Origin of the sequence: Aliiglaciecola sp. SL4 (genome assembly GCF_041538045.1) — a bacterium.
Taxonomy (GTDB): Bacteria; Pseudomonadota; Gammaproteobacteria; order Enterobacterales; family Alteromonadaceae; genus Aliiglaciecola.
Window position 1 is genome coordinate 1 of the sequence record NZ_JBGOSE010000013.1, and the last position, 57,671, is coordinate 57,671.

The following is a 57,671-nucleotide window of genomic DNA, read 5'->3' on the forward strand; positions in this document are numbered from 1 at the left end:
TAGAACTGTAGTGATTGCCGCTGTTAGCGTCGTTTTACCATGGTCAACGTGGCCAATTGTACCGACGTTTACGTGGGGTTTCGTACGTTCAAACTTTTCTTTTGCCATCTTAAATTTTTCCTAGCAAAGTAATTAAAAAAAACCTAATCAATAAGTTGGGGGGAGAACTGGTGCTGATAGGCAGATTCGAACTGCCGACCTCACCCTTACCAAGGGTGCGCTCTACCAACTGAGCCATATCAGCACTAAATTTGGAGCGAGCAGTGGGAATCGAACCCACATCATCAGCTTGGAAGGCTGAGGTAATAGCCATTATACGATGCTCGCAAACCTATTCTCTATCCACCTTGTTGAAAGTGGTGGCGTGACACATTGCGTCACACCATACACCTGATTAAACTGCAGGTGCACAGTAAAAATGGTGGAGGGGGCAGGATTCGAACCTGCGAAGGCTGAGCCGGCAGATTTACAGTCTGCTCCCGTTGACCGCTTGGGTACCCCTCCAGGATTGATGGTGCCGACTGCCGGAGTCGAACTGGCGACCTACTGATTACAAGTCAGTTGCTCTACCAACTGAGCTAAGTCGGCACTGCATCAAGTGGGTGCGCATTCTAGAGTAATGATCCTATGGGCGCAAGAGTATATTTCGAAAAAATAAGGAAAAAATGCAGATTTATTTAAATTAATGGTTTAGTTGCCTAAAAAACCTACTGATGAAGAGAATTAGCAAAAATAATTGTGTTTTTTTACAGCAATTTTTAATGAGAATATTTTAAATTATTTTTTAGGAATAAAACGACTTAAGCCTTCTAAAACCAAATCTGGTTTAAATTGCACTTTTTCATCAACAATATTTTTAAGCAAAGCTCCATCTCCACCGCACAAAAATATTCTGTAATCCTCGTTATAAGCTTTAATTAATTTGCGGGTACTGTACAGAAAACCTTCTAACATCGCCAAGCCCCCCATATTGACGCACTCAGGCGTGCTTTTGCCAAGAATTAACGATTCAGGAGTTTGCTTGTCACCAAACACCTTTGAAGTTTGACTTGTTACCGCACTACGCATTAATTGAAACCCCGGTGCAATCCATCCGCCTAAATGCTGATTATCAACGATGACATCACAAGTAGCAGCTGTGCCTAAATCTAATATAGCGACGGGTAACTGAGTATGTATGCGGGAACCGAGAACTGCTAACCAGCGATCAATGCCCAGAGTTTGAAACTGTTGATATGCACAACTAATCCCAAAGGCTGATGTTTCTGTTACCACCTGTTTGAAGGGGATATCGTAGGATAAACATAACTGTTTAATTGTTTGTACAACTTGATCATTTTGAACACTTGCAGCTATCACATACTGCGCGTGACGGATTTGCTGATCTAGGTCTTCAATGGACTCACAGACTTGAGTGCAAACTTTACTCTCAGCACTGGCAACTTGCGCATACTTAATTCGACTATTGCCAACATCTATCAATAGAATATCATGCTGGTCGGACACTAATTTCCCCCCCATGATACGTTTCAAGTTTGCCATCTTTTTCTAATAATAAAGCACCATCATCAGCAATACCTTTGACTGTGCCAGATACGCTCTCGTTACCGATCATTAATTTAACTGGCTTATCATAAAAATAATCTAACTCTGCCCAAGTGTGAATATAGGGCTTTAAACCATGCTCTTCAAAAGTATTTAATGCTTTAGTTAGTTCATCAATTAACGCAGCAGCAAGCTCATTTCTATCAATTGTCATTCCTGTGGCCTGGGCCAAATCCGTCCAAGGTTGGTCGATTTCCAATTTTTTAGCGGGTAAGTCAATATTTAGCCCGATACCCAAAATACAATCACAGGCGGCGCCCATTTGACCTTCTACTTCAACTAAAATACCTGCTAGCTTCTTATCTTGCAGATAAACATCGTTTGGCCATTTAAGCATCGCACCTTTTACGGAAAGTTTTTGTAAGGCGTTAACTACGGCAATACCAATTACCAGACTCAAGCCGTTAATTGCTTGATATCCACCAGCAAAGGACCAGAACATCGACATATAAATACTTGAACCATAGGGCGATACCCAAGTGCGTCCTCTGCGGCCTCTTCCGGCTGTCTGCGCTTCAGCTAAGCACACATAACCATTACTTGGGGCAACCTTCATATCTCTAATAAATTGATTCGTGGAGTCAATTACATTTTGTACATTTATCTGCGATTGCATAACTTGTGGTAATAACTGGGCGATTTTGCGGTGCTCTAACAAAGTCAAAGGTTTAGCTAAACGATATCCTTTACCGGTCACACTAAATATATCTAAACCTAAGTCACATAAACCTTTAATATGTTTTGAAACAGCTGCTCGACTCAGGCCAAGCTCTTGGCCTAATAGTTCACCAGAATGGAATTGCCCATCAGCCAAGCGTTGCAAAATCAAGGTACGAGAAAAATTAAACGTCACAGCATTACCAACCCTTTTTTACCGATTAAACGCACTTCGTTTTCTAAGTGGATAGAAAATGTATTTTCTACTTTCGTTTGAATTTGACGCGCCATTTCTAACAATTCTGCCCCGTTACCCTGACCGTTATTAGTGAGTACTAGAGGCTGATTTGGGTGGCACTGAATGCCCCCTAATTGTTTTCCCTTAAATCCTAGGTGGTCGATCAACCAAGCTGCAGGCACTTTTACGCTATTGTGATCCACCGGAAAGCATGGCAAATCAGGCCAATCACATTGCAAACTTGCGTAATGTTTATTGCTTACTAGTGGATTTTTAAAAAAGCTACCAGCGTTACCAATTTCATTAGGATCTGGCAGTTTGGCTTTACGGATAGCTATCACTTGATTAAAAATTTGTTCCGGACTAGGTTGTTTGAGTTTGGCTAACTCCCCGTAGTGATTGCATGCTTGCCAACGTTTTGGAATATGCAGTACTACCTGAGTGATAATGACTTTTCCGGCCAAGTGACGTTTAAATACGCTATCTCGATAACCAAACTGACATTCTTCATTAGATAATATATGTTTTTCACCGGTGCTAATTTCAGTGCACACCACTTCCTTGATAAACTGATTTAATTCAACACCGTAAGCGCCAATGTTTTGTATCGGCGCAGCGCCTACAGAGCCCGGTATCAAGGCCAGATTTTCCAGTCCAAAAATGTTATTTTGCATGCAGAAACGCACTAATTGGTGCCAGTTTTCGCCGCTACTAACTGTCAATTGATAATAATCACTAAACTCTTCGACTGTCTTACCTTTAGAATCTATTTTGATTACTGAGCCATCAAAATCGTCCAAAAAGATACAATTACTGCCTTCGCCAAGAACCCACAAAGGCCCTTCAATGTATTCTAAAATTGAGAAGTCATTATCAACTGAAATCAATTGTTTGCTGTGCGCAGTTAGCCCAAAAGTGTGCAGAGATGTAAGTGAATGCAAGGTTGCTTCCAATATATTTTTGCTCAGTTTAACGAAAAGAGGCTAGTTGTAACAAGTATTGCGTTAACTTTGGTCTGATAATTGCTGAATTCGGTCAGATGATGACTGAAAATATCAACCAAATAAACCTGAGTCCGAGGTTAAATTAATCTGCAAATAAAAAAGCCCGACTTTCATCGGGCTTGAGTAGTTATCAGTTAATCTCGCATCTATTGGTCGATACCATGACTCTTCAAAATAAACGCATACTCTTCTGCGTAATCACGTAGTCGGCCATATCTACCGCTATTAGCGAAATGCCCTGCCCCCATATTAATACGCATAATAAGCAGGTTGTCATCGGTTTTCATCTCACGCATCTTAGCTGTCCATTTAGCCGGTTCCCAGTAAGTAACACGCGGGTCATTGATACCGCCACTCACTAACATAGGCGGGTAATCTTTAGCTACAATGTTGTCATAAGGAGAATAACTCGCGATAAGATCGTAGGCTGCAGAATCTTCTATGGGATTGCCCCACTCCGACCATTCAGGAGGGGTAAGTGGCAGTGACGCATCAAGCATGGTATTAAGCACGTCCACAAAAGGTACTCCTAGCGTAACAGAACGCCATAATTCTGGTGCCTGATTGGTTACCGCACCCATCAACTCACCACCAGCACTACGACCAGAAATAGAGATATTGCCTTCAGACACATACTTTTCTTTAACTAAATAGCGTGCTGCATCAACAAAATCATTAAAGGCATTATTACGTTTTTCAAGTTTACCGTCCAAATACCACTTATACCCTAGGATATTGCTTCCGCGCACATGCGCTATGGCAAAAGCAAAACCTCTATCTAATAAACTCAATCTTAGTGTCGAAAAGCCTGGAGGAACTGTGATCCCATAGGCTCCGTAACCATATAAATGCAATGGTTGCTCACCGTTCTTATTAAAACCTTTTTTGTACACAATGGAAACCGGAACCTCGATACCATCTCTTGAGGGCGCCATAATACGTTCAGTCACATATTGAGATTTATCATAACCAGATGGAACTTCGTTTACTTTTCTAGTCTGTAAGGATTTAGCTCCAAAGTCGTAATCGAAAACAGTATGGGGGGTTACCATAGATTCATAATCAACACGCACAAAGTTTTGCTCAAACTCTGAACTATTACCTAAAGAAGCCGAGTAAACCTGCTCTGGAAATTCAACATCATGTGAGTTTCCTTGGTAATCTCGAATGCGAATTTTATCAATTCCTTTCTCTCTAGCTTGTAATACTATGAAGTCTTTGAAGGTTTGTATTCCTATCAAGTACAGGTCGTCAGAACCTTCAATTAAAGTTTGCCAGTTATCAAAGCTTGGTTGCTCATCATCCACACTGGCTAAGCGGAAATTCTTATGGGTGTCATTAGCTAAAATATAGAACTTGCCATTGGCATGGTCGACAATGCTGGAAAAACCTTGCTCTCTAGCAATTAATTTGGTTGGCGTAGCAAACAAATCGTTACTTGCTAACACGTGATATTCCGTCACTTCCCGTTGACCAGAAGAAAGAATCAAATATTGTTTATCGCTGCTGTAATTGAATCCTAAGAAAAAGCCGTCATCTGCTTCACTAATCAATATTTTGTCTTCAGCAATATCACTACCAATTTTATGAACATTTACACTTGCTGTACGCCACTTATCTTTTTCCAGTTTTCCGTAGATAATTGATTGGCTATCAGCACTAAATGCAACCGAACCATTGAGTTCAGGAATTTCATCTTCTAAATACGTGCCTGTTTGCAGGTCTACAATACGAGCAATATAACGTTCTGCTCCATCGGTGTTGAATGAGTAAACTAAGAAACGGTTGTCTGGGCTAATGTCCCAGCCACCTAAACTGAAATAGTCAAAATCTTTGGCTAACTTAGTTTCATCAAGAAAAACCACTTCTTCACCGGTGGCAATATTTTTGCGGCTGCGAGTGCGATACTCTTCTCCTTCACGATAATACCAACGATATTCATAGCCGTTATCGATCCAAGGAACAGATTCGTCTTTTTCGTTAATACGACCTTTAAACTCCTCAAAAATAGTGTCGATTAATGGCTTGTTTGGTGCTAAAAATTCGTCGAAATAACTATTTTCTTTAGTCAAATAATCGAGAATAGGTTTGTCATCTACTTCAGGGTAACCAGAGTCTTTGAGCCAATTGTAAGGGTCGCTTAACTCTTTTCCATGATACTTCGCAGTATATTCTTGTTTTGCCGCTACTGGAGCTGCAGTGGTGAGTTGTTTTAATCTTGGATAAGTTTGCATTTCAGGTTCTTTGTTGTTTGAGCAGGCCGATAGAAAAATACCGGAGACCAGTAAAGTGACAGCTATACGCATTGGAGAAATGTCCCTATTTTGTTGTTTAAGTTTTATAATACGGAGAGTTAAAAAATTTACCAGATAAAATAAGTAACTGAATATTTAAAACGATTTAGGAACCACTACGAGATAGCGGAAAGCGCTCTAGGAGTTGCTCTATGGCGACACTCTGAGCTTTCGCTAAACTTCCACTGTTGTCTGTCTTAAAGTCATGATTATTGGTTGCTGACCATACTAACCTATCATTAACTAGGACTTTCATACTGACCACCGCTACCGGTATTTGATCTGAACCTATTGGCAGACTCACTCCGCCGCCAATACTTACGCCACCTGACCGACCAAACGAACCAGTCCCAAGTCCAATAGAAAAACTACTATCGTTATCTCGATAGTCAATGTAATGATCGAGTTCAACCACTGCGTCGGTATAGCCGACGTCACCTATCAATTTGTTATTGGCTTCTAGAAATTGCGAGACTTGTGAAATAAGACGGTTGGCACTCAAACTGTCTGCTGTATTTTTGGAGATCACAGAGTAACTCTTAAAATTCCCGAAATTGGTATTTTGGTCTGTGTCCATAAGAATATTATTAGAGCTACAGGCACTAATAAACATAAGGGCAAGACCCAAACTGAGAATAAGAGTTAGACGTGACAAAAGGTGATTGAAATGGGATGACATGGAAATTCCTTTGTGAAGTCAACTGTTCGACACTACGACTACTAAAAAGTTTAGTTGAATTTCTTTAAGGAACACAATCCGCATGCCAATAAATGACGATACGGATTTATATATTATGCGTTTACAGAATTTTAAGAGGCGCTTAGTTCAGCCTGTAATTGCTCAGTAGAGGATTTTTCCGATTGTACGAACTTACTCCACTGTTGAGCCATACCGCGACTTGTAGGGTGCTTTTCCGCTTCAGAGAGTTGATTCAAGGCATCCACATAACGCTTCTGATTAAAATAGGACATACCTAACACTAAATGTGTTGTACCTTGATTTCTCAAGCCTCCTTTTTCTAAGGCAGTTTGAGCACTTTCAATAGCTTCTTCAAACCTGTCCATATTTAACAGAATTTGCGCAAGCTGGGCGTCTAACTCTCCGTCTTCCGATAAAGCTGCCGCTGAACGCATCACAGGTACGGCTTTTTCATGCTCTTTCGCTAAGGTCCAGGTTTGCGCTAAAAATTTTAGGTTCCGAAGGTTTTTCTCTAGAACACCATTTTCCATGGCTTGTTCCATTAACCTTGCTCCTTTGTAAGGAACTTGATGATAGTAATAAAGTTGCGCCAAATTGAAAACGTCAGCGGCTTTGGTGATGTAATCACTTTGATAGGCAGCTTCAAGAATTGCTAACTGTTTCTTTTCAAAGCCTAGTTCACCGTACATGCCAGCAAGTTGTACCCAGTACTCAGGACGATCAAATAACTTAACCATCTTCTCTAGCACTTTAGTGACTTTTTCTGGCTGTTTTAATTCATAGTAAATAGCTCGTTGTAGCACGTACCAGTTCTCGTCTACCTTGTAGCCCTCTTCACTATTTTCTTGCTGTAAAATTGCTTCGTTAATATATTCAGAGGCCGCGTTATAGTCTTTTTTCTGGTACATGGCTTGGGCTTTGAGCACTAAATTTTTAACCGGCAACTTACCTGGCTGTAATGCTTCCCAACGCTCTAGGTAATCAATGGTTTTATCATAGTTACCGCGCATCATTTGTAATTGAGCCAAACTAAACAATGTGCTTTGTTCAAATGATTCAGGAATCGGTTGTTGCTCTACAACAGTCTCAAATGAAGCGATTGCTTTATCATAATCTTCAACATTGTAGTAAATAAAACCATAGAAGTTATGCAACATGGCCAGCTCATAGCTGTTCATAGAGCTTTCTTTCGACTTTACAACATCCAATATTTCTAGGGCTTCTGCGGTATTACCTTCATCCGCCACTTTTTGCGCTCTGGCCAATTGATCGTATACACGAGTACGAAGGGCTGGGGTTCTGCGCGTTTTTCTTTCACTGGCACTGTTATCTTGAGCCACCGCAGCAGGTGCAGTTACTACTGAAGATACCAGTGTGAATGAGCTTGCCAATAAGATGGCTAAAATGCATTGGGTTATTTTCATGCGTGCCTCTTAGTTAACCATCGATCTGGAAAGTAATGCGATTTTGCACACCAGACACTTCTGCTGGTTCACCATTTACAACTCTAGGTTTATATTTGAATTTCTGAGCGGCATCCATCGCTGCTTGGTTAAAGATATCGGGTGGCGTCGCTTCAACCACACGAATGTCTTTTACCGCACCTAACTTAGACACGGTAAATTCAACAATAACAAAGCCTTCAATACCGCGGGACAAAGCTCTGCGCGGATACACAGGCGCAACTTTTACGATAGGAAGATATTCTCCGTCACCAGATTCCAGTGCTAAACCACCACCTAGGGCAACATCACCACCTACATCAGCTTCAAAGGCAATACCACTGCCATCAGCATCGGGCGTTGGCGAGTCCATTTGTGGCTGCTCCATCTGCGGGGGCGGCTCTTTAGGTGGAGGCGGCTTACGTGGCTTACGGTCTTTTTGTTCCACCGTTTCTTCTTTTTTCAAGCGCACGAAATCAAGCACCGCACCGGGCTTAGGATCTTCTAACGTCTTATCACCACTGGCGATAAGGGCTTGCATTAGAAAAAACAAACTCACCGTGATGAAAAACGCCACTACAACTGCTAGAAGGAGTCTTGCCATTACATTCTACTCTTGTGCTGCAATAGAAACGTCGTAGACACCCGCTGCCCGCGATGCATCCATGACTTTAATAAGCGTTTCAGTAGTCGCTTTGCGGTCAGCTTGAATTACCACGGTACCCTGTGGGTTTTCAGCTTTTAAACGTTCAATATTTGCCTGCACTGCGCGTACGTCTACTCTGCGTTTATTAATCCAAATTTCACCTTTGTCGCTTATCGCCACTAAGATGTTGGCACGATCTTTCTTCACTGCGGTTGCCGCTTCAGGTCGATTTACATCGATACCTGACTCTTTAACAAACGAAGCGGTTACGATAAAGAAGATCAACATGATAAATACCACGTCCAACATGGGTGTCATGTCGATTGTCGCTTCTTCTTCTTCCACTAAATTCTGAATTTTTCTCATAAATACTCTTTCTTCACGCTGACCTTAGGCCTAGCGTTGAATCTCCAATGCGTCTTCTAGATGTAAACGTTCAGTTTTTGCCGTTCGTGTTAACCATGTGGAGGCAAATACGCCAGATAACGCACCAACCATGCCTGCCATTGTTGGTATGGTGGCTTGCGAAACCCCCGCGGCCATGGAGCGGGCATTACCACCACCAGACATGGCCATTACATCAAACACCACTATCATTCCGGTTACTGTTCCCATCAACCCCAATAGTGGACATAGGGCCACTAGCGCCTGGATAATTGGCAAACTAAAGCGTAACTTAAGACTGACTCTGGAAATCATTGCCTGTCTAATTTGATGGGCATTCCATGAGTTGCGATCACTACGAGCTTGCCACGTGGAAATGGTCTGCTTTTTAAATTGCTTATGACCATATGTCACATAGAAAATCCGTTCGAGTATCAAAATCCACATCACGAAAATCAGTGCACCGATTATCAGAAGGATAATCCCGCCCGTTTCAGTGAAGTCTCTTATTGATTCAAAGATTTCTACAAACATCGTCTTATGCCTTAGTGCCAGACTGAATTTCAGCTCTTTCGGCAATCACACCTGCTGCTTGTTCTTGCAATATGGCGACGATATTTTTGCTCTGAGTGCTAAGCAGTGCATAAAGCAGCGTAGTGGGTATTGCCACAACCAATCCAAGTACAGTGGTGATCAGTGCAGATGAAATACCGCCGGCCATAATTTTCGGGTCACCGGTACCAAACAGGGTAATTTGTTGGAAGGTCACAATCATACCGGTAACCGTACCAAGTAGCCCACCAAGAGGTGCCACCACTGAAATCATCTTCACTAAAGTTAAGAAACGACCTAATTTAGGCACTTCCGCTAAGATTGCTTCAGTTAAATGCAGCTCTAGGGCTTCGGTGTCGGCATGTGGGTGCTCATCTTTAACTTTAAGCACGCGACCTAGAGGGTTGCCTTCAGAGATTTTGCTAGATTTAAGCTGTGAGTTTACTTTTGCACCCACTAATGTCAGTACCACGAAGCGCCAGAAAGCAACTAAGATACCCACTGCACCAACAGCAATAATGATGTAACCCACTAGGTCACCTTGATGAATACGTTCTTCAAGACTTGGAGCTTGTACAAGCAATCCTAGAATGGTGCCACCGGTTGGATCTAAGCCGAAAGAAACTAATTCACCATCTGAGCTTTGTAGGGCTGTTGCGCTGCTAGTATAACGGTCTGCAGGTTGACGAATTAATTCAGCCACCGTATCGGTTTCACCTTCATACTTAAGGTATTTACCATCGGAAACCAATGCAAAGGGTCCAACTCGAACCACTTCTTTGTTAATTTTTGCGCCACCAGCTTCGACAACATCCGTTGTAAACTTAGTAACTTTACCTGACTCAGTCATTTCACGTTGGATTTCAAACCAAACACGTTCTATTTCTTCAATTGATGCAAGTTTAGAGCTAGTTCCCATTGACTGGGCCATCTCATCTAAAAACTCAGAACGACCAGATATTTGTGCGGAAACCGTTGAGTTATAGAATTTATTTTTGGTGTCGCCAGCAACCTGCTGCAAAACACCAAATAGCTCTTTTAAAGAACCAAGGCGTTTATCCAAGGCATCATTTAAATCGGCTAATTTGAACTCATTCTCTTCAAACTGTGTTTCTAGCTTCTCGGAGTTATTCAATTCGCTATTACGCTGTGAAGTAACATCCCTAAGCATTTGATCTTGCTCTGCGCGTTTTTGAACGAACTCTTTTTCACGCTGAGTATTTTGTTGATTCTGTTGATATTGGCCTTGCTCTAATTGTTTAAGCAATGCATCTAAATCTAGTGGTTTACTTTCCTGAGCAAAGGTAGCTCCGGCAAAAGTAGCGACCAAAAGAACAGCAGTATTTCTAAATAATTTTCTCATGGTGTCTACTCTCTTAATCCGTAATCGCAACTGGCAGCATCAACAAATCAGGTGCCATTTGTTTCTTGGCCATTCTCAGACCTTTAGTGATTTGGGTGCGGTAATCAGAAGAAAGGGATTCCCACTGACGAGTTTGTTTGTTCCAAATTCCTTGCATACTTGCATCACGAGTTTGGTAAATAAGTGCGGTTCTACCAATGCGTAGAAAATCAACGTTTCGCTCTTGACCTTCAATTGTGTGTAGGCCTGGATAAGCTTCCAAAGTGCGTCCGTAATCCATTTCAACTTGGTAGGCTTCCATTACCCGTCTGAACTTCTCAGAAGGAGCAACATCAGCACGGTCCATCATGTTACGTAAATCGATAATACGATTCGCTCGCTCTTCGCCTAAGAAAGGCACGTCTAATTCCACAAACTGGGCCAAACCATCAATCATGCGAATCATCAAAGGGGTAATTTGACGCTCAATAACACTCACTTCGTCAATGGCATTATTTAAATCCAACATTTCCTGTTGTTGATTAGCGATTTGCTTTCTTAATTGCTCGTTGTAAACCATCAATCCGTCAATTTCTTTATTGATAGTTTTAAACTGTTGCAACTTGCTGCCAATTTGATCAGTGATATTGTTGATCTTTGATTGGGAATCAGCGGCAGATTCGTTAATTTCAGCTGCGGCATCGACCACAGGTTGTAATTCTTTGTCTTGCTGCGCAAAAGCAGCTTGACCAGTCAACAGACTAACGAACAGTGCTGCAGACAACGTTTTTATAAGTTTCATACAATCAAACCCTAGAGTGGAATCGGGTTGGTTTACAACCAACAATAAAATCTGAGGGCAAGGATAGGGGCATTGTGTGACAGTATTATTACAAAGTAATACAGAATTTTGAGATCAAGGACGGAAACAAAAGATCCATAAACACATATATCTAAGTACATGTATTAATTGAATTAATATTTTAAATTACATTTTAAAGGTTTGATCAGGGTTTACTCGCAGTAATAAAATAATGAATTGTTAACAGCTAGGTTTTGACATTTTTATGACAGTATAGCTAAGGTTCTTCGCACCACGTGCTTGCCTATTAGACAGACAATATCATTATTTTCAACATACTAGCATGTTTTTGGGTCAGTGAAAGACTACTTCCAAAAGTTGAAATGTAAATCCGCAATTTCTTCTGCTGCTGCATCTATTGATGGCACTACCGCAGAACTTGTCATCACTATCACTGGCACCATAGTAGTCGATACAGGATCAGACAAAGCCGTTAAAATCACGGACTCTTCTTCTGAAGATGCGGGCGAATTAAGATATAAGCCTGATGATGCGATTGTGAAAGGGAGAATGACGGCCACTGTGCACAGAGAAGCTGGCGCCAAGGCTGAAGATCCATCTGAAGATGCACAAATTGCCATATTTGGTTCTAGTACCAGTAACGCAATAGCCTATATTAGCTTAGATATTAGTGGTGATGATTATGACGTTCGTGCAGATGCTTATTCTAGTGGGGGCGGTTCAACTCCTGGATGCTTAGAAGGACAAGATATGGATTTCGAAATATCTTGAGATGCCACCGCTGCAAGCGACACTGTAGCACCTTTGGTCACCGTCACTATCGATGGGCAAGTGGCCTTCGAAGGTGAGTTCTCTTCACCTGGCGCAGACCTTTCTGCAATAAAAGATGGCCTGCAAACTGTGTTTTTCCGAATTGGCGGAACCAGTGACGTAACCGCATTTGGTTTGATGGTTGATGACTTTACCCTTTACTCATCAGACTCAAGTACTGAGGTTGAAGTATTTAGCGACGATTTTGAAAGCTATACCGTGGGTAACTCCTTAGATCCAAATGCAGATACTGCGGATACCGCACCAATAGCAGATGCAATTGTTGAAGCCAATACGCCATACAATAGCAACTCATTTGCAGTGGTAGTGGAAGAAAGATAACACCTGAGGATACCCTCCCCTTAACTCTTGATAACATAAAAGACCGACGGTAACCCCTCCGGTCTTTTTTATTTCTGCACTGAATTTGCATTCTATTTTATAGATAGAAGCGTTATACATTAACTAATTCGTGGCAGTTAATAGGATTCATTCGGGGATGTCTAAACGTTTTTTTATCCAGTTTTCTTTCATAAAAGGAGTAAGCATTCTAATAAAGCTGAATATTAATAGAACAGCGTAGCTTGAAAACAAAAATGCCCTCTTGAATAAGAGGGCATTTAATATTTTATTTACTAATAAAAACCTTAGTCACAATTATTAAATAAGGTCTATAAAGTTAACATTAATCTCGTTCAACTACCGCATTATGATAAACATGCTGCACATCATCGCAGTCTTCTAGCATATCCATAAATTTATCGAACACAGCTACATCTTCACCGCTAACGCTTGATTCTGTTTGTGGGATAAAGGTAATTTCTTCAGCCTCAAATTGAATCTCTGGGTTGTCATCGGTTAATGCAGTACGGGTGCTGTTAAACTCTGTGTGGGGAGCGTAAACGGTAACAATACCATCTTCACACTCAACTTCTGTTACATCAACATCCGCTTCCATTAATACTTCTAACACAGCATCTTCATCGTCGCCTTTGAATGCAAATACGGCTTGATGATCAAACATATGTCCGACAGTTCCTTCAACACCCAATTTTGAGCCTGTTTTAGTAAAACAATTACGTACATCGGTGATCGTTCGATTATGATTATCGGTAAGGCAATCAACAATAACCATACAACCGCCAGGGCCAAAACCTTCATATCGAGCAGGAACGTAATCTTCACCAGCACCGCCCATGGCCTTATCGATCGCTTTATCAATTACGTGACTTGGCACTTGGTCTTTTTTGGCTTTATCAATTAATCGTCGTAACGATAAATTGGCCTGCGGGTCAGTTCCACCGTTTTTTGCGACTACATAAATTTCTTTACCGTATTTAGAGTAAACCTTGGTTTTTGCTCCGGCAGTTTTTGCCATAGAGACTTTACGAACTTCGAACTTTCTTCCCATTGTATTTGAGCTCTTTTAATCTGACATTAATATCGTATTCAGTGAATTCTACCTAGAGTAGTGGGTCTAGGGCAAATGTTGTGTTGCTAAATAGTCGTGAGACTGCATTTCTTTTAAGCGACTCAAGCAACGTTGAAACTCAAAATTCAGTTGCCCTTGACTGTAAAGTTGTTCCATGGGAACAGCTGCAGAAATGATTAATTTAACATTTCGCTCGTAAAATTCGTCGACCATTGCAATGAATCGTCGCGCGACGTCATCAATCTCTTTGCCCATCTGTTCTACGTTGGCGAGCAACACTGTATGGTAGCATTGGCTCAGCTCCATATAGTCATTTTGGCTTCGAGGGCCATCACATAAGGCCCTAAACTCAAACATAACAATACCGTCGGCATCTTTCAAAGAGGGGATTTTACGCCCTTCAATTTCAATATCTCGCTTTATTCCACCAATATCAGGAGCTAGTTGGGCGAAATATTTGTCTAGGTTTTGATTGGCGACTTTATCCAGTGGGTAATGATAAATTTCAGCTTGCTCCAAGGTCCGCATTCGGTAATCCACTCCCGAGTCTACGTTGACGATTCGGCAGTTTTGGTTGATCAACTCAATTGCGGGTAAGAATCTCGCCCGCTGCAAACCATTGCGGTACAGTTCATCGGGAATAATATTGGAAGTGGCAACTAAACAAATACCGCGAGCAAATAGCTCTTCCATCAAAGTTCCCAAAATCATGGCATCCGTAATATCTGACACAAAAAATTCATCAAAACAAATAACTTTGGTTTCTTTGGCAAAAATATTGGCGACCGTTTTTAGCGGATCACTCTTGCCACCCAAGGATTTTAGCTCTTCGTGCACACGATGCATAAATCGATGAAAGTGAATACGCATTTTATTTTTGAACGGTAGACACTCATAAAAAGTATCGACTAGATAGGTTTTGCCACGACCTACACCACCCCAAAAATAGACGCCTTGGATGCTTGGTTTGTGCATCCCTTTACCAAACTTACTGGCAAGTTTTACTCGCCAAGTCAGTTTTTTTCTCGGCTGTGTTAATTCTTCGAAAAGTCGTTGTAATTCTTTTACCGCATTTTCCTGAGCGGCATCGAAATGAAATTCAGGGTCTTTAAGATCCTGTTGGTATTTTTCCCAAGGCGTTTTCATATACATCCGCTAACATTAAAAATTGTTACTAAATCATCTTGATCAAAAAAAAATTGTCCGCATAGTTTGCTAAGCGAGTATGATTAAGTAAAGCATTAATATAATTTGGAGACATTATGGACTGGATAGTAGGACTATTGCTATTGGTTGTAGGCATGATTTTTGGTTTTTTTATATCAAAATTCTTTGTAGAACGAAAATTAGCGCAGCAAACTTCGAAACAAGATGAGAATACTGCGAAAGAAATTATGACGCAAAACGCTTCTGATCACATTAATCAAACTCGCGATATTGTGACGGCTTTACAAAATCAATGTGAGGTTTTATCAGAACAGTTAGATGCGTTTGAAAGTGCAATGGAAAGAAGTCAGTCAGATGACGACGATAAGCTTACCTATTTTGGCGAACAGGCTTCGGTTTACATTGGTCATCAACAATCTAAACATAAACGTAAGTCGGAAAACACCGAGTTTCAACCCAAAGACTTTTCGGGTGAGCGAACAGGATTGTTCACTGACGCAAAAAATAAGCAAGTCGTCGACGAGAAGTAATTAAATCTGAACTTTGCACACCATTGTAAGGTCATTTGATTAAATGACCTGAACTAGGGATAGGTAGGGTAACTCGATATTTACCTTTTGCGATTAGCAATGTGATTATTGATACCGTTTTCTTAGGATTTATGAAGCTACCCAACATAATTGGTGAACGTGAATACCAATAGCTGTTCAGGTAACACTTCTTATCCCGAGTTTAGATAAACTACATTAATTTGATTTTTAGTTGAATACTTTGGAGACAAATCTACGATGAAAAAAGTTGTTAATCGTTTAGTTCTTACCACCGCTATTATTGTTGGGACAGCTTCCTTTGGTATGTCGGCTAACGCCGCGTTGCCATTCTTCTCTTCAGATAAAAATGAAGTGCCGACACTAGCGCCCATGTTAGAAGAGACTACCCCAGCGATAGTCAGTATTGCGGTGGAAGGTACTCAAGTGTCTAGGCAACGAGTCCCTGAAATGTTCCGGCACTTTTTTGGTGGTTCCGGTGAACAAGTTCAGGAAAGGCCATTTAAAGGTTTAGGCTCCGGCGTCATCATTGATGCAAAGTTAGGCTACGTAGTCACGAACAATCACGTGGTCGACAATGCCAACGAAATTACCGTTAAATTAACAGACGGAAGAGAGCTAAAAGCCAAGAAATTGGGGGCTGACGCGCAAAGTGATATCGCTTTACTGCAAATAGAAGCAGAAGATTTACAAGCGGTTCCATTAGCTAACTCTGATAAATTACGAGTGGGCGATTTTGTTGTTGCTATTGGTAACCCCTTTGGTCTAAATCAAACTGTTACATCGGGTATCGTCAGTGCTTTGGGCCGTTCAGGTCTAAATATTGGCGGTTACGAAGACTTTATTCAAACTGATGCTGCGATTAACCGAGGAAACTCAGGTGGTGCTTTGGTAAATCTTCGTGGTGAATTGATTGGTATCAACACGGCGATTTTCGGACCTAATGGCGGCAACGTAGGTATCGGTTTCGCAATACCTAGCAACATGATGAAAAGCTTAGTAGATCAAATTATTGAATTCGGTGAAGTGCGTCGTGGCTTGCTCGGTGTGATTGGTCAAGATGTCGATGCCGGATTAGCCGATGCAATGAACCTTGATGTTAATAAAGGCGCTTTCGTAAGTGAAGTTAGCCCAGATTCTGCAGCCGAAAAAGGTGGTATTGAATCAGGTGATATTATTACTCACATCAACGGCTTAGCTGTGAGCAGCTTCCAAGAGTTACGAGCCAAAATAGGCACCATGGGAGCGGGTTCTGAAGTCGAATTAACCATTATGAGAAAAGGTAAATCCAAAGATATTGAAGTTACCTTAGGTGATGCCACTGGTGCAGTAGTTGCCGCTCGGGAAATTCACCCAGCGTTAGAAGGCGCAACCCTGACAAACGGAAAAACTGCGCGAGGGAATGATGGCGTGGTTATCTCTGAGATTCAAAATCGCTCACCAGCGGCTAGTATCGGCTTGCAAGATGGAGATGTCATAGTGGGTGTGAATAGAGCCAGAGTTACCACTGTGGCCGATTTACGTAGACAAATGGATGAATCTGAAGGCGTAATTGCGCTTAATGTTCAACGCGGCAAAACCTCATTGTACTTAGTCATCCGTTAATCGGTGTAAATATTTTTAAGCATAACAGCCAATAAATCTGCGGCTGTTATGCTTTTATCCACCTAAGATACCTACCATCAATGATTATTCAGTGTTACTCTTAATAATCAGTCGTTTAACTTGATCTACTACGTGAAAATACCAGTCTGGCTCCATTTTTTAACAAAATCCGTTGCTTTGGGATTAATTATCTCAGCGCTCATATTAGTATTAGTGCCAGAACTAAGACGCGGCAGTGGACTGAGCTTCGATGTATTCAATCGCAGTGAAACTGAACCACAAAAACAAAGTTATTACGACGCAATAAGTCGTTCAGCTCCTGCTGTAGTTAACATATATAGTAGTAGCATTGATATTGTAAGGCGTCGGCAAGTAAGCCGCACTAGTCTAGGTTCAGGGGTAATTATGACCGAAAGTGGTTATATCCTCACTTGCTGGCATGTTATTCAAAACGCTGAAAGCACCATCGTAGGCCTTCCTGATGGACGCCGTGTAACGGCTGAATTAGCAGGTTATGATGAACTTACCGACCTGGCAGTATTAAAAATCTCAGCTGACAATCTACAAGTTATTCCACAAATTGAAGATCCGCAAATTCGAGTCGGTGATGTGGTTTTAGCCATAGGTAATCCCCTTAATATTGGTCAAACGATCACCCAAGGTATCATTAGCCGTTCGGGTCATACCATCACCCAAAATTTCAGAGAATTTATCCAAACTGATGCGGTAATGCACGAAGGTAACTCCGGCGGAGCATTAGTGGATAGTAATGGGGTTTTGATCGGTATTAATAATGCTAACTTTAAAACCCTTGATAGCCAACGCAGAGTGATAGATGTAAACGGTATATTTTTCGCAGTACCTTATACTTTGGCCCGTCGAGTGATGGATGAAATCATTGAAAATGGCAAAGCCACCCATGGGCAGTTAGGATTTACCGGCGGCATTGACCCTAACGTAGCGGGCATAGTAGTGACTGAAGTGGCTACCGGTGGGCCAGCAGAAGTGGCAGGATTGCAACAATACGACATTATTTTATCAATGAATCAAGTTGAACTAGAAACCTTAGATCAGACCTTTGACATGATTGCCAAAAGCCGCCCTGGCGAGGAGTTAGACTTATCCATCTCTCGCAATGGAAAAGTAATGAACATTAAAGTGACTGTTGGCGAAGCCAGTTCTTAACGTTACTTATAGGTAATGTGGTTCAGTGAAAGATTGATTTACCGAAGTTAACAAGGAAAATGGCTAATATGGAAAACCCCTACAACACACCACAAAGTGATGTGAGTGTTTTACCCGCAACCAAAAGTACCTCCGTTTTTTCTCCGAATCAGATAACCTTAGGTGCGTTTATCGGTGGTCCGTTAGCCGCTGTGTATTTTTTATATAAGAATTTTTCAGCTTTAAATCAGTATGATAATGCACAAAAAAGCTTGTATTGGGGGTTGGCCCTATGTTTTGTTTTTATTGCTTTACTGCCCTTTATTCCGGAAAACTTTCCAAACACAGTGATACCTATCGCCTACTGTATTGCTGCTCGACAGATAGCGATTCAGCACCAGTGCAGTAAAAATCAAATAATCGAAAATGAATTACTCAATTTCCAATCAAACTGGCGAGTTCTTATCATTACTGTTACTGCACTGTTGCTATTGATGGTATTGGTGATACCGGTAATCTTTATTTTTGAGATGTTTAGTGCCTAAGATGGCTAACTAAAACGTTTGATATTAGCGCCTAATTTTGTCAATTTAGTTTCAATATGCTCATAACCGCGATCTAAGTGGTAAATTCGATCAACTATCGTTTCACCTTTGGCCACTAAGCCTGCAATAATTAAGCTTGCAGAGGCCCGTAAGTCCGTTGCCATTACCTGAGCGCCCGTTAGTTGCTCTACTCCCTCACAAACCGCATTATTGGTTTCTAAGGAAATTTTAGCGCCCATGCGCTGCAATTCAGGGACATGCATAAAGCGATTTTCGAATATAGTTTCAGTCACCACGCCGGTTCCTTCTGCAACACAGTTTAATGCCACAAACTGGGCTTGCATATCAGTGGGGAATCCAGGGTGAGGTGCTGTTTTGATATTAACACTTTTAGGGCGTTTGCCGTGCATATTCAACGACACCCAGTCTTCTCCAGTTTCGATATCTGCACCGGCTTGAGTGAGTTTAGACAGCACAGCATCTAGGGTGTGGGGAGCAGCATTAATACAACGAATATTACCGCCGGTTACCGCAGCTGCTACTAAGAAGGTACCGGTTTCAATTCTGTCTGGTAAAACGCGATAGTGGCAACCTTGTAGACGTTTAACACCGACAATTTTAATACTATCTGAGCCCGCCCCTGTTATTTTTGCCCCCATGCGATTTAAGCAGTTGGCTAAATCAACAATTTCTGGTTCCCGAGCAGCATTTTCTAAAACAGTTTCACCCTCGGCAAGGGTTGCAGCCATCATCAAGTTTTCAGTAGCACCGACGCTAACAATATCCATGAAGATATGAGCGCCTTTCAGGCGTCCTTCGGCTTCTGCACGCACATAGCCGCCATCAACATTGATCTTTGCTCCCATCTGCTTCAAGCCTTCAAGGTGCAAATTCACCGGACGTGCTCCAATGGCACAACCACCAGGTAAAGACACATTTGCTTTACCATATTTAGCTAACAGAGGGCCCAGTACTAGAATCGACGCACGCATAGTTTTAACCAGCTCATAAGAAGCAGTCATGTTATCTATTTGGCTTGCATCCAATTCTAATTCTTGGTTTTGGTGACGTTGTGCTTTAACGCCCAAACCACCTAATAATTTAATACTGGTATTGATATCCCTAAGATTTGGAACATTATCGAAAAAACAGGAAGAGTCAGCCAATATACATGACATTAAAATGGGTAAGGCAGCATTTTTTGCGCCCGATATCACCACTTCACCATGCAGCGCTGGGCTGGTGTTTATACTAAGTTTATCCATGATTTTCGATATTATTGAGGTACGTTGAACATACGTTCACGTTGCCATTGCTTTTCAGAAAAGGTTTTTATGGAAATAGCATGCATAGTGCCATCGGCAATCTGCTCTTTTAAAGGACCATAAATAAACTGCTGTTTTTTCACTCGACTCATTGTTTCAAACTTATCGCTAACGGCAATAATTTGGAAATGTGAACCTTCACTTGTTACATGAACTTCAGTGAGCTCTAACTGTTCTTTCAGCAATGCTGCTATTTGTTGATTATCCATTTGATCTCTTTTGCTCTAAAAATTTCGGCTATTGTATCGACAAAATGCTGCTAACGTTGCTTAAATTCGCAAGTTTTATTAATCCTTCGGGCAGATTAAGCAATTGCAGTTGAACATTCGCTGATTTGCAATTTTTCGACAACTCCATAACCCACGCCAAACCAGCCGTATCAACCTGTATTATTTCAGCAAAGTCGACATTCAAGCTAGCACCATTTTCCTTGCAGCTTTGAATATCTCTCTTTTGCTGTAGCCAACATTTCATCACCGTATCGCGATTTAAATCACCTTTTAAATGAAACTCGCCAGTGTTGGAAGATGTCACCTCAATAGGTTTCGATTGCTCTATCACTTAAGCCTCTTTCTTTTCAAGTGAAATAGGTTGTTCGATTTTTTCACGCATTAACTCAATAACTTTTTCAATGCCTTGTTGGCGCAAAATACTTTCAAATTCACTCTGCTTAGAAGACAGCATGCTGATACCTTCAGCAACCATATCGTAGGCTTTCCACTCATTGGTTTTTCTATCTTTTCTAACTTTAAACGCAATTTTAATATCTGGGCGTTTACCATCTTTCACTATGGCGCGAACCGTTACACTGCGCTCATTTTCAAAATCTGATTCCGGCTCAAATTCAACACTCTGGTCATCATAATATCCCATGGCCACCGCATAAGTAGTGACTAGGTACTCTCTGAACACCGCGACGAATTCTTGAAGTTGTGCCTTTTCGGCCTTAGTAACGTATTTCCCTAACACTTTAAATGCAGAAAATTTATAATCCACATGGGGCAACAACTCTTCTTTCATGATGGCACGTAGCACTTCTGGGTCATCAGAAATGTTCTGTTTCTCACGTTTGATGCGGTCAAAAGTCTGACTCGCTACATCTTTAACCATGCTGTAAGGATTGGTTTCATCGATAGTTTGCCCGTGGGCATTTAAACCAATCGTTAACAATGCGATTGATGCTACCTTTACAAAAAATCTGTTTCTCATAATTATTCCTAACGAGAGTGGCAGTCTAGTCACTGCCTTTACTAAATAAAAATTGACCGATTAAATCTTCTAATACCAGAGCTGACTTAGTATCGGCGATATAATCACCATCCGCTAAATTCTCAATATCATCAATAGTGAAACCAGGTTGAAAACCTACGTACTGCTCGCCCAACAAACCAGAGGTCAAAATTGAAGCTGAACTGGTTTCGGGGAATTGATCATAGGTAGTAGAAATACTTAACGTCACTACGGGAGTAAAATCTTTTGGATCCAATTTAATTTTCTCAACTCGGCCTATTACCACGCCTCCCACTTTCACCGAGGAGCGCTCTTTTAAGCCACCAATGTTGTCAAACTTAGCATACAGGGTATAGGTATCTCCTTGACCTACGGAGCCCTGGCTGGCAACGTTTAGTGCTAACATTAATGAGGCTGCAATCGCCAGTGCAACAAACAATCCAACTAATACTTCAACTTTCCTTGATGTCATGCTTATTTCCTCACTCTATTCCAAACATTATTGCGGTTAATACGAAATCTAATCCAAGTACTGCTAATGATGAATACACCACTGTTTGTGTTGTCGCAGCACTGATGCCTTCAGAAGTAGGTACTGAATCATACCCTTTAAAAATAGCTATCCAAGTGATTACAAATGCAAAGAAAACACTTTTAATGACACCGTTCATCACATCTTCGTTCCATTCTACTGTCGATTGCATAATCGACCAGTAGCTACCAACATCTACGCCTAGCCATTCCACGCCGACTAAATGCCCACCAAGAATACCTACAGCGCTAAAAATCATGGTCAACATAGGCATGGATATTAAACCTGCCCAAAGCCTAGGCGCAACGACTCTGCGCAACGGATCTACGGCCATCATTTCCAAACTACTAAGCTGCTCTGTGGCTTTCATCAAACCAATTTCAGCGGTCAATGCAGAACCCGCACGACCAGCGAACAAGAGCGCTGTTACCACTGGTCCAAGCTCTCGTAAAATAGACAAGGCAACCATGGGGCCTAAACTCCCCTCAGCACCATAATCCACCAGAATAGTATAACCTTGTAGAGCCATTACCATGCCGATAAATAAGCCAGAAACAACAATAATAGACAGAGATTGCACACCAACCACATAAATTTGTTTAATGGTCAGTGGAATATTTTTAACTTGAGGAGCTGCAATAACAGCGCCAATTAGCATGCCCGTTGCTCGACCTATAGCAGCAAATCGATCGATTGTTGCTTGTCCAAGTTTTGCTAACCAATCCACTAATTTACTCCTAAAAATTCTTGCTCCAGCGACTTTGCTGGATAATGGAATGGCACAGGTCCATCAGCTTCACCACGCAAAAATTGTTGAACTAACGCTGACTCACTTTGCTTAATTTGCTCGGGTGTCCCTGAACCTATAATTTTCTTATCTGCCAATATATAAACGTGATCAGCAATACTCATTACTTCATTAACATCGTGAGTAACCACCACACTGGTTAAACTCAGTGCGTTGTTTAATTCTTTTATCAATTTAACCAAAACTCCCATGGAAATAGGATCTTGTCCGGCAAAAGGTTCATCGTACAATATCAACTCTGGGTCTAACGCAATTGCCCTAGCAAGTGCCGCTCGACGTGCCATGCCTCCTGATAACTCGCTGGGCATTAAATTCACGGCGCCTCTCAAACCCACAGCTTGAAGTTTCAGCAAAACAATCGTTTTAATCAGCTCTTCAGACAAATTACTGTGTTCACGCAACGGGTAAGCGATATTGTCAAACACGCTAATATCCGTAAACAATGCGCCACTTTGAAACAGCATGCTCATTTGACGGCGAACATGAAACAATCTCTTTCGGGTCATTCCAGGTATGGATTCGCCACGAAATTGTATGTCTCCACTGTTTGGACGTAACTGCCCCCCAATCAGTTTCAGAAGTGTTGTTTTACCAATTCCACTGGGACCCATTATCGCTGTGGTTTTACCTTCGGGTATGTGCAATGAAATATTGTCGTAAATTACACGGTTACCGCGTTTAAAGGTCAAACTATCTATATCTATTAAATTTTTCACCGAAACTCCGAGTGGCCTGGTTGAGTAGACACGACGAACACCTAAAATGTTTCAACCGAGGCGACAATTTGAGGCCATTTTATCGTTTTTCAAGACAAAAAAATAATTAATCGACTTAAAACACGAAAAATAAAATGCATTTTTAATGGAATGATAACAGTAATGGTTATGGGCTGTTATTGACTAACTACTTCGATTTGTAACAAAGCGTAACGCCAAACAGATTATAATGATTCAGTTGCTATATAATATGAATGACATATTCTACCTTGATTTTACTCAATGGGTCACAACATCTATTGGTAGAAATACCTTATTAAACAAAGTAAAACACAAAGTAATAGCCCGTTTGGATAAGTAATAGGCGACATTTTCTCACGGCGTTCATTATTATTGTAAAGACATTAGGAATTACATATGTATTTTGCGATAATCATATCATTGTTTTTTAAAGAAATAGTCAAGTGATATTAGAATTCATTATTTTTATAGCGGGTTTGGCAGCATTAAGTTGGAGTGCTGACAAATTTGTATACGGTGCATCAGCACTCGCCACCAATATTGGCGTTTCCCCCATGGTAATTGGCTTAACCATAGTCGCAATGGGGTCATCTGCGCCAGAAATTGTTGTTTCCGCCACTGCATCACTCAGTAACAACCCAGATACAGCAGTAGGAAATGCCATTGGTTCTAATATTACCAATATCGCGTTAGTGCTAGGAATTACTGCAATTTTAAAACCTTTAATGGTTTCCAGTAGCACCATCAGACGCGAACTTCCTGTTTTACTTGCAGTGACCTTGTTGGCGGTTTACTTTTTGGCTGATGGTCATTTGAGTGTTATCGAAGGTGTAATCTTAATCGTTTTGTTTTTTCTAACCATTGGTGGCTTAACATGGATATCGTTAAACGCAGAGAAAAGCGACCCGTTGCATTTGGAAACCGCAGATGAAATCCCCCATGGCGTCCCCCCTTCGAAAGCGGTGTTTTGGGTTATCTTAGGTCTTATTTTCCTCCCTCTTAGTGCCCACTTTATGGTTGATTCAGCCGTTCACATTGCAAGGTACATGGGAATGAGTGAACTATTGATTGGCTTAACAATCATCGCATTGGGAACTAGCTTACCGGAATTGGCAGCCTGTGTTGCCGGGGTTTTGAAAGGTGAGGATGACCTAGTATTAGGTAACATTATCGGCTCTAATATCTTCAATATTCTTGCCGTCTTAGCGATGCCAGGACTGATAGCACCAGGAATAATAGACGGTAATGTCGCTAGTCGAGACATGTATGCCATGTTAATCGTCACTGCGTTACTGATATTATTTAGCTTTAATATTCGAGGCAAAAGGCAAATCAACCGATGGGAAGGTACAACCTTCGTCCTATGTTACCTCGCCTACTCTGTCTTTTTATTTATATAAATAAATGGAATTAACTATGTCTACAGATTATCTCGCATCCGCACTTAAAGTATTAGAAATTGAGTCCCAAGCTATTTTGCAATTGCAGCAATACATTGATGGTAGCTTTGAGCGAAGCTGTCAAATCATTCAAAAGTGCAAAGGTAAAGTAGTTGTATCTGGCATGGGGAAATCAGGCCATATAGGTCATAAGATTGCGGCTACGTTAGCCAGTACAGGTACTCCCGCTTTTTTCATGCACCCTGGTGAGGCCAATCATGGTGATTTAGGCATGATAAGCCCCCAAGATATACTTCTGGCTATCTCTAACTCTGGGGAAACTGCCGAACTACTTAATTTAATCCCAGTGGTGAAACGTTTAAATGTCCCTATTGTTTCGATGACCAATAGCACGACGAGTTCACTGGGAAAGCACTCTGATGAAGTATTGTGTATTAAAGTAGAACAAGAGGCATGTTCTTTAGGCTTGGCCCCAACAGCCAGTACCACGGCGACCTTGGCAATGGGTGATGCGTTGGCAGTGGCCTTGCTGAATGCTAGTGGATTTACTTCTGCTGATTTTGCTTTATCCCACCCAGGTGGAAGCTTAGGGCGTAGATTATTATTAACAGTTGCAGATATCATGCATACTGGTGATGAGTTACCCTTAGTGACGTCCGATCAAACAGTGCGTAATGCATTGTTTGAGATATCGCGAAAAGGACTTGGTATGACAGGTATTACTGACGAAGCAGGAAAGTTAGTCGGCATTTTCACAGATGGCGATTTACGCCGTATCCTTGATGACCGGATTGATATCCACGAAACCCCGGTTGCCGAAGTTATGACCGCAAATAGTAAGACAGGTCGACCAGAAATGTTAGCAGTTGAAGGTTTAAATTTAATGGAGAAATACAGTATCAATTCAATGTTTGCAGTAGATAATGAAAATAAGCCAGTTGGCGCGTTAAATATGCACATGCTGCTTAAAGCTGGAGTAGTATAGTGGCGATTATTGAAACTCTCTATGGGCCAGTTAATAATCATTTCATTAGTAAACTTAGCAAAATTAAGTTACTCGTTTGTGATGTAGACGGCATATTCTCTGACGGCAGCATCTATATGGGAAACGATGGCGAAGAATTAAAAGCGTTTCATACTCTCGATGGTTATGGTGTGAAGTCAATGTTAGAAATTGGTATTGACGTGGCTATTGTCACAGGTCGCAAATCAGCCATCGTAGAAAATAGAATGTCGGCATTGGGTGTATCATTGATTATCCAAGGCGAAGAAGACAAAAAAACTGCGGTTCAAAAACTCAGAACCGGCTTAAATTTAAAAAAAGAAAATATCGCGTCTATGGGTGATGATATGCCTGATGTGGGCATGTTCGAACACAGTAGCGTATCTATTAGTGTTCCAAATGGCCACCCGTACGTAAAATCAGTTGCTGAATATATTACGCGAACAACGGGTGGGGCTGGCGCAGTACGAGAAGTATGCGACCTCATATTGTTCGCTAATAATAAATTAAATCGTATTTACGGTAGCAGCGTATGAATCGAATCACCCTAAGCATTGGCATTTTGTTTGTGCTAATCTTAATGATATATGTGCCAGGGTGGATAAGTTCAGATACGGAACAAACCAATGCACCTAGTGAAGATTCTTGGCAGCCCAATTATCAAGCGAGGAATATGCGCAGTACTCTTTATAATGAAAATGGCGAAGTGAACCACGAGGTTTTCGCCCTTAAAATGGAACATTATCAAATTCTAGGTTTCACCTTGTTTAGCCACCCCAAATACACCATCTATGTATCCGATGAACAAAATCCTTGGCATGTTGAAGCTGAAGAGGGCACACTTTATGAGGACAATCGCATTCAATTAGAAACTGACGTAGAGATTAGAAGCTTAGATGATTCGGGATTTGTGCAAACAATTAAAACACAATTTTTAGAAATTAATTTGGTAGACAAAACAATGATGTCAGATGAACCGGTTGAGATTAACGGAAAAGATTTTATTGTTAAAAGTAATGGCTTTGTAGCAAATTTAACTACGCAGGAATATGAACTTAAAAATCATGTGCAAACTCAATATGCGCCTCGTTAGCGCTTTAATCATCAGCTTAGTGTTTAGCGCTGCTGTTAGCGCCGGTGAAAACGACTTTAATTTACCTATCAAAGTTGACTCTAAGTCAAACTTCTTTGATGGCAAAACCAAAACTTCAATTTTTAGAAAAGACGTTAAAATTACCCAAGGCTCCCTTGAAATTTTAGCCGATGAGGTTGAAGTCATAGCCGGCTTAGGTGAAGGTAAAGAAGTATTTATTGCCCGAGGTAAACCGGCAAAGTATAGCCAAACCCTTGATGACGGAAGTAAGATCAGCGCTGCGGCTAATGAAATAAAATACGAAGTATCCAATCGAACTTTAACATTAAATGGCTCAGCTGAATTGAATCAGGATAGCAGCCTTGTTAAAGGTGAATCCATCCAATTCAATATGGAATTGGAACAATTAATAGCTGAAAGCAACAGTAATGCAGAGGGCGGAGTGACCGCTATTTTTCAACCTGAGAGTATCCGTAAACGTCAGGAAGAAGATGCAGAAGAAAAATCGAATGATTTAGAACAGCAAGGCACTGACAAGCTGCAGGATGAGCAACCTTAATGGCAACGTTAAAAGCGATTAACCTAGCTAAATCATACAAATCTCGACAAGTAGTACGAGATGTTAGTTTAGAAGTGTCTACAGGGCAGATTGTTGGATTGTTAGGCCCCAATGGTGCAGGCAAAACAACGACTTTTTATATGATTGTAGGGCTTGTTCCTTTAGATAAGGGCGATATTTATATTGACCAAACAGCACTAACTTTACAGCCTATGCACATTCGAGCTAGAAAAGGAATTGGGTATCTTCCTCAAGAATCGTCTATATTTCGTAAACTAACTGTTTATCAAAATATCATGGCAATTTTACAAACCCGAAAAGAATTGAGCTCAGACCAACGAGAAGAACAAGCAGATGCATTGCTTGACGAGTTTAATATAAATCATATCCGTAATAGCCTAGGCATGAGTTTATCTGGAGGAGAACGCAGAAGAGTCGAAATAGCACGGGCCCTGGCCGCCGCACCCGAATTTATTTTATTAGATGAACCTTTTGCAGGTGTGGATCCAATTTCTGTAAATGATATAAAAAAAATAATTCAACACCTGCGCGATAGAGGTATTGGAGTATTAATAACTGACCATAATGTACGTGAAACCCTAGACGTGTGTGAAAAAGCGTATATTGTAAGTCATGGTGAATTGATCGCTTCTGGAACTGCAGAAGAAGTTTTAAATAATCAACAAGTCAGAGATGTATACCTTGGCGAGCAATTCAAGCTATAGTACAGGTATGTTGTTTTTAACCAAAGCTTTGTGGCTAAACAAGTAAGAATATAAAAACTAAATGAAACCCTCGTTACAATTAAAATTCAGCCAGCAACTAACAATGACGCCTCAATTGCAACAGGCTATCCGTCTATTGCAGTTGTCAACGCTGGATTTACAACAGGAAATACAAGAAGCTTTAGAATCCAACCCGCTTTTAGAAGTAGAGGATGGTTCGGACATCCCCACAGGAGATTCCGCATTAGCAGATAGTAATGATAAATTTTCGGAAGAAACCGTATCCGCAAGTTCTGACTCAATGGATACAAACGAGGCATTAGAAAAAGCAGATATTCCGGACGAATTACCCATAGATAGCACTTGGGATGAATATATCAGTGCATCTTCAGCACCCGCATCAATTAGTGGTGGCAGCGGTGGTGATGATGATCAAATTTTCCAAGGTGAAACCAGCGAAAATATACAAGATCATTTGTTATGGCAAATGCGCTTAACCCCCTTTTCCGAAGTAGATACCGCTATAGCCATTGCCATTATCGACTCAATCGATGAATCTGGATATTTAACCATTAGCACTGAAGAAGTACTCGCTAGTCTCGACCACGAAGAGGTTGAACTTGATGAAGTTGAATGTGTTCTAAAACGCATTCAAATGTTCGATCCTATAGGTTCTGGTTCTCGAAATCCTCAAGAGTGTTTAATGGTACAAATGAATCAATTTGCCCCAGGTACACCTTGGCTAAATGAAGCTAAATTATTAATTAGTGAATATGCAGACCTTTTAGGTAGCAAAGATTACCGAACGTTAATGCGCAAAACTCGTTTAAAAGAAGACGATTTACGCGAAGCAATGCGTTTGTTGCAAACATTAAATCCTCGTCCTGGCAGCGCGCTGATAATTGGTGAATCCGAATACGTGATTCCTGATGTTTCTGTAATGAAAAAAAATGGCCGTTGGCAAGTAGAGTTAAACCCCGACAGTTTGCCTAAACTAAATGTTAATCAGCAGTATGCAGCGATGAGCCGCAATGCTAAAAACACCAGCGACAGTCAGTTCATACGTTCACATATGCAAGAAGCCAAGTGGTTTATTAAAAGCCTCGAAAGCCGAAACGACACATTGCTCAAAGTAGCCAACTGTATTGTTCAGCAACAAGTCGGATTTTTCGAACATGGTCCGGAAATGATGAAACCAATGGTGTTAAATGATGTCGCAGAAATGGTGGATATGCATGAATCAACTATTTCCCGTGTCACTACACAAAAATATATGCATACACCAAGAGGAATTTACGAACTGAAGTACTTTTTCTCCAGCCATGTTGCCACAGACTCTGGCGGAGAGTGCTCTTCAACGGCAATTCGCGCACTAATTAAAAAACTTGTCGCTGCAGAGCTTCCAACTAAGCCACTTAGCGATAGTAAGATTGCTGATCTACTGGCTGACCAAGGTATACAGGTTGCCCGTAGAACAATAGCAAAATACCGGGAGTCTTTATCGATCCCACCGTCTAACCAACGCAAGAGCCTGCTGTAGGCTCGTTAACAGAAGGAATACGCTAATATGCAAATTAACCTTACTGGCCATCATGTAGAAATTACAGATTCATTGCGAGATTATGTAGACACTAAATTTACGAAGTTAGAAAGGCATTTTGATCACATCAACAATGTCCATGTCATTCTCAATGTCGAAAAGCTTAATCAAAAAGCTGAAGCGACAGTTCATCTTAGCGGAGGCGAAGTTTTTGCAACCTCAGAACATAACGATATGTACGCAGCCATTGACGGATTAATAGATAAGCTTGATCGACAGGTGATCAAGCACAAGGAAAAGATTAAACGTCATTAACATATATTAGATTATTTAATGGAAATTAAAGACATCCTTTCCTCTGACTGCACAAGTTGTGCAGTCCAGGGGACAAGCAAAAAACGAATCCTTGAAACTATCAGCCTATTAGCGGCAGAAAAGATTGACGGTATTGACCAAACTACGATTTTGAATAGTTTAGTCAGTCGCGAAAAAATGGGTAGTACAGGAATCGGCAATGGTATTGCGCTGCCCCACGGCAGATTAGCTGGGTTAAAAGACGTAGTCGCAATATTAATTACCAGTGATCCTTCCATCAATTTTGACGCAGTCGATAATTGTCCTGTAGATATATTTTTCGCTATTTTAGTACCAGAAGATAAAGCCGCCGGACACCTACAAACCTTGGCCACTATAGCAACAAAGTTAAGTGACAAAGAGGTTCTTAAACGCATTCGCTGTGCTGAAGATAACGGACAGTTATACGAGGCAATTGTTTCATGAAGCTGATTATTATAAGTGGTCGCTCCGGTTCAGGAAAATCAATTGCACTGCGCTCTTTAGAAGATTTAGGCTATTATTGTGTTGATAATATCCCTGTTAACCTTCTGCCTACCCTTACTCATACAGTTATGGATGAGTATGACCAAGTTGCGGTAAGTATTGACGTAAGAAACCTTCCCAAAGTATCTGGTGAATTGGTGGAAATCCTCGATTACCTGCCTGCAAACTGGGATATGACTATTGTTTATTTAGATGCCAGTGATGACATACTAATTAAGCGTTTCAGCGAAACCCGTCGCTTACACCCGTTATCACGTCAAAACAAATCGCTTTCCGATGCCATTCAAGCTGAAGGTCAACTTTTAGCTCCTATAGCAGAACGTGCTGACTTATATTTAGATACTGACAAGCTTTCGGTTCATCAATTAGCTGAGTTAGTTCGTGAACGCATTCTAGGAAAGAAAAGCTCAAGACTGGTTTTAGTATTTGAATCTTTTGGATTTAAATATGGCATACCTAAAGATGCCGACTATGTTTTTGATGCGCGATTTTTACCTAACCCTCATTGGGAACCGGACTTAAAACACCTAAGTGGATTAGACTCACCAGTTGAAATATTTTTAGGTTCACAACCCATAGTGACTAAATTTATTTGGCAAATCCAAAACCTCATATCAACTTGGCTTCCCCACCTAGAAAGAAATAACCGAAGTTACGTCACAGTTGCAATTGGCTGTACCGGTGGACAACATCGTTCAGTTTATGTTGCTGAGTCATTAGCAAAAACATTCTCAGCCTCTCACCCAGATGTGCAAATTAGACACCGAGAATTAAACAGATGAATCGCTTTGAAAAGCAAATAGTTATAGTTAATAAACTTGGCTTACATGCACGAGCAGCGACGGAATTAGTTAAAGTTGCCAATCAATTTGATGCTATAGTTACTTTAGTTCAAGGGGAAAAAACGGCATCGGCTAATAGTGTATTGGGTTTAATGATGTTAGAAAGCTCTCAAGGGAAAGAAGTCAACGTAATAAGCGAGGGAACCGACGCTGAGCAAGCACTTGCAGCTATCGAAAAGCTTATTGTAGAAAAGTTTCACGAGAACGAATAGCTCACTTTCATTCAAGTTGAGTAAATAATTGCTGACCTGCCGCTCTTAACCCTCTAAACTATTCATATTAGTAGTTTTTTCATCGAGCTGTATTTTCATGGCTGAAGCATTAGAGGTTAAACACGCCCAACGTCAACTGAAGGTTATCAATCAAGCCTTGGCCAGTGGCCGCTTTATGCATGTCCGAAAAACCATTCACGATATGCCTGCATGTGATATCGCCCTACTTCTCGAGTCATCTCCAAGTAAATCAAGAACCGAACTTTGGGAAATGTTAGACGCCGATTTCTATGGCGACGTGCTAGAAGAATTGTCGGAAGATGTACGTAACGGCATTATTGGCCAAATGCTTCCCGACAAGGTGGTAGATGCCTTGGAAGATATGGAGATTGATAACTTAGCAGAAACCTTAAGTAGTCTGCCGCAATCAGTATCAAAAGACGTACTAAAATCCATGGATGAGCAGGACCGTCAGCGAGCAGAAAAGGCCCTATCTTACGGCGAAGACACTGCCGGTTTCATCATGAATACCGATACCATCACCCTACGTTCTGACGTCAATATTGATGTTATTTTACGTTATTTAAGACTTAAAGGTGAAATCCCAGAAAGCACGGACACCTTTTATGTAGTCAGTCGCAATGACACTTTAATAGGCACGGTGCCCGTCACTAAACTCATTACTGCACTGCCCGACTCCAGTATCGAAGATATTATGGATGAGGAAGCTGAAGCTATTCCTGTTGATATGCCAGAGACGGATGTAGCCAAATTATTTGAACGCTATAACTGGTTATCAGCACCTGTAGTGGATTCAAATCGACAGTTATTAGGACGGATCACCATAGACGATGTGGTAGATATTATTCGTGAAGACGCCGAACACTCGATGATGAGTATGGCGGGCCTAGATGATGAAGAAGATACCTTTGCACCAGTACTCCAAAGTACCAAACGTCGATCTGTATGGCTCACTGTTAATCTGGTTACAGCACTACTTGCTGCGGCGGTAAGTGATCTCTTTGAAGCCACTCTAAGCCAAATGGCAGTGTTAGCTATCTTAAATACCATTGTTCCTAGTATGGGTGGTGTCGCAGGCAATCAAACCTTAACACTGGTTATACGGGGTATGGCCCTAGGTCATGTTAGTACGGATAACTCTAGATGGTTAATCAGTAAAGAGTTAGCCATCGGCTTTTTAAATGGTGCTATCTGGGCAATCTTAATTGCTTCTGTCATTGCCATTTGGAAACAAGACTGGATGTTAGGCGGAGTTATTGCTTTTGCAATGATGATTAACATGGTTGCTGCTGGGTTAGCTGGGGCAACGTTACCACTGGTGATGAAAAAGTTAAAAATCGACCCAGCTCTAGCTGGCAGTGTGATTTTAACCACAATCACTGACGTAGTAGGTATTTTTGCCTTTTTAGGCACCGCTACCTTAATGCTTGTTTAGTTTAGGATGTAAAACCATTAACTCTCCTGTTCAACTCGTTTTTTATATAGGTATTGCTTTACTTGCTTTCGCGGGGAATTCAATTCTATGTCGCTTAGCCTTGGCTGACTCAAGTATTGATGCGACGTCTTTCACCCTTATCCGGTTAATGTCCGGCGCGGTGATGCTCTGTTTTATTTTGCTATTAAAGGGAAATATAAAACAACTCAAAACCAAAGGCAGCTGGCCTGCTAGCTTGGCGCTTTTCATCTATGCAGCTGGATTTTCCTACGCTTATATTGAGTTAGACACTGGTGTAGGTGCGTTAATACTATTTGCCTGTGTACAAATTACCATGCTAATCATCAGTTGGTATTATGGCGCACGTCTAACCTTAATTGAATCATTGGGTGTGTTGGTTGCATTTGCTGGCTTTATTTATCTTGTATCGCCTGGAGTCGACTCACCTTCAATAATGGGGGTCACCTTAATGGCCGGTGCCGGCATAGCTTGGGGATGTTATTCAATTATTGGTAGCCGTTCCACGACCCCTTTAATTGACACCAGTTCAAATTTCTTAAGGGCTTCACTTATTTGTTTACTGCTGGCACCTATGTTGTTTATAGATACAATTCAGTTAGAAGTTATGGGCGTTGTGTACGCCTTAGCATCAGGTATGCTTACGTCTGGTGTCGGATACGCCATTTGGTATAAAGTACTTCCACACATTCGTTCGAGCGTTGCCGCGGTATTACAGCTCAGCGTGCCCGCGATAGCGGCGATAGGAGGTTTACTGTTATTAGATGAGCTGCTTACCTTAAAAATGTTAATGTCCAGCGGTGCAATACTGGGGGGGATTGGTTTGGTTATTTACGGTAAACAACGAGAGGCAAAATAATCCCTACTTTACAGCGGGGAATAGATAATTAATCGGTCGGATTAATCATCTATATTTTTCGAGTTAAGCCAATCATTTAGTTTCGCTGTATCCTGCTTTTCAGCCATTTCTAGTTCTTCTACCCAATCATGGACGTTCTCCCACCAAGTAGGATGATCACCTTGTTGGATACGATTAGCGATTTTTTGCACTCGAGCTAAGCCCACTGAACCGGCTGCACCTTTAATTTTATGTGCCTGAGAACACACTTCTTCTTTATCATTTGCACTCAAGTTAATATTCAATATTTCCATGTAGTCAGGCATGTTTTCCTGAAACACACCAACACTAGTGCGCACCATTTCATGGCCAATGGTATCAACCAGCATTTCGAGTAAATCCAAGTCTAAAATGGACTCTAGTTCACTTGGTTTAGCTTCTTCTACTGAAAACTGCGGGATATCTTTTTGATCTACAAACAAGTTATTAAATACTTCAATTACCCGACTCTTTTTAATCGGTTTAGCGATAACATCATCCATGCCGTTATTTAAATATTCTTGTCGAGTTTTAATGACGTTAGCGGTTAGTGCCACTATAGGAGTCTGCTCTACCAGCCCTTCCTCATGTAATACCGAAGCAACATTAAACCCTGTCATATCGGGTAGTTGAATATCTAGCAATATTAAATCGTATTGCGTCTCGCGGGCCATTTTTAGCGCTTCTTGCCCAGTCATAGCCACTTCTACAGTTTGCCCAAGCTTTTCTAGTAATGCCTTAGCGACCATCACATTAAGCTCAATATCTTCGACTAGAAGTATCTTCAAACCATGTACTAGAAGTTCTTGTAATTGCAGTGGTTTGTTATTAATTGTAAGGGGCAGTTCTACGGTAAAACAGGTGCCCTCTCCAACCACACTATTCACCTTGATCTCGCCTTTCATTAAGGTGACCATTTCTTTACATATAGCCAAGCCAATACCGGTGCCTGTGGCAGATTGATGATCCGGATGATTCACTTGATAATACATGGCGAAGATCTTATCTAATTCGGTCTTAGGAATACCGACACCGGTATCCTTAATAGTAAACTTAACGGAGCTGATACCCGGTTTTTCTTCAGTTGCCTCAACGGTTAAATTAACCTTACCTTTTTGAGTGAATTTCACTGCATTGAACAGCAAATTCCATAATACCTGACGTAGCCGGGTGCCATCGGCTTCAACTTGAAACGGCAGGGGCTCAATAATTTGGGTTTCAAAACGCAAACCTTTATCCGCCGCGAGTAGTTGAATAATGCTGCCTAATTCATTAGTAAACTCTTTCAAAGAAACAGTTTTAAGGGACAACTCCAACCTATCACGATCAAGTTTGTCTAGGTCAACAATGTCGTTAAAGATATTGCCTAATGTGATACCACTAGCATAAATGGTACTTACCCAAGCATATTGTTCGTCAGATAAATTGGTGTCTCGCAACATCCGACTGAGTCCAACAATTCCGTTCAAAGGCGTTCGTAACTCGTGGCTTATAGTTGCAATGAAAGCGGTTTTATCTTTGTTCGCTTTAGTCACCACATTTTCAGCTTGTTTACGTTCGGTAATATCGCGACCAAAAGCGAGTAGACCCAAACGCGTTCCTTTTTTATCGTAAAAAGGCACCTTTCGCATTTCATAATAACGGCGGCGACCATCAGCAAATCGCAACCACACTTCTTCGGTAATACTTGCATTGGTCTCTAATACTTCATGGTCACTAGCGACAACTTGTCTAGCAAGATCTTCATCATATACTTGATGAGGCGTTAAGCCGATCAGCTCTTCTTCTGTTTTTCCAGTCATTTGCTCTGCAACTCGATTACAGCCGGCAAATTGTCCTTCTTCATTACGGTAATAGATTAAATCCGGAGAGGCATCTATTATCGAACGAAGTAATGTTGACAAACGCTTAGCTTGAGATTCTTGTTCAGATTTTTTACTTATCTCCCGCTCCAGATCGTGAAAAACAATCTCTCGTTCTAATTGTGCATTTTTTCGTTGTTCGATTTCGTAATTAAGTTTTTGTACACTTAACTGCAGTTCATGATTGCGCAACACGTCTTCTTCACGCATTAATTCAAGTTGATGGACGGCTTCTGACAAACTATCCCTTGATTGCTCCAATTGTTTTACTAGCTTTATGAAAATAATGAGCACCCAGGGCGCACTCAACATGGTCAAAATAATCGCGCTAATAAAATCTTCAATCTCTACTTCACCACTCATAATCATACGAATCACATAGGAACCACAAATAGTGAAAGCCAAGGTGAGCAAGACAAAAAATATGCTTATTTTGAGTGTACCGAAACGGATTACAAATCGAGCGACGCCGATTGCCCAAGATTCAATTGGAGCTTTTGAATGCATTTTTGATATCTCTGAATGAGTAGAAAACTAATGCTATCAAGAAACACTACCTTAGGTGAATGTTTCAATTAAATTAATGTTAAATTAACGGAATTTGTTTTCATAACCGACTAAAAAGAACAAAAACTAAACGCCTTTTAACTTAGCCTAAGTATAATTAATGTTCTTAGCTCAAAATTCACAAGAATAAAATTTGGGCTAAGTCACTTTATTGAAGCAATCAATTGAATAATTATACGACTCAGCATAAAACGGTTTGCAAAGGCTATTTAATTAATAACCGAATCAATTAGATATAAATTATTCTTAGCTAGTTCTTTACAGTTATGCAGTTTAACTAAATAATTATGCTGTTAGAAAGGACCAACAAAATAGATTGTTACAACAGCAATTAAATAATAAACGTTTTATTAACAAATCTTTATCTAATTTCAGGCTTTTTGGAATGATTTATTTGCTTAAAATAAATTTTTTAACTATTTGATTTAATTCCACTTTATTACCATTAATTGCTAAACATTAAAAAAATTAAATGATTCGCTTGTTGTGCACATTGATTTCTACCTTTAATGTCGGTATTTTGTCAGGCTGCTCGGCTAAAAATTCATAAAAATTCGATAACCGGCTGGTACCCTCAAACAAACGACAAGAAAACAACATATAACCGGCACAAGCAAAACTGACCACAGAAGTCAGGCTCAGTGCAGCTAAATTCCAACGTTTAAGTTGGCATGTACAACCTTTCTCAGCCAAAGGTTGAAGGAGTTACGTTAATGAGTTTGTATAACCCAAATGATTCAAAAGACAACTGTGGTTTTGGATTAATCGCGCACACCGAAGGTGACGCTAGTCATAGACTGGTAACTACCGCAATTGAAGGCCTCGATCGCATGCAGCATCGTGGTGGTATCGCTGCGGATGGTAAAACCGGAGACGGCTGTGGGCTGCTATTGCAAAAACCAGATGAGTTTTTCAATCTGATAGCAGCTGAAAATGGTTGGAAATTAGGTAAAAAGTACGGCGTAGGAATGATATTCCTAAATCAAGATGCTGAGAAAGCGCAGATTGCTCGTCAAACCATTGAAGAAGAATTATCAAAAGAAACCCTAGCAGTGGTTGGATGGCGCGAAGTGCCAGTTGACCATTCGGTTTTAGGTGACCTTGCAGCCCAAGGTGTGCCACAAATTGAACAAGTATTCGTTAATGCACCTCCAGGCTGGCGTAAAAGAGATTTGGAACGCCGCCTATTTATGGTTAGAAGACGAGTAGAAAAAAGACTAGCAGACGACGAAGATTTTTATATCGCCTGTTTGTCTGCTTTAGTGATGATATATAAAGGTTTGGTAATGCCTAAAGATTTGCCAAATTTTTATTTGGATCTTGCCGACGAGCGCTTGAAGTCGGCTATCTGTGTATTCCATCAACGCTTTTCAACGAATACTTTGCCTAAGTGGCCTTTGGCGCAACCATTCAGATTTTTAGCCCATAACGGTGAAATTAATACCATTCGTGGTAATAGAGACTGGGCACAAGCGCGTTCGCAAAAATTTATCACGCCTTTGTTACCTGATCTGCAAGATGCAGCACCTTTTGTTAATACCGAAGGTTCAGATTCATCTTCTTTAGACAATATGTTGGAGTTATTTTTGGCCGGCGGCATGGATTTGTTTAGAGCTATGCGCTTACTTGTGCCACCAGCATATCAAAACAACAGCACCATGGACGACGACCTACGTGCCTTCTACGAGTTTAACTCCATGCATATGGAGCCTTGGGACGGACCTGCGGGTATCGTAATGACCAATGGTCGCCATGTTGCTTGTAACCTCGACAGAAACGGTCTTCGCCCAGCTCGTTATGTATTAACTAAAGATGGTTTCATTACCCTAGCATCAGAAATCGGTATTTGGGATTACAAGCCTGAAGACGTGGTTGAAAAAGGTCGTGTCGGACCAGGAGAAATGCTGGCAGTTGATACCTACACAGGTAAGATTTGGCGCTCCAATGAAATTGATGAAGAGCTCAAAACTCGCCATCCTTATAAAGAGTGGATTGATCAACATATCAAACACCTTAAGCCCATCGAAGAGTGTGATGCCAGTCAAATAGGCAAGCGTGCTTTTGATGACAACATGATGGGCACTTATCATAAACTGTTTAATTACAGCTATGAAGAAAATCAGCAAATCATTAAAGTGCTTGCCAATGATGGACAAGAAGCGGTGGGATCAATGGGTGATGATACACCTATGGCCGTGATGTCATCTAAGCAACGTACAGTATATGACTATTTCCGTCAGCAATTTGCTCAAGTAACGAATCCACCAATAGATTCTTTGCGTGAAAATCATGTTATGTCGTTGGCGACTTGTGTAGGTCGTGAACAGAATGTCTTTAGCGAAACTTCAGGTTATGCAAATCGGGTGTTATTCAACTCTCCGGTATTAATGTATACCGACCTGAAACAATTGCGTGAATATGATTCTGAATACTATTATTCAGAAGTTATCGATTTGAACTATCCTCCAGAAGAAGGACTCAAAAAGGCCATAGAGCGTATTTGTAATGAAGTAGAGTATGTTGTAAAACAGAAACGCGCTGCGTTTGTAATACTCTCAGATCGCAATATCAAACAAAACAGATTGCCGATTCCAGCAGCAATGGCTGTTGGTGCTGTACAACGTCGTTTAATCGAAAAGTCTCTGCGCTGTGACGCCAACATAATTGTTGAAACTGCGTCCGCCCGTGATCCTCATCACTTTGCTGTGTTGATTGGTTTAGGTGCAACTGCGATTTATCCATTTTTAGCCTACGAAACCATTGAACAAATGGTCGATGAAGGTGAAATTGAGCTCACTGCCATGCAAGCCACTTTAAATTACCGTAAGGGAATTAATAAAGGCCTGTATAAAATCATGTCGAAAATGGGTATCAGTACCATCGCCAGTTATCGTAGTTCAAAATTGTTTGAAGCTATTGGTATCAACAAAGAGGTGACTGAGCTTTGCTTCAAAGGAATTCCAAGTCGTATTCAGGGCACCGGTTTTGAAGACTTCGAACAAGATCAAATAAACTTGAATCGAATAGCTTGGTTGAAACGTAAGCCAATGTCTCATGGCGGCCTATTAAAGTACGTACATGGTGGCGAGTATCATGCTTATAACCCAGATGTTGTTACTACTTTGCAGGTGGCGGTTAAATCCGGACGCTATGAAGATTACCAAGCTTATTCTGCGCTAGTAAATGGACGCTCGCCATCACATTTCCGTGATTTGCTAGCCTTAAATCCAGATACTGACCCTATTGAAATTGATGCAGTAGAACCAGCGGAAAAATTATTTCCTCGTTTCGACACCGCGGCTATGTCAATCGGGGCACTAAGTCCAGAGGCCCATGAAGCACTAGCTATTGCCATGAACCGATTAGGTGGACAATCTAACTCTGGTGAAGGTGGTGAAGATCCAGCGCGCTTCAATACAGAGAAAAACTCGAAAATCAAACAAGTGGCATCAGGACGCTTTGGGGTAACACCGCATTATTTGGTTAACGCCAATGTTATTCAGATTAAAGTTGCTCAAGGTGCTAAGCCTGGAGAGGGTGGTCAATTACCTGGTGACAAAGTGAATAATTACATAGCTGAACTGAGATTCTCAGTGCCAGGTGTTACATTGATTTCACCACCTCCTCATCACGATATCTATTCTATCGAAGATTTAGCACAGCTTATTTTTGACTTAAAACAAGTTAATCCTAAAGCGCTTATCTCAGTGAAACTGGTTTCCGAGCCAGGGGTTGGAACTATTGCAACTGGTGTGGCTAAAGCCTACGCCGATTTAATCACCGTATCGGGTTACGACGGTGGTACAGGTGCAAGTCCGCTAACGTCAGTAAAATACGCAGGTAGCCCGTTTGAGCTTGGTCTTGCAGAAACTCAGCAAGCATTAGTAGAGAATGGCTTACGTCATAAAGTACGTGTGCAAACTGATGGTGGTCTTAAAACCGGATTAGATGTGGTCAAAGCAGGTATATTAGGTGCTGAAAGTTTCGGTTTCGGAACCGGCCCTATGGTCGCTTTAGGCTGTAAATATCTACGTATTTGTCACCTGAATAACTGTGCAACAGGTGTTGCAACTCAGGATGAAAAATTACGGGACAACTACTTTATTGGTTTGCCTGAAATGGTGATGAATTACTTTAAGTTTATCGCTCAAGAAGTACGTGAAATTATGGCATCTTTAGGAGTGGCTAAATTTGAAGATTTAGTAGGTCGCACTGAGCTGTTAAAAGTGATTGATGGTCTTACTGCTCGCCAAAGAAAGCTAGATTTAAGTCCATTGTTAGTGAAACCAAAAGAAGGCTCACATACTAAACTATTTTGTTCAGAAGACGCCAACGCGCCACTGGATGAAGGTTTATTAAACAAACAAATTTTAGCAGCATCACAAGCGGCAATCAGCAAGTTGTCTGGCGCGAATTTGTCCTTCCCTATTCGTAATACGGACCGTTCTGTTGGTGCTCTTGTCTCTGGCGAAATAGCTAAGCAGCATGGTAACCAAGGCATGCAAGATGACCCTATTAAAGTGCATCTTACTGGTACCGCAGGTCAAAGCTTCGGCGTTTGGAATGCCGGTGGTTTAGAACTTACCCTTTGTGGTGATGCGAATGATTATGTTGGTAAAGGCATGACTGGTGGCAAATTAGTTATTTTCCCACCGCGTAACATTACCTTTAACCCACATGTCAGCACCATTATGGGGAATACTTGCTTGTACGGCGCAACAGGCGGCAAGTTGTTTGCTGCAGGTAAAGCCGGTGAGCGTTTTGGCGTACGTAACTCAGGTGCCATCGCTGTAATCGAAGGCGCAGGGGACAACGGTTGTGAATATATGACCGGCGGTATTATAGCGATTCTAGGTAGTGTGGGCGTGAACTTTGGCGCAGGCATGACCGGTGGTTTCGCTTATTTGTACGATGAATTCGACGATATCGAACACCGTGTAAATGGTGAATTAGTCGATATCATGTCAATTGAAGAGAAGGGCATCCTGTCTGAGCATTTACGTGGTTTGATTAACCAACACTACGAAGAAACGGGTAGCGAGCATGCGCTTATGTTATTAACTAATTTTGCACAACAATTGCAAAAATTCAGATTAGTAAAACCTAAGACTAGCGACGTGAAAAATTTGCTTGGCCACATCAGTCGGTCAACTGCAGAATTACGTGTTCAGGCTCAGTAGAGGTAGGGTTAAAAAATGGCTAAAAATGTATACCAATTTGTAGATGTAGAAAGAATTGATCCTCCGAAAAAGCCCATTATTATGCGCAAAGAGGAGTTTGGTGAAATCTATCAACCACTTTCTCAATCTCAAACTGAAGGACAAGCAGATCGTTGTTTGGACTGCGGTAACCCTTATTGTGAGTGGAAATGTCCAGTTCATAACTATATTCCCCAGTGGCTAAAACTAGCCAATGAAGGAAAAATTTTAGAAGCAGCAGAACTGTCACATCAAACCAACAGTTTGCCTGAAGTTTGTGGTCGCGTATGTCCCCAAGACAGACTCTGTGAAGGTGCTTGTACACTAAATGACGATTTTGGCGCAGTAACTATTGGTAGTATTGAAAAATATATCACCGACACTGCGTTCAAAATGGGTTGGCGTCCTGATATGTCAGGTGTCTTTAAAACTGACAAGAAAGTCGCCATTGTTGGTGCAGGTCCAGCAGGTCTTGCCTGTGCAGATGTTCTTGTGCGTAACGGTATCACGCCGGTTGTTTACGACAAATATGAAGAAATTGGAGGACTGTTAACCTTCGGTATCCCTTCATTTAAATTGGAAAAAGACGTAATTAAATTGCGTCGTGAAATATTCACCAACATGGGTGTTGAATTCGTTTTAAACACTGAAATTGGTAAAGATATTGAATTCCAACAGTTGATGGACGATTACGATGCAGTATTCCTTGGTATGGGAACCTACAACTCCATGAAAGGTGGATTTGAGAATGAAGGTGTAGAGGGTGTACATGAAGCCCTTCCCTTCCTCATTGCCAATATTAATCGTGTCATGGGTATCGAAAAACAAGTCTCTGACTTTATCGATATGAAAGGCAAAAAAGTGGTAGTTTTAGGTGGTGGTGATACCACCATGGACTGTGTACGTACTTCTATTCGTCAAGGGGCCAGTTCAGTAACTTGTGCCTATCGCCGTGACGAAGAAAGTATGCCAGGCTCTCGCCGCGAAGTGGTGAATGCGAAGGAAGAAGGCGTACAATTTCAATTTAACTTGCAACCACTGGATATCGCAGTAGACGAATCAGGCAAAGCCTGTGGCGTCAAGTTAGTAAAAACTGAAATGGGTGAACCTGATGCACAAGGGCGCAGACGTCCGGTTGTGGTTGAAGGCTCAGAGCATGTGTTAGAAGCCGACGCGGTTATTATTGCTTTTGGTTTCCAACCTAGTCCAGCCAATTGGTTCGCTGACTATGGCATCATTTTGGATGAAAAAGGTCGAGTTCGTGCGCCAGCACAAGGTCGATTCCCATTCCAAACCTCTAATCCGAAAATATTCTCGGGTGGAGATATGGTGCGTGGTTCAGACTTAGTGGTCACCGCGATTGACGAAGGCCGTAAAGCTGCCGACGGTATCATGGATTATCTAGGTGTGTAATTAGTTCTAATTAACAGCTAAATAAACCAAAATAAAAAAGGGCCGAAAGGCCCTTTTTTATTTGTTTAGTTCGGTGACGCCTTTTAGGCCAACTATCAACAAAAGGTTACAGCTCCCTTGATGTTAAACTTCCTTAGCAATTTGTTTAAGGGCTTGCTCAAAAATCTCTACGGGTTGACCTCCACTAATGAGATGTTTGTTGTTTACAATAACGGCTGGAACCGAGCTTATACCCGCTTGTTGGTAGTGAGCTTGGGCTTTACGTACATCTTGTTCAAATATGTCACTATTTAAAATTTCCGCCGCTTTTTCTCGGTCTAAACCAACCTGCGCAACCACCTCTAACAATTGTTGATGGTCACTTGGGTTACCTGATTGCTTGAAGTATAAATCAAACAGCGCTAGCTTTAACTCAGTCTGTTTGCCATATTCATGAGCCCAGTGCAGTAAGCGGTGGGCATCAAAGGTATTGAATATTCGTCCCCCTCCCCGATTGCCAAACTCGTAGCCCACATCTAAGCCTCGTTGTTTAATGGCTTCTCGATTTTGCTCTGCTTGCTCCTGACTAATGCCATATTTTTGAGTTATATGTTCGCCTATCTCTTGCCCTTCGGCTGGCATCTGAGGATTAAGTTCAAAAGGTTGCCAGTCAATATTAACCGTTATTTCTCCAGCCAAATTTTCAATGGCTTTGGAAAGTGATTTATACCCGATAATGCACCAAGGGCACGATACATCGGAAACTATGTCGATTTGCATGTTTTTCAATTTATAATCCTTATTAAATAACTGGGTATCACTTAACTATGGCTATGCCTATGGCCCCGGAGTTTACTCATGCACTTACGGCAAGTAAAAGCAGTAGTATCAATACTCAGCAGTAATATCACCGCAAAACCTATCCCCCACAAGATAGCAAAGGGGCTCAAAGGTACTGTAAAGTTAAATGCATGGAAGGCCTCTAACCTAAGTTGTTCGTTTGCATTGTGAATCAAGTGCCAAGCTTGATGTATGGGATGTTGAGACATCGCCAAATGCTCTGCTTGTAACAATTCAACGCGTTGGTAAATTGCGTCAATACTAATTGCATCTTGTTTAAACACAGGGTCATTACTTTGCTTATAATGAGCAATGAGTTTGTCTATATTGCCATTAAAATACCTATCTGCTGTCACTTGAAACCCCGAAAGGTTGTGTTTAGCCTCGACGAGATGAGCATCAACCCGCTGTTGGTATTGTTGCATATAACCTGGAGCTTGCACGCCGAGCAGCACGCCACTGGCGAATAAAAAGAGTCGCAGATAATCCGCTAATTGTCTTAGTAACCATCTGAACATACTGACTTACTCAATTACATACGTTAAAAAAAGTCGATCGTCTTGCTCCCAACCCCGCCAACTTCTATAGTGTGACAAGACATATATTTACGACAGGTAAAAAGCAGTGAAGTTTAGTTTAACCGCAAAAAGGCTCCCATTTGTTGCAGTTTTATCTGCCATGACTGTATTTTCGATGAAAATTCATGCTCAAAATGATGTTACAGCACAAATGACATCACAAGCATGCCCCCAGGAATTTTATTCATTACCGCTATTTCCAGATCCGAAAATGTGTCAAGTTTTCGCGCCTGAACTGCCTGCTAGCCTGACTTATCATGCCTCTACAGACCAACAAAGTGCATTAGGTTTTTATACCGAAAAATTGGGACAAGCAGATCATGTTAAAACACTAAAAGGTCGGATTATGATGCAATATGATGACGCTAAAAAAATCATCATACTTTCTAAAGATGGAGCGGGAACACAAGTCGATGTGTTGGTGAAGTCCTAGTTACCTTCACTGCTAGATAACTAGCCTCCTTCTAAGTTTTCATTTTCAAATGTACGATAGTGCAATTACCTTGTGGCACTGTCTTTGCTATTTCATATTAAAGTTTACAAATTTGACAATTAATTGATTAAACCGTCAATTTTTTGTCTCTTTTATGAGGAACCCTGTATGGAACTAGCCATTATTTTAATGATGATGTTAATCATAGTAGCAATAGCCGCGCTTAAGTTGAGTGACAATGGTTTATCATTCCCATTTAAACGCAAAGCATCTTTGTTGACCCAAACTGAATTGACATTTTTAGATTTAATCGAAAATGCTATGGGCCAGCGTTACCGCGTCCTGTGTAGAACAAGATTGTCTGAAATCGTTGCTCTGCGTCAAAATACTGACAAACGAGCAGCCAAACATGCCTTTTTAAAAGCCTCTAGTCGTCAGCTGGATTTTGTGTTGTGTAATAAGTCCGACATGAGCCCAGTAATGGCAATAGATTTAGTACACAATGGCGGCAAAGATGGCTATAAAACCCAGCGAGATTGGTACGTTAGCAGTGCATTGGATGCAGCTCGTATCCCACACCTACGTATGAAAGTAAAATCAGGGTACACTAAAGCAGAAGTTAAAGAGTGTATCGACGCCAAGCTTGCGACAGTTCAACGTAAAACGCCGAAACCTTTAATGCCTGGAACTAACAATCCAGATAACCCTCGGGCAGATAAACCGAAAAGACCTGTTCGTTCAAACCGCCCTGTGGCAGCTTAAAGTTAAGGTTATTTATAGCTGTTGCTAGGTATGCCCTTTGGATAAAAAATCAACAAAGGGCGATTTTCAATCCACGAATTATTTTCTTTTCATATTATCTTGCCTCAACCCTCGCATTTTGAGTCGGTAAATATTAAAATCCGCGCAAATTCAACTAACTAAAAGTATCATGAAAATAGCAATTCTAGGCGCTATGGATCAAGAAGTAGCATTGCTAAAAGAAACTCTTGAAAACGTAGAAGTATCTGAGTACGCACACCTTAATTTTTATTCTGGACAGTTAAATGGCGTCGATGTTGTAGTTGTAAAATGCGGAATAGGCAAAGTTGCCGCATCCGTTGCCACAACTATACTAATAGACCGTTTCGCTCCTGACTTTGTTGTAAACACCGGCTCTGCAGGAGGATTTGATAAAGATCTCAGTATTGGCGACCTAGTAATAGGCACAAGTGTTCAACACCACGATGTAGACCTAACTCACTTTGGTTATGAACGTGGACAAACCTATGGTATGCCTGCCATCTTCCCATGTGAGCAACGTTTGATCGAAGCTGCAGAGCACGCCGCTAAAGACGTGGTTCATGTGAAAAGTAAACGGGGTTTAATCTGTACTGGTGATTCATTTATTGGTTGTGATGATGCTGCATCGCGTTTACGCGATCTATTTCCTGATATGCGAGCGGTAGAAATGGAAGGTGCCGCCATCGGCCAGACATGCTACATGCTAGATACGCCCTTTGTTGTAATTCGTTCCCTATCCGATATTGCCGGACAAACCTCGTCTGTTTCTTTTACATCATACATTGATCAAGCCGCCAAAAACTCTGCAGAGCTAGTGATGAGTATGATTGCAGAATTGGCTCTGCAGCAGAGCTAATCCTATGATGGCTATGTATGAAGCCCTTCAGCAATCCGGTTTTTTACCTTTATTGGTAATCATAACCGCCTTGCTATTAGAGTGGTTGATTCCGTGGCCAGAAAAAGCACATCCCTTGACTTTATTGCGGCTGATGGCGACCAACCTAGCTGCAAGAGTCAACCCGAAAGCCCCAAGAAGTCCTGCACAGCAGCGTATTTCTGGTAGTTTGGCTATCATCGTACTGTTGGCTCCAATACTGGTTATCATTTCGATACCATTATTTCTTGCAGAATATCCGCTTTTTTTTGACGCCGTGATGTTATTTGTGGCCATTCAGTTTCAACCCGTGCGGCGTCATTTCAAAGGGCTACAAAAGGCTTTAAAGTCAGAAAAAAAGCATTTGGCGAGACATCATTTAAATGAAATTGTGCTACGCGATACAAGCACCCTTTCACCCATGGGAATTGCAAAAGCTGCTATAGAATCATTAAACCAGCGATTTATATATCATCAAATAGCCGTCATATTTTGGTACTTATTAGGCGGAGGACTACTAGCCTTAATCATTCGTATATTATTTGAGTTAAATCAAATTTGGAATATGAAGCTCCCAAAAAACCGTCAGTTTGGCCTCCCTATCGCATTAGTGACTCAATTATTTTGTTTCCTACCCCAGCTCATCTTCACCTTGATCTTTTTAGTCTCGTCTAACCCAGCGGGGGTATGTAAAGGCGTTAAATCCGTTCCCCAAAAAGCAAACATCAATAGTTATATTAAAGCGGTTATTGGTGGTGGTTTGGGTCTGCAACTAGGTGGCCCAGCTATCTATCAAAGCATTAAAGTTCGCTCACCCCGGGTTGGCGCAAGTCGAGAAGTCCGTTACGCCGACTTACAACGAAGCTGGCAAGCAATGAACCAAAGCTTATTGATTTTGTTAACCGTCATTGGCTTAATCTTGGCTGTCATCTATAAATTAAATTAACTGCTCTTTTTACGAATTCCTTTCCTATAATGTTTACTAACACAATTAAACAGGCTGTAGTTTAATTTACCAGTTAATAATAAAAGCCTATACTTTAATAATTACATTATAAAAACGACTTACCTTTCACTTTAGTTAAATCGGAAGTTTATATGAATCAAGAAAATCATGTCATGGTTACCGGCGATTATAAAGTCGCAGATATTAATTTAGCGGCTTGGGGACGCAAAGAACTCGCCATTGCTGAAAGCGAAATGCCCGCATTGATGAAGATCCGCGAAAAATATCGAGCCTCTCAACCTTTAAAAGGCGCTAATATTCTCGGTTGCATACATATGACGATTCAAACCGGAGTACTCATAGAGACCTTAGTGGATTTAGGTGCCAATGTCCGTTGGTCTTCTTGCAATATTTTTTCTACTCAAGACCAAGCGGCAGCGGCGATTGTTGCTGCAGGAGTGCCGGTATACGCTTGGAAAGGTGAAACAGAAGAAGAATACGAGTGGTGTTTGGAGCAAACCATATTAAAAGATGGTTCACCTTGGAAAGCGAACATGGTTCTGGATGATGGCGGTGATTTAACCCAAATGCTCCACGATAAGTACCCTGAGGTGTTAAATAATGTTCACGGCATCACAGAAGAAACCACCACAGGGGTTCATCGCCTATTAGAAATGTTAGAAGCAGGTACCCTTAAAGTCCCTGCAATTAACGTGAATGATTCGGTCACTAAATCCAAAAATGACAATAAATATGGATGTCGGCATAGTCTAAATGATGCCATTAAGCGAGCAATAGACCATTTAATGGCGGGTAAAAAAGCACTGGTCATCGGCTATGGTGATGTAGGCAAAGGCTCTTCCCAGTCACTTCGGCAAGAGGGAATGATTGTGCGGGTAGCCGAAGTTGACCCAATATGTGCCATGCAAGCCTGTATGGATGGGTTTGAACTAGTTTCTCCTTATATTGACGGTAACAATAGCGGTAAAATTGAAGATATTGACACTTCGTTACTCAGTACCATCGATTTAGTCGTCACCACCACGGGTAATGTGAATGTATGTGACTCCAACATTCTACAATCGCTTAAATCCGGTGCTGTGGTTTGTAACATCGGGCATTTTGATAATGAAATCGATACAGCTTTTATGCGTAAAAATTGGCGTTGGGATGAAATTAAACCACAAGTTCATAAAGTCTTTAGAAGCGAAGATGAACAGGATCACCTGATTTTATTATCTGAGGGACGTTTGGTTAATTTAGGTAATGCCACCGGTCACCCTTCTCGGATCATGGATGGATCTTTTGCGAACCAAGTGTTAGCCCAAATTCTGTTGTTTGAACAAGGTTATGCAAACCTAAACGATAGCGAAAAAGCTCAACTATTACGGGTAGAGGTTCTGCCGAAACATCTTGATGAAGAAGTCGCCAGATATATGGTGGAAGGTTTTGGTGGGGTAATCACCAAATTAACCCAACAACAAGCAGATTACATCAATGTTCCCCCAAATGGCCCTTATAAAAACGATGCTTATCGCTATTAATCTAAACTTTAAGCACTTTTAACACAAAAACACACCGACTGACTGTTATTTGCAACACTCAATAACAGTCAGTTATAAACCAACTTTAGTCTAATTCCTTGCATCCCATATTTGAAAACTCTTGTTAAGTGCTATTATTAACATACTGAAATCTGAAACTTATAACCCAAAGAGAAATGATGACGGTATACTCAGGAAGAGATAGATATGCGAGTTACAGCTTATCCTACAAAGACAGGATATTAACCGGTGTTGTCACTGGCCCCATTGGAGTTCAATTAGCTACTCAGTACGATCGTGACCTGAGCAAAATTTTGGATTCCATACCAGATAAATATTTTGCATATGTCGGCGACTTTTCTGCGTGTCAGGCCTACACTGATGACGCAACTGGTGTCGTCCACCTAACTCATCAAAAGACAGAACAAGCGGGCTGCATAGTAGATGCTTATTGCATGGGAACCGCTTTATCAAGAGAACAAATTCGACGTATTCGCGAGGATGCTAATAATCCAACATCGTTGGACGATAGAATTTTTGATGATTATCAACAATGTGTCAGTTTCGTTCACTCAGTGTTAAAACAATTAGAGTCCACCAGTGAAACCAATCAATAACCATGAAATTCAATTTTGTTCCCTAGAACCCTGTCACTTCGAACGCGTTTTAGCATTAGGCAATCATGTTCATGGAGACAATTATCTCAATGAGGAAGGCTTAGAAAAACTCTTCACTCAATCCTTTCAAAATAACGTAAACGCAAGTTTCGTGTCTCTAAAAGGAGACAAAATAATTGGATTCAGACTAACAATAGCTGCAAACAATTGGCAACCCGATGAATGGTGTACACCACTTCAATGGAATACTCCTGCAGAGCAAGTTTGTTACTTCAAGTGCAATACCGTAGATAGCAACTACCGTGGGGCGGGTATTGGTTCGAAACTACTATCTTTATCCATTCAAAAAGCGCAAGAACAAGGGGCTTCGGCCGGTCTGGCACACATTTGGCTTGCAAGCCCAGGCAATAGCGCGTTTAGGTATTTTTCTAAATGTGGCGGAAAGTTAATTAAGCGGCATCCTGGAAAATGGCAATCTAGCTGTTTCGAAGATGGGTATATATGCCCAATTTGCAACGAATCCTGTGAATGCGTTGCCGCTGAGATGCTTTTAAATTTCTAGCACTTTTATTCTTGAGTTTGCTAACACGTAATAAAGAAGACAAATAATTTGATCTTAATGTACGTGTTCTCCCTAGTAATTTGAAACTCAATTTTTTGTAAGCGACACATGACAATAAGTATTTAATCAAATATGTATGATCCTATCGTTGAACCATATCCCAAATCTTATCAGCAATACCCAAATTCATATTGGGCTAACAGTATCGAAAAATTTCCAGAAACCACATCTTTAGTCAATGATATACAAGCAGATATTGCTATTATTGGCGCAGGGTATACAGGCCTTTCTTCCGCATATCACTTAGCTAAGAAATATGGTAAATCAGTGGTAGTAATTGATGCCAATGAGCCTGGTTGGGGATGCAGCGGTCGAAACGCGGGCTTTGTCTTGCCTGGCACAGGTCGCCTTTCTTTATTCGATATGGAAAATAAATGGGGGGAAGCCACAGCTCAAGGTGTTTTCCATGAATACATGACTTCCATTGACACTGTTAACGATCTTATCGAGCAGGGAAATATAGACTGTGACAAAACCGCTGGCGGCTACCTAAAGCTGGCTCACAAGAGAACCAAAGTTGAAACATTAAGGAAGCAGGCCGACAAATTAAGGGAACGTTATGGTGAGTCCGTTAAGTTTATTTGCAGCCAAGATGTCAGCAACTCATTTTTGAGAAGTGGCAACATGTATGGTGGTATCTATTTTGACAAAAGCTTTGCCGTTAACCCTATGAAATTAGTTTTAGGCTATTATGAAATGGCAAGTAAAGCCGGCGTTAAAGTATTCTCAAACTCGCCGGTCAAAAAATGGCAACAAAAATCTAATCATCATTGTTTGTATACTCAAAATGGTCGAGTAACCGCTGAAAAGGTGATTATTGCCACTAATGGATATACTGGCACTAAAATGCACAAGCTCGTTAATCATCGTCACTTCCCTGTACTATCTAGCATTATTGTAACTCGCCCGCTAACCGACTCTGAACTTAGCAGTATTGGTCTTAAAACTGGCTTGATGGCAATGGATACTCGCAGAATGAAATATTACTATCGACTGTTACCGGACAATAGAATTCTATTTGGAGGTCGTGGCGCTATTCAAGGTAAGAATGCCGATAAACCTATCATCAAAAAGCGCTTGTTAGACGGCCTGAAGAATACTTTCCCTGTGTTAAGTACAGTTGAGGTTGAGCATTTTTGGAGTGGCTGGGTGAGCGCCACTTACGACAATTATCCTCGAATCAATCACAGTGATGACAAAGGTATTTATTATTCAATGGGATATTGTGGTTCTGGACTGGCCTTTTCCACATTGGCTGGAAAACGTTTAGCTCAAAGTATTTGTGAACCTGAAAGTTTACCAGACTTGCCATTCTGGCAAAGCCAGCTTCCAAAGTTTCCATTTGCCCAATTTCGACGAGCTGGACTCGGCGCTTACTACGCTTTCGCTTCACTTAGAGATTAGAAAACTCAGCGCTCACTAGCTAACAACGACAATTATGTTTCTAGTGAGTGCCTAATTAGCGATTGCACCTAGCATTAAGGTAGATAAAATTTAATCTACGGTTACTTTCGCAAATTTGCGTTTACCTACCTGATAAACCCCTTCGCTATTGCGAGAGATCAATAAGCGCGTATCTTCAACTTTATTACCATCAATTTTAACAGCACCTTGTTTAATCATACGCATAGCTTCAGACGTAGAACCCACTAAGTTTGCTTCTTTTAATAGATTAGCGATGGGCATGCCTTCGCCTTCACCAGCTATTGTAACTTCGAGAATATCGTCCGGAATGGCATTTTTTTGGAATCGTTGGATAAAGTCTTGATGAGCTCCTTCGGCTGCTTCCTGAGAGTGAAAACGGGCTATAATTTCTTTCGCCAATTCAATCTTTATATCTCTCGGGTTAGCTCCCCCCTCAACAGACTCTTTCAATTGTGCAATGTCACTAAGGGGTCTAAAACTTAGCAAATCAAAATAACGCCACATGAGTTCATCGGAAATAGACATAATTTTGCCAAACATATCGTTAGGTGTATCAGTTATGCCAATATAATTACCTAATGATTTCGACATCTTTTGTACGCCATCCAAACCTTCAAGTAGTGGCATCATTAACACAGTCTGTTGTGACTGACCTTCAGATTTTTGTAGCTCGCGTCCCATCAACAAATTAAATCGCTGGTCGGTCCCACCCAGTTCTACGTCAGATTGCAATGCCACTGAATCCCAGCCTTGTACTAGAGGATACAGAAATTCATGAATTGCGATAGGTTGGCCATTGTTATAACGCTTTTTGAAGTCGTCTCTTTCTAGCATGCGAGCGACAGTTTGTCTTGCGGCCAACTTAATTAAACCCGCTGCACCTAATTTATCCATCCACTCTGAATTAAACCGTACGGTGGTTTTCTCAGGGTCGAGAATTTTAAACACTTGCTCTTTATAGGTTTCAGCGTTAGCGATAATTTCTTCTCGACTCAGCGGTTTTCTAGTTACATTCTTACCAGTTGGATCACCGATCATGCCGGTAAAGTCACCGATTAAGAAAATAATCTCATGACCGAACTCCTGAAACGTTCGAAGTTTATTGATTAAGACGGTGTGGCCTAGATGCAAATCGGGTGCAGTAGGATCAAAGCCAGCTTTAATTTTTAGAGGTTTGCCCTCTTTTAACTTGGCAATGAGTTCTTCTTCGATCAAAATTTCGTCCGCTCCGCGCTTAATCTCACGAATTGCGTCCTGCCAATTTGTCATTTTGCTACCTCAATTTTAACACATTAGTTTTTATCAGCCGCGCATTTTACCCATGCAGAGTCGATAGTGAAAGGAATTCTGTATATTTTTATATAATCATGTATCCTGTAACATGCTCATATAACTGGTTATTTTTCGACCTCAAACTAGAAAAGTAACTAAAATCGTTATATTCTCAACTTAGCTAACTAATTAGAGACATTCGTTACAGTGGTACAAAGAACTTTAAAACGCTTACCAACCAAACACAAAGCCTTATTATCTGGCTTTGCGTTATTCTTCTTACTCTTGTTATTCATCCCGACTGAATCTGCTAAAGCATCCAAAAACAGTCAAATTTTAGAAGTGGGTAAACGCTACGACGTACCACTTATCGTAAATACCCCAAAACAATTAGCACAAGCTTTAGATGATGAGCCTTTGCAATGGCAAACATTTAAAGTGACTAAAGGCGACACCTTAGCAAAAATTTTTAAACGAGCTAAACTGACCCCTCAAGAAACCTATTATGTAAGTAATGCTGGCAAAGACGCGAAAAGACTACTGAAAATGCGCCCCGGTCAAAGTTTGCAACTATTAATCGACGATCAAGGAAAACTTGAATCTTTAAGCTACGAGCTATCTGCTACGCAAACCTTACATATTAAACGTCAAGAAGCGAATAGCTTTGCAAGTAGCATTGAGAGTAAACAGCTGGACACACGTTTAAATTATGCCCAGGGTGAAATAAAAAATAACTTTTGGAATGCCGCAGTAAAAGCCAATTTATCAGAAAAACATATTATGAGTTTAGCTGGTATTTTTGGTTGGGATATCGACTTCGCTTTAGGCTTGCGTGAAGGTGATAGCTTTAACGTGGTATTTGAAGAACATTTTGTCGACGGTGAATATGTTGAAAGCGGAAAAATAGTCGCTGCAGAATTTATCAATCAGGGTGAAGCGTTCACTGCCATATTATATGACGATGGTAACTACTACACACCTGAAGGACGAAGTATGCGCAAGAGCTTTTTGCGTGCCCCAGTCAATTTTAAATACATAAGCTCAAGTTTTAAGAAACGACGATTCCATCCCGTTCAGAAACGCTGGAAAGCCCACAGGGGTGTTGATTATGCCGCTAACAAAGGTACGCCAGTCATTGCCGCAGGTGACGGTAAAGTGATTCGTTCGACCTATGACAAATACAATGGCAACCACGTGTTTATTCAGCACGGTGAAAAATATGTGACCAAATACTTGCACTTCACCAAACGAGCCGTAAAAAAAGGGCAAACAGTAAAACAAGGACAGCTAATTGGTTACGTAGGTTCTACTGGATTAGCTTCAGGCCCACATTTACATTATGAATTTTTGGTGAACGGAGTACACAGAAATCCGCGTACTGTGACCTTACCTAAAGCGCAGCCAATTGCAAAATCGAAAGCGGCGCAATTTGCAAAGATTGCAGAAAAACGAGTGAGTCAACTTAACAACACAAAACGAATTATGCTTGCAATAAACCGTTAGAATTAGGAGCATTATGTCAAACCTTTACGTAGGCTTGATGTCTGGCACCAGTATGGATGGTGTTGATGTAGCGCTAGTAGACTTTTCCAAAATTAAACCCACTATCATAGATAGTAAAACCTATGACTACCCTCCTGAATTAGTGCGCACATTAAACTCATTGTGCGCCAGTGCTACCAATGAAGTAGTGGCTATGGGACAGGCTGACCGCCAAGTTGCAGAAGCGTTTGCCCATGCAGTCAATGATATTATGTTAAAAAACGAAATACCAGCCTCCAAAATCGCAGCAATTGGTTCTCACGGACAAACCATTCGACATCATCCAAGTGGTAATAATGGATTTACCCTCCAAATTGGCGATCCGAATAGTATAGCCGTATTGACGGGCATCGATGTTATTGCTGACTTTAGACGCAAAGACATTGCATTGGGCGGCCAAGGAGCGCCTTTAACACCTGCATTTCATCAAGCTGTATTTCGTCATTATCTTCATTCGAGGGTCATTCTCAATATTGGTGGCATTGCGAATATTACTCATATTCCCAGTGATGCTAAGCAACCTGTAGTAGGATTTGATACCGGACCTGGCAATACTTTAATGGATGCATGGTGCAAAAAACACTTGAATCAGGCTTATGATGCTAATGGATCTTGGGCAGCAAAAGGAAGTCACGACGCTCAACTTTTGCAGAAATTACTCAATGAGCCATTTTTTGCTTTACCCGCGCCGAAAAGTACCGGCAGAGAATTATTCCACTTGCAGTGGTTAGAGCAACACCTTGCTGACTACGCTAAAAATGTATCCAGTGAATGTGTACAAGCCACCCTTGCCATGCTGACAGCCTGTTCTATTGCACAACAAGTTAATCAGCTTCAAGGCGTTGAAGAAGTCTTCGTTTGTGGTGGTGGAGCAAAGAATGACTTCTTAATGGAGTGCATAGAAAACGAATTAGTTGAAACTGATCTATATACAACAGACGATTTAGGCATCTCAGCCGATAGTGTTGAAGCGGTGGCGTTTGCTTGGCTAGCATATGCCTTCAATCAAGACATGCCAGGGAATTTACCTTCGGTTACCGGAGCTAGTCGTCCAGCTGTTTTAGGCGGCTATTTTCCTGCCCATTAACAACTCTCAACTAAGTTGAAGATATAAAGTGAAAAGCCCAAAACGAATTTTAGATAAAATAGACTTAGACATTTTGGCTGCCATGTACGCGGATCCTAGTTTAACCAATAAAGACATCGCCATGAAAGTTAATTTAGCACCGTCTTCAAGTTTGGAAAGGATTAAAAAGTTACAGGCAGATGGCATTATCGAAACCTTGAATATGCAAGTTAACTTAAATGCTCTTGGTGGACATATTCAAGCAATGATTTCGGTGCGTTTGAAAGATCATAACCGTGCTACCGTGGATAACTTCCAAAAATCTCTGCTCCCAATGCCTGAAGTGTTAAATGTATTTCATCTGGGAGGAGAAAATGATTTTTTTGTGCATGTCACTGTTGCAGACTCCACTCACCTTAGAGACTTCATATTTAACGCGATTACCGCAAGACAAGAGGTGAGTCATGTGGAAACCGCTTTGGTATACGAACACCAAGTCAGCCAAACCTTGCCTAATTTTACATAGGGAAAGGTAAAACCACCTTTAACCATACCTCTCCCTAACTGCCATTATTGATCAATTAACGCCTGTATTTTGGGTCCTGAAGCGTAGTGTTGTTGGCACACTTTAGTTGTTATTTGCATATACAATTCATCGATTTTATCTGCGCTCATAAATTGCTGACTAAAATTAGCCACACTAGGATCAATGTGCAATTTAGCACTATTTATCATATGCGCAATAAGCGCTTTTACATTATCGGTTCCCATGGCAATGCGCATGGTTGTGAGATGAATTCCGCCTTTTTTCTGCTCCTTTGCAGATAACTCCGAATGAGAGGTCAATGCTGGACACAGAATAATAGTGTTGTTTTGGCCAATACTTACCTGATGGCTAAAAGCTGGCTCAAGTGCATCGAAGAAGCGCACAAATACTTCTCTACTCAAGCCTGCTTTTTCAAGATCAATAGTAAATAGTGCACATGGCCAACCGTGACGCATTTGCTCTTCACGTAATGCAGCATTGGGATGATCTGGTAAAGCATGGCTATTGACATTAAATAACGGGTGAGTGGCTAAAAACTGACTAAATACTTGAGTATTGATTACCTTATTCATGATTCTTTGCTCTAAGGTTTTCATACCACTTAATACATCAAAGGCTTTTTCCGAGTCTAGAAACGCACCTTTAATATAATACACGTCCCAAAACATCGTTTGAGACCAGTCAAATCCATCGACGCTACTACCTTTGGGTTGAAACATGCGATAGCCTTCGCCAATCACAACTCCGGCGGTAGTTGCTCCTGTTCCACATATATCTTTAGTATAACTGTGCACAACATAATCGGGTCGTTTACTTTTGTCTTTTTGTTGAAGGGGTTGGTGTAAAATGGGCGTCGCCAAGGTTGCATCTAGCATTACTAAATGATTATTTTGATGAGCTATTTCACATATGCCAGCAACATCTAATATCAGACCATGGGGGTTACAGGGTGATTCCAAATAAACGTGTAAATTATGCTTTTCTAGTCTGAGCTTATGGTTACATTTCACCTGCTCAATAAACATAGAAAATTCTTCTGCACTATATCCATCAAACCACTCAAGCTGAATATCAAGTCTATTTTCACGGGCAAAATAGTCATGTAGCAGTTGATAAACCCCGCCGTAAACGTTGCGTGAAACAACTAAAATATCCGAATGAGAAAGGACATTGGAAAGCAGTGCGTCTATAGCTGCCATTCCAGAATTGAAATTCCACGCTAGATAGTCTGCTGAATACGGACCCGCTTCTAAATCAACAATGGCATTAGCTAATGAAATATTGGTAGGATTAAGTAACCTTGAATATATTTGATGGGTAAACTCTTTGCCATGAAAAGCATCATCCACCCATTCTGTACAAGCATAAACATAAGTCGCAGTACGAACGATTACCGGCGTGGCTGAAA

Annotated in this window: 57 protein-coding genes, 4 tRNA genes and 1 pseudogene (1 of these 62 running past the window's edge); 32 read left to right on the top strand and 30 right to left on the bottom strand. The window is 41.1% G+C overall.

What is annotated here, in order from left to right:
* From AB6T38_RS15830 to AB6T38_RS15905, 16 genes are all read right to left on the bottom strand, one after another.
* The coding region (locus AB6T38_RS15830) for a GTP-binding protein (RefSeq protein WP_208454991.1) at nucleotides 1-108 on the bottom strand (108 nt) is incomplete at its 3' end.
* A 60-nt stretch (nucleotides 109-168) separates the two neighbouring features.
* A tRNA-Thr gene (locus AB6T38_RS15835) sits at nucleotides 169-244 on the bottom strand.
* Nucleotides 245-252: 8 nt separating this feature from the next.
* A tRNA-Gly gene (locus AB6T38_RS15840) sits at nucleotides 253-327 on the bottom strand.
* Nucleotides 328-419: 92 nt separating this feature from the next.
* Nucleotides 420-504, bottom strand: a tRNA-Tyr gene (locus tag AB6T38_RS15845).
* An 8-nt stretch (nucleotides 505-512) separates the two neighbouring features.
* A tRNA-Thr gene (locus AB6T38_RS15850) sits at nucleotides 513-588 on the bottom strand.
* A 189-nt stretch (nucleotides 589-777) separates the two neighbouring features.
* On the bottom strand, nucleotides 778-1,506 hold the full coding sequence (locus tag AB6T38_RS15855) for a type III pantothenate kinase (protein ID WP_372548231.1): 729 nt from the start codon (nucleotides 1,504-1,506) through the stop codon (nucleotides 778-780).
* Nucleotides 1,490-2,458 (bottom strand): bifunctional biotin--[acetyl-CoA-carboxylase] ligase/biotin operon repressor BirA, encoded by a 969-nt coding sequence (gene birA / locus AB6T38_RS15860; protein ID WP_372548233.1) that lies wholly within the window; start codon nucleotides 2,456-2,458, stop codon nucleotides 1,490-1,492. Before birA ends, AB6T38_RS15855 begins: the two co-directional genes overlap by 17 nt.
* Entirely contained in the window at nucleotides 2,455-3,441 is a 987-nt protein-coding gene (murB, locus tag AB6T38_RS15865) for a UDP-N-acetylmuramate dehydrogenase (protein ID WP_372548234.1), read from the bottom strand. Before murB ends, birA begins: the two co-directional genes overlap by 4 nt.
* Nucleotides 3,442-3,650: 209 nt before the next feature.
* Nucleotides 3,651-5,810, bottom strand: a complete 2,160-nt coding sequence (locus tag AB6T38_RS15870) for a S9 family peptidase (RefSeq protein WP_372548236.1) — start codon at nucleotides 5,808-5,810, stop codon at nucleotides 3,651-3,653.
* 94 nt (nucleotides 5,811-5,904) lie between these two features.
* Nucleotides 5,905-6,477, bottom strand: coding sequence for a DUF4136 domain-containing protein (locus AB6T38_RS15875; RefSeq protein WP_372548237.1), 573 nt, complete (start codon nucleotides 6,475-6,477; stop codon nucleotides 5,905-5,907).
* Nucleotides 6,478-6,608: 131 nt separating this feature from the next.
* Nucleotides 6,609-7,922, bottom strand: coding sequence for a tetratricopeptide repeat protein (locus AB6T38_RS15880; RefSeq protein WP_372548238.1), 1,314 nt, complete (start codon nucleotides 7,920-7,922; stop codon nucleotides 6,609-6,611).
* A 13-nt stretch (nucleotides 7,923-7,935) separates the two neighbouring features.
* Complete coding sequence (locus AB6T38_RS15885; protein WP_372548239.1) at nucleotides 7,936-8,544, bottom strand: energy transducer TonB; 609 nt, start codon at nucleotides 8,542-8,544, stop codon at nucleotides 7,936-7,938.
* A gap of 6 nt (nucleotides 8,545-8,550) precedes the next feature.
* Nucleotides 8,551-8,952 (bottom strand): biopolymer transporter ExbD, encoded by a 402-nt coding sequence (locus tag AB6T38_RS15890; RefSeq protein WP_008845615.1) that lies wholly within the window; start codon nucleotides 8,950-8,952, stop codon nucleotides 8,551-8,553.
* A gap of 30 nt (nucleotides 8,953-8,982) precedes the next feature.
* Entirely contained in the window at nucleotides 8,983-9,504 is a 522-nt protein-coding gene (locus AB6T38_RS15895; protein ID WP_216046392.1) for a MotA/TolQ/ExbB proton channel family protein, read from the bottom strand.
* A gap of 4 nt (nucleotides 9,505-9,508) precedes the next feature.
* Nucleotides 9,509-10,885 (bottom strand): MotA/TolQ/ExbB proton channel family protein, encoded by a 1,377-nt coding sequence (locus tag AB6T38_RS15900; protein ID WP_372548240.1) that lies wholly within the window; start codon nucleotides 10,883-10,885, stop codon nucleotides 9,509-9,511.
* Nucleotides 10,886-10,898: 13 nt separating this feature from the next.
* Complete coding sequence (locus AB6T38_RS15905; RefSeq protein WP_348491129.1) at nucleotides 10,899-11,666, bottom strand: DUF3450 domain-containing protein; 768 nt, start codon at nucleotides 11,664-11,666, stop codon at nucleotides 10,899-10,901.
* A 357-nt stretch (nucleotides 11,667-12,023) separates the two neighbouring features.
* Here AB6T38_RS15905 and AB6T38_RS15910 point away from each other — a divergent pair, with 357 nt between their 5' ends.
* Nucleotides 12,024-12,458: a hypothetical protein gene (locus AB6T38_RS15910; protein ID WP_372548241.1), complete on the top strand. Its 435-nt coding sequence runs from the start codon at nucleotides 12,024-12,026 to the stop codon at nucleotides 12,456-12,458.
* 33 nt (nucleotides 12,459-12,491) lie between these two features.
* Nucleotides 12,492-12,839, top strand: a complete 348-nt coding sequence (locus AB6T38_RS15915; RefSeq protein ID WP_372548242.1) for a hypothetical protein — start codon at nucleotides 12,492-12,494, stop codon at nucleotides 12,837-12,839.
* Between the two features lie 343 nt (nucleotides 12,840-13,182).
* Here the strand turns inward: AB6T38_RS15915 and AB6T38_RS15920 are convergent, their stop codons facing one another.
* Entirely contained in the window at nucleotides 13,183-13,908 is a 726-nt protein-coding gene (locus tag AB6T38_RS15920; protein ID WP_348491144.1) for a YebC/PmpR family DNA-binding transcriptional regulator, read from the bottom strand.
* A 66-nt stretch (nucleotides 13,909-13,974) separates the two neighbouring features.
* The gene (gene zapE / locus AB6T38_RS15925) at nucleotides 13,975-15,075 is read right to left on the bottom strand and encodes a cell division protein ZapE (RefSeq protein WP_372548243.1); all 1,101 of its coding nucleotides are present in this window, start codon (nucleotides 15,073-15,075) and stop codon (nucleotides 13,975-13,977) included.
* 116 nt (nucleotides 15,076-15,191) lie between these two features.
* Here zapE and AB6T38_RS15930 point away from each other — a divergent pair, with 116 nt between their 5' ends.
* The 4 genes from AB6T38_RS15930 (at nucleotide 15,192) to AB6T38_RS15945 (ending at nucleotide 18,958) form a co-directional block, all read left to right on the top strand.
* Nucleotides 15,192-15,626: a ZapG family protein gene (locus tag AB6T38_RS15930; protein WP_372548244.1), complete on the top strand. Its 435-nt coding sequence runs from the start codon at nucleotides 15,192-15,194 to the stop codon at nucleotides 15,624-15,626.
* A 258-nt stretch (nucleotides 15,627-15,884) separates the two neighbouring features.
* Nucleotides 15,885-17,249: a DegQ family serine endoprotease gene (locus AB6T38_RS15935; protein WP_372548245.1), complete on the top strand. Its 1,365-nt coding sequence runs from the start codon at nucleotides 15,885-15,887 to the stop codon at nucleotides 17,247-17,249.
* Nucleotides 17,250-17,426: 177 nt separating this feature from the next.
* The gene (locus AB6T38_RS15940; RefSeq protein ID WP_372548306.1) at nucleotides 17,427-18,434 is read left to right on the top strand and encodes a trypsin-like peptidase domain-containing protein; all 1,008 of its coding nucleotides are present in this window, start codon (nucleotides 17,427-17,429) and stop codon (nucleotides 18,432-18,434) included.
* A 68-nt stretch (nucleotides 18,435-18,502) separates the two neighbouring features.
* Nucleotides 18,503-18,958 carry a hypothetical protein gene (locus AB6T38_RS15945; RefSeq protein ID WP_372548246.1) on the top strand — a complete coding sequence of 152 codons (456 nt, stop codon included), beginning with the start codon at nucleotides 18,503-18,505 and terminating at the stop codon, nucleotides 18,956-18,958.
* Between the two features lie 5 nt (nucleotides 18,959-18,963).
* Here the strand turns inward: AB6T38_RS15945 and murA are convergent, their stop codons facing one another.
* Genes murA through AB6T38_RS15980 form a run of 7 tightly spaced genes read right to left on the bottom strand, consistent with a single transcriptional unit; the run spans nucleotide 18,964 to nucleotide 23,569 of the window.
* Nucleotides 18,964-20,223, bottom strand: a complete 1,260-nt coding sequence (murA, locus tag AB6T38_RS15950) for a UDP-N-acetylglucosamine 1-carboxyvinyltransferase (RefSeq protein WP_372548247.1) — start codon at nucleotides 20,221-20,223, stop codon at nucleotides 18,964-18,966.
* 11 nt (nucleotides 20,224-20,234) lie between these two features.
* Complete coding sequence (locus AB6T38_RS15955) at nucleotides 20,235-20,492, bottom strand: BolA family protein (RefSeq protein WP_348491150.1); 258 nt, start codon at nucleotides 20,490-20,492, stop codon at nucleotides 20,235-20,237.
* Nucleotides 20,493-20,520: 28 nt separating this feature from the next.
* A complete protein-coding gene (locus AB6T38_RS15960; RefSeq protein WP_372548248.1) occupies nucleotides 20,521-20,844 on the bottom strand; it encodes a lipid asymmetry maintenance protein MlaB in 324 nt (107 codons plus the stop codon).
* On the bottom strand, nucleotides 20,845-21,492 hold the full coding sequence (locus AB6T38_RS15965; protein ID WP_372548249.1) for a phospholipid-binding protein MlaC: 648 nt from the start codon (nucleotides 21,490-21,492) through the stop codon (nucleotides 20,845-20,847).
* A 25-nt stretch (nucleotides 21,493-21,517) separates the two neighbouring features.
* Nucleotides 21,518-21,985: an outer membrane lipid asymmetry maintenance protein MlaD gene (mlaD, locus tag AB6T38_RS15970; RefSeq protein ID WP_348491153.1), complete on the bottom strand. Its 468-nt coding sequence runs from the start codon at nucleotides 21,983-21,985 to the stop codon at nucleotides 21,518-21,520.
* A gap of 10 nt (nucleotides 21,986-21,995) precedes the next feature.
* Nucleotides 21,996-22,772 carry a lipid asymmetry maintenance ABC transporter permease subunit MlaE gene (mlaE, locus tag AB6T38_RS15975; RefSeq protein WP_372548250.1) on the bottom strand — a complete coding sequence of 259 codons (777 nt, stop codon included), beginning with the start codon at nucleotides 22,770-22,772 and terminating at the stop codon, nucleotides 21,996-21,998.
* Nucleotides 22,772-23,569: an ATP-binding cassette domain-containing protein gene (locus AB6T38_RS15980; RefSeq protein WP_372548251.1), complete on the bottom strand. Its 798-nt coding sequence runs from the start codon at nucleotides 23,567-23,569 to the stop codon at nucleotides 22,772-22,774. The genes mlaE and AB6T38_RS15980 overlap by 1 nt, the downstream gene beginning before the upstream one ends.
* A 464-nt stretch (nucleotides 23,570-24,033) precedes the next feature.
* Between AB6T38_RS15980 and AB6T38_RS15985 the strand changes: the two genes are divergently transcribed.
* The 13 genes from AB6T38_RS15985 to AB6T38_RS16045 all read left to right on the top strand — a co-directional run bounded on the left by AB6T38_RS15985 (nucleotide 24,034) and on the right by AB6T38_RS16045 (nucleotide 34,137).
* On the top strand, nucleotides 24,034-24,990 hold the full coding sequence (locus tag AB6T38_RS15985; protein WP_372548252.1) for a calcium/sodium antiporter: 957 nt from the start codon (nucleotides 24,034-24,036) through the stop codon (nucleotides 24,988-24,990).
* A gap of 4 nt (nucleotides 24,991-24,994) precedes the next feature.
* Complete coding sequence (locus AB6T38_RS15990) at nucleotides 24,995-25,975, top strand: KpsF/GutQ family sugar-phosphate isomerase (protein ID WP_372548253.1); 981 nt, start codon at nucleotides 24,995-24,997, stop codon at nucleotides 25,973-25,975.
* Entirely contained in the window at nucleotides 25,975-26,529 is a 555-nt protein-coding gene (gene kdsC / locus AB6T38_RS15995; RefSeq protein WP_372548254.1) for a 3-deoxy-manno-octulosonate-8-phosphatase KdsC, read from the top strand. The genes AB6T38_RS15990 and kdsC overlap by 1 nt, the downstream gene beginning before the upstream one ends.
* On the top strand, nucleotides 26,526-27,086 hold the full coding sequence (lptC, locus tag AB6T38_RS16000; protein ID WP_372548255.1) for an LPS export ABC transporter periplasmic protein LptC: 561 nt from the start codon (nucleotides 26,526-26,528) through the stop codon (nucleotides 27,084-27,086). The genes kdsC and lptC overlap by 4 nt, the downstream gene beginning before the upstream one ends.
* The gene (gene lptA, locus AB6T38_RS16005) at nucleotides 27,073-27,645 is read left to right on the top strand and encodes a lipopolysaccharide transport periplasmic protein LptA (protein ID WP_372548308.1); all 573 of its coding nucleotides are present in this window, start codon (nucleotides 27,073-27,075) and stop codon (nucleotides 27,643-27,645) included. The genes lptC and lptA overlap by 14 nt, the downstream gene beginning before the upstream one ends.
* Nucleotides 27,645-28,370, top strand: a complete 726-nt coding sequence (gene lptB / locus AB6T38_RS16010) for an LPS export ABC transporter ATP-binding protein (RefSeq protein ID WP_372548256.1) — start codon at nucleotides 27,645-27,647, stop codon at nucleotides 28,368-28,370. The genes lptA and lptB overlap by 1 nt, the downstream gene beginning before the upstream one ends.
* A 61-nt stretch (nucleotides 28,371-28,431) precedes the next feature.
* Nucleotides 28,432-29,910 (top strand): RNA polymerase factor sigma-54, encoded by a 1,479-nt coding sequence (locus AB6T38_RS16015; protein ID WP_372548257.1) that lies wholly within the window; start codon nucleotides 28,432-28,434, stop codon nucleotides 29,908-29,910.
* A gap of 27 nt (nucleotides 29,911-29,937) precedes the next feature.
* On the top strand, nucleotides 29,938-30,225 hold the full coding sequence (gene hpf / locus AB6T38_RS16020; RefSeq protein WP_348491162.1) for a ribosome hibernation promoting factor: 288 nt from the start codon (nucleotides 29,938-29,940) through the stop codon (nucleotides 30,223-30,225).
* Between the two features lie 18 nt (nucleotides 30,226-30,243).
* On the top strand, nucleotides 30,244-30,690 hold the full coding sequence (locus AB6T38_RS16025; RefSeq protein ID WP_372548258.1) for a PTS sugar transporter subunit IIA: 447 nt from the start codon (nucleotides 30,244-30,246) through the stop codon (nucleotides 30,688-30,690).
* Nucleotides 30,687-31,532 (top strand): RNase adapter RapZ, encoded by an 846-nt coding sequence (gene rapZ / locus AB6T38_RS16030; RefSeq protein ID WP_372548259.1) that lies wholly within the window; start codon nucleotides 30,687-30,689, stop codon nucleotides 31,530-31,532. The genes AB6T38_RS16025 and rapZ overlap by 4 nt, the downstream gene beginning before the upstream one ends.
* Nucleotides 31,529-31,804, top strand: coding sequence for an HPr family phosphocarrier protein (locus AB6T38_RS16035; protein ID WP_372548260.1), 276 nt, complete (start codon nucleotides 31,529-31,531; stop codon nucleotides 31,802-31,804). The genes rapZ and AB6T38_RS16035 overlap by 4 nt, the downstream gene beginning before the upstream one ends.
* Nucleotides 31,805-31,901: 97 nt before the next feature.
* Nucleotides 31,902-33,260: a magnesium transporter gene (gene mgtE / locus AB6T38_RS16040; protein ID WP_372548261.1), complete on the top strand. Its 1,359-nt coding sequence runs from the start codon at nucleotides 31,902-31,904 to the stop codon at nucleotides 33,258-33,260.
* Nucleotides 33,261-33,360: 100 nt separating this feature from the next.
* Nucleotides 33,361-34,137, top strand: a complete 777-nt coding sequence (locus AB6T38_RS16045; RefSeq protein WP_372548262.1) for a DMT family transporter — start codon at nucleotides 33,361-33,363, stop codon at nucleotides 34,135-34,137.
* A gap of 41 nt (nucleotides 34,138-34,178) precedes the next feature.
* Here AB6T38_RS16045 and arcB read toward each other — a convergent pair whose 3' ends face one another.
* Nucleotides 34,179-36,524 (bottom strand): aerobic respiration two-component sensor histidine kinase ArcB, encoded by a 2,346-nt coding sequence (arcB, locus tag AB6T38_RS16050; protein ID WP_348491168.1) that lies wholly within the window; start codon nucleotides 36,522-36,524, stop codon nucleotides 34,179-34,181.
* A 773-nt stretch (nucleotides 36,525-37,297) separates the two neighbouring features.
* On the opposite strand from arcB, the gene gltB reads away from it, so the two are divergent.
* Together gltB and AB6T38_RS16060 are read left to right on the top strand one after the other, a co-directional pair.
* The gene (gene gltB, locus AB6T38_RS16055) at nucleotides 37,298-41,764 is read left to right on the top strand and encodes a glutamate synthase large subunit (RefSeq protein ID WP_372548263.1); all 4,467 of its coding nucleotides are present in this window, start codon (nucleotides 37,298-37,300) and stop codon (nucleotides 41,762-41,764) included.
* 15 nt (nucleotides 41,765-41,779) lie between these two features.
* The gene (locus AB6T38_RS16060) at nucleotides 41,780-43,195 is read left to right on the top strand and encodes an FAD-dependent oxidoreductase (protein ID WP_372548264.1); all 1,416 of its coding nucleotides are present in this window, start codon (nucleotides 41,780-41,782) and stop codon (nucleotides 43,193-43,195) included.
* A 123-nt stretch (nucleotides 43,196-43,318) separates the two neighbouring features.
* Here AB6T38_RS16060 and AB6T38_RS16065 read toward each other — a convergent pair whose 3' ends face one another.
* Both AB6T38_RS16065 and AB6T38_RS16070 read right to left on the bottom strand, forming a co-directional pair.
* Complete coding sequence (locus AB6T38_RS16065; RefSeq protein WP_372548309.1) at nucleotides 43,319-43,954, bottom strand: DsbA family oxidoreductase; 636 nt, start codon at nucleotides 43,952-43,954, stop codon at nucleotides 43,319-43,321.
* Nucleotides 43,955-43,995: 41 nt separating this feature from the next.
* Nucleotides 43,996-44,532 (bottom strand): DUF2937 family protein, encoded by a 537-nt coding sequence (locus AB6T38_RS16070; RefSeq protein WP_372548266.1) that lies wholly within the window; start codon nucleotides 44,530-44,532, stop codon nucleotides 43,996-43,998.
* Nucleotides 44,533-44,638: 106 nt separating this feature from the next.
* Between AB6T38_RS16070 and AB6T38_RS16075 the strand changes: the two genes are divergently transcribed.
* The 8 genes from AB6T38_RS16075 to AB6T38_RS16110 all read left to right on the top strand — a co-directional run bounded on the left by AB6T38_RS16075 (nucleotide 44,639) and on the right by AB6T38_RS16110 (nucleotide 51,815).
* On the top strand, nucleotides 44,639-45,025 hold the full coding sequence (locus tag AB6T38_RS16075; protein WP_372548267.1) for a hypothetical protein: 387 nt from the start codon (nucleotides 44,639-44,641) through the stop codon (nucleotides 45,023-45,025).
* A 168-nt stretch (nucleotides 45,026-45,193) separates the two neighbouring features.
* Nucleotides 45,194-45,787: a DUF2726 domain-containing protein gene (locus AB6T38_RS16080; protein ID WP_372548268.1), complete on the top strand. Its 594-nt coding sequence runs from the start codon at nucleotides 45,194-45,196 to the stop codon at nucleotides 45,785-45,787.
* 169 nt (nucleotides 45,788-45,956) lie between these two features.
* Nucleotides 45,957-46,664 carry a 5'-methylthioadenosine/adenosylhomocysteine nucleosidase gene (locus AB6T38_RS16085; RefSeq protein ID WP_372548269.1) on the top strand — a complete coding sequence of 236 codons (708 nt, stop codon included), beginning with the start codon at nucleotides 45,957-45,959 and terminating at the stop codon, nucleotides 46,662-46,664.
* A 4-nt stretch (nucleotides 46,665-46,668) separates the two neighbouring features.
* Nucleotides 46,669-47,628, top strand: coding sequence for a cobalamin biosynthesis protein (locus AB6T38_RS16090; RefSeq protein ID WP_372548270.1), 960 nt, complete (start codon nucleotides 46,669-46,671; stop codon nucleotides 47,626-47,628).
* 152 nt (nucleotides 47,629-47,780) lie between these two features.
* On the top strand, nucleotides 47,781-49,172 hold the full coding sequence (gene ahcY, locus AB6T38_RS16095; protein ID WP_372548272.1) for an adenosylhomocysteinase: 1,392 nt from the start codon (nucleotides 47,781-47,783) through the stop codon (nucleotides 49,170-49,172).
* A 179-nt stretch (nucleotides 49,173-49,351) separates the two neighbouring features.
* Complete coding sequence (locus tag AB6T38_RS16100; protein WP_372548273.1) at nucleotides 49,352-49,789, top strand: hypothetical protein; 438 nt, start codon at nucleotides 49,352-49,354, stop codon at nucleotides 49,787-49,789.
* Nucleotides 49,773-50,351, top strand: a complete 579-nt coding sequence (locus AB6T38_RS16105) for a GNAT family N-acetyltransferase (RefSeq protein WP_372548274.1) — start codon at nucleotides 49,773-49,775, stop codon at nucleotides 50,349-50,351. Before AB6T38_RS16100 ends, AB6T38_RS16105 begins: the two co-directional genes overlap by 17 nt.
* Before the next feature lie 132 nt (nucleotides 50,352-50,483).
* Nucleotides 50,484-51,815 carry an NAD(P)/FAD-dependent oxidoreductase gene (locus tag AB6T38_RS16110; protein WP_372548275.1) on the top strand — a complete coding sequence of 444 codons (1,332 nt, stop codon included), beginning with the start codon at nucleotides 50,484-50,486 and terminating at the stop codon, nucleotides 51,813-51,815.
* Nucleotides 51,816-51,905: 90 nt separating this feature from the next.
* Here AB6T38_RS16110 and tyrS read toward each other — a convergent pair whose 3' ends face one another.
* The gene (gene tyrS / locus AB6T38_RS16115; protein ID WP_372548277.1) at nucleotides 51,906-53,105 is read right to left on the bottom strand and encodes a tyrosine--tRNA ligase; all 1,200 of its coding nucleotides are present in this window, start codon (nucleotides 53,103-53,105) and stop codon (nucleotides 51,906-51,908) included.
* 210 nt (nucleotides 53,106-53,315) lie between these two features.
* On the opposite strand from tyrS, the gene AB6T38_RS16120 reads away from it, so the two are divergent.
* The 3 genes from AB6T38_RS16120 to AB6T38_RS16130 are packed head-to-tail and all read left to right on the top strand — an operon-like array spanning nucleotide 53,316 to nucleotide 56,242.
* The gene (locus AB6T38_RS16120; protein ID WP_372548278.1) at nucleotides 53,316-54,611 is read left to right on the top strand and encodes a peptidoglycan DD-metalloendopeptidase family protein; all 1,296 of its coding nucleotides are present in this window, start codon (nucleotides 53,316-53,318) and stop codon (nucleotides 54,609-54,611) included.
* Between the two features lie 13 nt (nucleotides 54,612-54,624).
* Entirely contained in the window at nucleotides 54,625-55,737 is a 1,113-nt protein-coding gene (locus tag AB6T38_RS16125) for an anhydro-N-acetylmuramic acid kinase (protein ID WP_372548279.1), read from the top strand.
* Between the two features lie 28 nt (nucleotides 55,738-55,765).
* A complete protein-coding gene (locus tag AB6T38_RS16130) occupies nucleotides 55,766-56,242 on the top strand; it encodes an Lrp/AsnC family transcriptional regulator (protein WP_372548280.1) in 477 nt (158 codons plus the stop codon).
* Between the two features lie 44 nt (nucleotides 56,243-56,286).
* Here the strand turns inward: AB6T38_RS16130 and AB6T38_RS16135 are convergent.
* Nucleotides 56,287-57,671 (bottom strand): annotated as a pseudogene (locus tag AB6T38_RS16135) (PLP-dependent aspartate aminotransferase family protein) (it continues 405 nt past the right edge of the window).

Excerpts from the sequence above, each read along its gene's own strand:
- lptA (WP_372548308.1), top strand. The coding sequence starts at position 27,073 with ATGCGCCTCGTTAGCGCTTTAATCATCAGCTTAGTGTTTAGCGCTGCT.
- lptC (WP_372548255.1), top strand. The coding sequence starts at position 26,526 with ATGAATCGAATCACCCTAAGCATTGGCATTTTGTTTGTGCTAATCTTA.
- AB6T38_RS15895 (WP_216046392.1), bottom strand. The coding sequence starts at position 9,504 with ATGTTTGTAGAAATCTTTGAATCAATAAGAGACTTCACTGAAACGGGC.
- AB6T38_RS16090 (WP_372548270.1), top strand. The coding sequence starts at position 46,669 with ATGATGGCTATGTATGAAGCCCTTCAGCAATCCGGTTTTTTACCTTTA.
- murA (WP_372548247.1), bottom strand. The coding sequence starts at position 20,223 with ATGGATAAACTTAGTATAAACACCAGCCCAGCGCTGCATGGTGAAGTG.
- ahcY (WP_372548272.1), top strand. The coding sequence starts at position 47,781 with ATGAATCAAGAAAATCATGTCATGGTTACCGGCGATTATAAAGTCGCA.
- AB6T38_RS15965 (WP_372548249.1), bottom strand. The coding sequence starts at position 21,492 with ATGAGAAACAGATTTTTTGTAAAGGTAGCATCAATCGCATTGTTAACG.
- AB6T38_RS15870 (WP_372548236.1), bottom strand. The coding sequence starts at position 5,810 with ATGCGTATAGCTGTCACTTTACTGGTCTCCGGTATTTTTCTATCGGCC.
- AB6T38_RS15880 (WP_372548238.1), bottom strand. The coding sequence starts at position 7,922 with ATGAAAATAACCCAATGCATTTTAGCCATCTTATTGGCAAGCTCATTC.
- AB6T38_RS15875 (WP_372548237.1), bottom strand. The coding sequence starts at position 6,477 with ATGTCATCCCATTTCAATCACCTTTTGTCACGTCTAACTCTTATTCTC.
- AB6T38_RS15990 (WP_372548253.1), top strand. The coding sequence starts at position 24,995 with ATGGAATTAACTATGTCTACAGATTATCTCGCATCCGCACTTAAAGTA.
- AB6T38_RS15905 (WP_348491129.1), bottom strand. The coding sequence starts at position 11,666 with ATGAAACTTATAAAAACGTTGTCTGCAGCACTGTTCGTTAGTCTGTTG.
- AB6T38_RS16125 (WP_372548279.1), top strand. The coding sequence starts at position 54,625 with ATGTCAAACCTTTACGTAGGCTTGATGTCTGGCACCAGTATGGATGGT.
- AB6T38_RS16015 (WP_372548257.1), top strand. The coding sequence starts at position 28,432 with ATGAAACCCTCGTTACAATTAAAATTCAGCCAGCAACTAACAATGACG.
- hpf (WP_348491162.1), top strand. The coding sequence starts at position 29,938 with ATGCAAATTAACCTTACTGGCCATCATGTAGAAATTACAGATTCATTG.
- rapZ (WP_372548259.1), top strand. The coding sequence starts at position 30,687 with ATGAAGCTGATTATTATAAGTGGTCGCTCCGGTTCAGGAAAATCAATT.
- AB6T38_RS16065 (WP_372548309.1), bottom strand. The coding sequence starts at position 43,954 with ATGCAAATCGACATAGTTTCCGATGTATCGTGCCCTTGGTGCATTATC.
- zapE (WP_372548243.1), bottom strand. The coding sequence starts at position 15,075 with ATGAAAACGCCTTGGGAAAAATACCAACAGGATCTTAAAGACCCTGAA.
- lptB (WP_372548256.1), top strand. The coding sequence starts at position 27,645 with ATGGCAACGTTAAAAGCGATTAACCTAGCTAAATCATACAAATCTCGA.
- AB6T38_RS15890 (WP_008845615.1), bottom strand. The coding sequence starts at position 8,952 with ATGAGAAAAATTCAGAATTTAGTGGAAGAAGAAGAAGCGACAATCGAC.
- mlaD (WP_348491153.1), bottom strand. The coding sequence starts at position 21,985 with ATGACATCAAGGAAAGTTGAAGTATTAGTTGGATTGTTTGTTGCACTG.
- gltB (WP_372548263.1), top strand. The coding sequence starts at position 37,298 with ATGAGTTTGTATAACCCAAATGATTCAAAAGACAACTGTGGTTTTGGA.
- AB6T38_RS16085 (WP_372548269.1), top strand. The coding sequence starts at position 45,957 with ATGAAAATAGCAATTCTAGGCGCTATGGATCAAGAAGTAGCATTGCTA.
- AB6T38_RS15900 (WP_372548240.1), bottom strand. The coding sequence starts at position 10,885 with ATGAGAAAATTATTTAGAAATACTGCTGTTCTTTTGGTCGCTACTTTT.
- AB6T38_RS15935 (WP_372548245.1), top strand. The coding sequence starts at position 15,885 with ATGAAAAAAGTTGTTAATCGTTTAGTTCTTACCACCGCTATTATTGTT.
- arcB (WP_348491168.1), bottom strand. The coding sequence starts at position 36,524 with ATGCATTCAAAAGCTCCAATTGAATCTTGGGCAATCGGCGTCGCTCGA.
- AB6T38_RS16100 (WP_372548273.1), top strand. The coding sequence starts at position 49,352 with ATGACGGTATACTCAGGAAGAGATAGATATGCGAGTTACAGCTTATCC.
- AB6T38_RS15955 (WP_348491150.1), bottom strand. The coding sequence starts at position 20,492 with ATGGATAATCAACAAATAGCAGCATTGCTGAAAGAACAGTTAGAGCTC.
- AB6T38_RS16060 (WP_372548264.1), top strand. The coding sequence starts at position 41,780 with ATGGCTAAAAATGTATACCAATTTGTAGATGTAGAAAGAATTGATCCT.
- AB6T38_RS16080 (WP_372548268.1), top strand. The coding sequence starts at position 45,194 with ATGGAACTAGCCATTATTTTAATGATGATGTTAATCATAGTAGCAATA.
- tyrS (WP_372548277.1), bottom strand. The coding sequence starts at position 53,105 with ATGACAAATTGGCAGGACGCAATTCGTGAGATTAAGCGCGGAGCGGAC.
- mgtE (WP_372548261.1), top strand. The coding sequence starts at position 31,902 with ATGGCTGAAGCATTAGAGGTTAAACACGCCCAACGTCAACTGAAGGTT.
- AB6T38_RS15920 (WP_348491144.1), bottom strand. The coding sequence starts at position 13,908 with ATGGGAAGAAAGTTCGAAGTTCGTAAAGTCTCTATGGCAAAAACTGCC.
- AB6T38_RS16025 (WP_372548258.1), top strand. The coding sequence starts at position 30,244 with ATGGAAATTAAAGACATCCTTTCCTCTGACTGCACAAGTTGTGCAGTC.
- AB6T38_RS16110 (WP_372548275.1), top strand. The coding sequence starts at position 50,484 with ATGTATGATCCTATCGTTGAACCATATCCCAAATCTTATCAGCAATAC.
- AB6T38_RS16070 (WP_372548266.1), bottom strand. The coding sequence starts at position 44,532 with ATGTTCAGATGGTTACTAAGACAATTAGCGGATTATCTGCGACTCTTT.
- AB6T38_RS15945 (WP_372548246.1), top strand. The coding sequence starts at position 18,503 with ATGGAAAACCCCTACAACACACCACAAAGTGATGTGAGTGTTTTACCC.
- AB6T38_RS15930 (WP_372548244.1), top strand. The coding sequence starts at position 15,192 with ATGGACTGGATAGTAGGACTATTGCTATTGGTTGTAGGCATGATTTTT.
- AB6T38_RS16035 (WP_372548260.1), top strand. The coding sequence starts at position 31,529 with ATGAATCGCTTTGAAAAGCAAATAGTTATAGTTAATAAACTTGGCTTA.
- AB6T38_RS15885 (WP_372548239.1), bottom strand. The coding sequence starts at position 8,544 with ATGGCAAGACTCCTTCTAGCAGTTGTAGTGGCGTTTTTCATCACGGTG.